The following is a 57,671-nucleotide window of genomic DNA, read 5'->3' as shown; positions in this document are numbered from 1 at the left end:
GATGTACATGAAATTAAAGACCTGATGAAACGTTCACGTGAACTGGGCATGCAGACCTTTGACCAGGCCCTGTTTGACCTCTACAAAGCCAAACAAATTAGCTATAAAGATGCACTTAAGCATGCCGACTCACCAAACGATCTGCGCTTGCAAATCAAGTTGTCGGAAGAAGGTGGCGATCGCTTAATGCGTGCCAGTTCGAATATTACTTTCGATGGCCAGGCTTAAAACTTAATTAAAATGCAAAAAAACAGGCTTTAAATAAAGCCTGTTTTTTTTTAACTGATTCCAAGTCAGTGTTATTTTTTACGTAATGCTTCCTGGCATTCTGCCGCATCACAATAACCGTAAAGGTTCAAAGAGTGACCGGTTAAAGTGAAGCCAAACTTTTCAGCCACTTCATGTTGCTCATGTTCAATTACGTCATTGGTGAATTCGACTACTTTATTGCAATTCTGGCAGACAATATGATCGTGATGATCTTCTTGCATAATTTCGAAAACTGAATGATTATTTTCAAAATGATGACGCTGGATAATGCCTGCAGCTTCAAATTGTGTTAACACGCGATACACAGTTGCTAAACCGACATCTTCACCCTGTTCCAGTAGAGTCTTATAAATATCTTCTGCGCTTAAATGATGTTGTCTTGAATTTTCTAATAATTCCAATATTTTTATTCGTGGAAGCGTAACTTTAAGTCCAGCTTTGCGTAAATCTTGATTTGAAATAGGCATGTAAAAGGGTCTCTCAACAAATTTAAAGTTGGAATATGCAACAAAGTTAAGATGCAGTATGATCTATCCTTGGATCAAATGCATCATAATTAATTTGGGATAGTGTAGCAAAATGCAAAAAATCATGTTGACGTTATTCGTCACTTCACTGCTCGCAGGCTGTTCGACCTTGGGCGTTTATAAAGTTGATATTCCTCAAGGAACACCATTAACTCAAGCACAAGCGTCAAAAATTCAAGTCGGTATGAGTCACCAACAAGTCCGCTTTTTGCTGGGTAGCCCTACAATAACAGATCCAATGAATCCTTTACGTTGGGACTACATTTACAACTATATACCAGGAACTTATGCGAAAAAAGCCAAGATTCCGGCAGCCCATGGTCAACATTTAAAAATTTACTTCGATCAAACCGGTACGGTGCAAAAGATTGAAGGTCTAGAAACCATTCCAGAATCTCAACCTGGCTTGCCAGGCTCAAAAGAAGCGATTTTAACTGCGCCACCACTATAGACACTTTAAAATAAAAATAAACCCCTCGTTGAGGGGTTTTTCTTATCACTTCAATTGTTTAAAGCGATTTCCACGACAATATCGCCCAACCGGGTTGGCTGCTGCACGTTTGCGTCGAATATCCTTCGGATTGATGGTGAGCGGTCGATAAATCTCGACACGGTCACCGGCTTGCAAGATGTGATGCAGATCTTTCAGGCGCACGCCAAAAATTCCCAGAGCGAGCGGTTCTGCCAAGTCAACCTGTGCCCGAATACCACTTTGTTCAATCGCCTCTAAAGCGGTCATGCCTTGCCGAAAAGGCAGCGCAATATGAAACTGTTGCTCCGGTGCCGCATAGGCGACCCAAACCTGTTGTAGCTCACTCATCAGAACAATTGCCCAATAATTGCGATCATCGCCAGGATAATCGAAACAGGTAACACCACACGAACAGCAATACGCCACAGGTTATAAAATAACTCATTGCTGAAATTCATCGCCTTACGCAGATGGCTAATCTTCATGATCCATCCGGCAAAAATGGCATAGATGAGACAGATCACTAAGCCCCAAAGCATCAATAGTGTATTAAAAATCGGGCTCATTGCAGGAATTGCCCAAACAAATACGGCAGCTAGAATAAGCAACCATTGAATCACGATATTCAACTGACGCTGCAACAGCTGTTCACGCGCCATTTGCAATAACAATGCCGCAGCACTCACGACAGCAACCACCAAAGCCAGGCTTGGGATTTGTGCATTAGCAGCAAAGAAAGCAAAAGCAATTACCGCAACTAACTGCGCGATCCAGATCGGCAATACGGTTTTGCTTGCCATATCTTGCTGTTGAACCGCAGGCAAACTAGTTTGCCAGTACAAGCCCATGCCTAAACCACTTGCCACCAGTGCCAGGACGGTTGCACTGCCCCACTCGCTAAATTCAACCGGTGTTACATGCCAAGACGGTAAAGGTGTTCCCATCACATTGGCCAGAATAAAAGCAGCAAAAACCCCAATCACCGTTAAAAGCAGAATAATTTTTCGCGGTGCAAATGAAACTAAAATAGCAACAACAGCCAGGGCTATAAATAAAAGATGCGGTGCAATTGCATTAGCGGCAAAATGTCCCAGCAGCTGGCTCGCATTCGACAACATGCCACCTGCCAGAAAAGGAATAAAGACCACGGCCAGCCAGCCAACGATACGCCATTTTTGCGAGGCATCCGCATCCCGGGTCAAGCTGGACAAAGCATTTAAAGCTGTTGTTTTAGAACGCTTTGCCAATGCAATTTCCAAATAGCAGATCGGCAAAGCCAAAATAAGCATGGTAGCTAACCATAACAGCCAAAAATCAAGCTGACGATCAAGCTGAATCCCTACAATCGGTGCTAAAGTGGCAATGATGATAAAAGATAAACAAAATGCCATCAGCGGTGATAGCCATCGTGACATCGCATTGTCCTGCATGATGCGTTCCTAAAAAAAGTCTTTCGCTATTTTGCCTTTCTCATAAGTGAAAATCAAAAAGAAAAAGCAAACCATTATGCCTAATGATTTGCTGCGCAAAATGATTATCTTTTTAATTGTTGTTATCTCGTTTCTCTTTTATGAGAAAAAACGAGCAAACCAGTTTTTACCTGTTTTCTTTTCTTTTTCTTTAATAATACCCATCATGTTTTCTTTTACCGCGCCGACATAATCGGCATCATCGTGCTGAATATGATTGATCAGCCATTTTGAAAGCACTTCATGTAATTCACCTTCAATCGCCTGTCCCATTTCAAAGCGGCTACGATACGATTCAATCTTTTTAATGAATAAATCATGCACACGTTTATGCGGTACGCGGTATTTATAACCGGCTTCTTCCTGCAAAGACTCTTCAAAAGTAAAATGCGACTGAGTGTAATCAATGATATTATCAAGAATCTGTTTAATACGCGCACGGTCGGTATTTTCAACGATGTCATCAATTTCATTAATATAATCAAGAATTCGTTTATGCTGATCGTCAATCACATCGATGCCAGTATTATATTCTGGAACCCATTTCATTTTCATTACGACCACCTATTAGATATAACCGATTAATCACATAAATTCATAATATATTGATTTTCAACAAATAAAAATGCACCAAAATAGTCGGCTTTTAGGTTTTTTTATAAAACAAATATAAATCATTGATATATATTCAATTATATTTAAAGACCCACTAAAAAGATAAAGTATTTTTTAACCAATATATTCAAAAAAAACAGCCGTTAATTTTAATATAAAGTATTGTCTCTCTATTTCTTATCTTTTCAAACATTTAATGAATATAAATTAATGATAAAAAACGTGCTTTATTGCCACTATTTAAGCTAAATCCTATAAACCACTCACTTAAAACATAAAAAATGCATTTAAAAACTTCTCGCTATATAAAAAACACCAGATAGGAATCCATATATGGTGTTTTTTATACCTGGGGAAAGAATATTACTAATATTGATCGGCCTTGGTGATTCGTTTCAAAGCCGGATTCAAGCGTTCACGTTCCAAGCGTTCAACATAAGTCTGCTTTTTGCGAACCGGTCGGCCATCCTGAAATAAAATCATCTCTCCTGGTACAAATGCGGTCCAGGTTTCATTTTGGGTTAAAGGTTCTGTGGTAATGACGGCGACACGATCTTCTGGTGTCGTCACCTGACTGAAATCAACTTCAACATCGAGATCAATCAATTGTGCCGGTTTAAAAGGATATTCACGTACCAACCAGTGCAATTTGGTAATCGCATAAGTAAATAATGCCTGACCATTCGACAGGCAGAAATTAAAGGTGCCATGTTCGGCTATTTTTGGAGAAATTTCTGCCAATAAATCGAACACCTGATCGAGCTTGGGTTCATGATAACCAAATTTAAGTACAAGTTGATCTAACAAATAACAGAAGGCACGCTCACTGTCGGTATTGCCGACCGGAGTAAAACGACCCGATAAAGTTGGATTAAAGTCGTGTAAATCGCCATTATGGGCAAAAATCCATTGCCGCCCCCAAAGCTCACGGCTAAAGGGATGCGAATTTTCCAGATTGATTTTACCCTGAGTGGCTTTACGGATATGTGCAATCACGTTGCGTGATTTAATGGGATAATTACGAATGAGTTCAGCAATCGGTGATTCAACTGCGGATTGATTATCGACGAAAAGTCGGCAGGCTTTATCTTCAAAGAAAGCAATGCCAAAGCCATCACAATGGTCTGATGTAATGCCAGCACGCTGAGAAAAACCACGAAACGAGAAAGTCACATCCGTGGGCGTAGCACAATTCATTCCGAGTAACTGGCACATAAGTCTTCATCATCTGTTTAATCCACCACCATGCTATTTTGCATTACTCCTTTGCCCATTACAAACAGCAAAATCAAGGTTTCTTATGCATTTTCAAGACTTAGTTCTGATTTTTTCTGCAGAATAAAGTTTTTAGTCAGCTGATTTACTTCCAGATAGACAAAATAATCCAGACAATTAAAAGCTTCATCATAAAAAGCCTGAGTGGACAGCTGTGCCTGCATGTTCAGATAAACATCAAAAAGTTTTGGAATGCGTTCATCCTGCTGGAAACTATACTGCGGGTATGGCGGCTCAAATGCCTGCTGAGACTGAATATTGCAGATAGATTGCTGCGGCAATGCCTTGATATGCTGATGAGTATAATACGCCCGTGACTCATTGCCTTGCATGCGAATGCTGACACAACCTATTAAATATTTGGCCCGCATCTCCTCCACGATTTTAGGTAACAGATTCGTCCATAGTACCGAAAGAGCCTTTCCAGAGCGGTAACGCGAGTGCACACAAGTTCGCCCGATTTCGACGATATTATCCAAGTGGCTGAACGCTTGAACAATTTTAAATTCCTGCTGGCTATAGCTCTGTTTTAATTCATGGCCTTGAAACAGTTTTAAGCGCGTATAAGCAACAATTTCATTACTCCATTTATCCCGCAATAGCGCATGTTCACAGCCAAAATCATACAAGTCCTGATCCAGGCCAGATTCAAACTGAATGCCAAACTGCTGTGAAAACTGCATTGCCCGGAAACGCTGAGCTTCCTGTAAAGTTTTTAAATCTTCAATCCATTCAAACTTATATGGAGAGCTTGTAACCAAACCTTTTTGAAAGGGAAATTCAGAATTTTTATCATATTTATTCAACTGATCAAACATTTTATAAGACCTTGCTTTTGTTATTGTTCTACACTAGGCAATCAAGATGACATTATTATGATCAAATAACAACAAATCCAAAACAAAAAGCCTCATTAAAATGAGGCTTATTTATATTAGCTTACAATTTATTGCAAAGGGTCGTTCCGATTAAACCTTTTTCGAATGAGTGCGGTTGGTAATTAAAGTACCTACCCCGTGATCAGTAAAAATTTCCAGTAAAGTGGCATGTGGAACACGGCCATCCACAATGTGCGCGCTCACTACACCGCCTTTGACAGCATCCAGTGCACAGCCCACTTTCGGAATCATGCCGCCATAAATCACGCCGGTTTCAATTAAACGGTCGACTTCCTGAGTGGTCAAGCCTGTCAGCAGGTTTTTATTTTCGTCGAGTACACCGGTGATATTGGTCAGAAGAATCAGTTTCTCTGCGCCTAAAGCTTCAGCCACTTTACCCGCCACCAAATCGGCATTGATGTTATAGGTATTGCCTTCTTCATCTACACCCAACGGTGCGATGACTGGAATAAAATCACCCTGGGTAAACATTTCCAGAACGTCAGTTTTCACCCCAACCACTTCACCCACCAGGCCAAGGTCAATCTGCTTGACCATGCCATCTTCAGCAGTTTTTTCCATCAATAACTTCTGGGCACGTAACAGGTTGCCATCTTTACCGGTCAGACCAATGGCACGACCGCCATGTTGGTTGATCAGATTGACGATGGATTTATTCACGCTACCGCCCAGGACCATTTCCACCACTTCCATGGTTGCAGGGTCAGTGACGCGCATGCCATCAATACGGTCAGATTCGCGGCCTAACTGTTTCAAGAACGAATCGACTTGTGGACCGCCACCATGCACCACGATTGGATTCAAACCGACCGTTTTCAACAATACAATGTCACGCGCGAACGAGCTTTCCAGCTCCGGATCGGTCATTGCGTTGCCACCATATTTCACTACTAGCGTCTTACCTGCAAAACGTTGAATGTACGGCAAAGCTTCTGTCAAAATTTGTGCTTTGTCGATGCCAGTATGCTGATGTGGCATTCGCCTCTCCTTATTGAGCATCTAAAATGTCTTGTGCGATTTGAGGATATCGGTCACTTAACATGGAAACAAATGTATGTCGAATATCGTTTAATCTTACAGGATTATCCGCATCAAAACGCACTGTAAAATATTCGCCGGTATTCGATGCTCGAATAATGCCAAATCCATCTTCAAAATCAAGTCGTACCCCATCAATTTTACTTAACTGGGCACCAAAATCCTGACTTTTCATTTCCACGTCATGCAATACCGCCTTCGGCTCCATATTATGCGTACTGATATAGGTATCTTCAGTGCAACAACGTTCCGGATATGCCTTTAAGGCCTGGGACAGGGTTAAATCAGCCTGCTGGTCAAGATATTCAAGTACCCTTAATGCAGCATACAAGCCATCATCATAGCCAAAACCGCGCCCGTCATTAAACACATAATGACCTGCATATTCTCCGCCAAACACGGCTTTGCCCTGGGACTGCGATATATAGGTCCGTAAAAAAGAACTTCCGGTACGGATCATTTTGGCCTGACCGCCCAGATGACGCACGGTATTTCCCACCATGGTCGAACATTTGACATCAAAAACCACTTCATGACCGGGATGCGTTTTCAGACACATTTCTGAAAATAGCGACAACAACCGGTCTGCGGAGATTGTAGTGCCATGTTCATCAATCAACACGACTCTATCGCCATCGCCATCCAGCGCAATACCGATATCGGCCTGCTGTTCAAGCACGGCCTGCTTTAACTCTGCCAGATTTTTCTCTTGTGACGGATCGGGTTCGTGATCAGGAAAATGGCCATTGGCCTCACAGCGAATGAGCGTCAGTTCACAGCCCATTTTTTTGAGCACCAAAGCCGCACAGCGTCCGGCTGAACCATTCAGGCCCTCCAGTACTACCTTAAAAGGTCGCTTTAGCTGGATATCTTTTAATAGCGCATGTTGATATTCAAGGCAGTACTTCACCACAATTTCATGTTGAATCGGTTCAATCAGTATTTTTTCTTCTGGATTAAAAACCGAACGAGCTGCGACAGCCACTTGTTGAATCTGCTCTGGACAAGGCGGTTCGCCCTGAATAATCCACTTCACGCCATTATCTGTTTTAGGATTATGGCTGGCTGTGAGCATAATGCCATTACCGTCAAACTGACGGGCAATAAAATATAAAAGTGGTGTCGAACAACAACCAATAATTGTGGCATGCAGCCCTTTTTCTGCACACACTTGTCTGATGATTTCTGCATATTGGGGACTGGTCAAGCGCGCATCATACCCAATAGCCAGTTGGGTCTGTCCTGACTTTTGATATTGCATCACCAATCCATAGGCAATGGCTTTGACAAGCTCAGGAGTCAAAAGTGATATTTTTCCACGAATATCATAGGCACGAAAAATTTGTGCTGGGAATTTTTTATTTTCAAAATTCATGATGACATTTTCTACTTTAGAATAACCCATAAAATAAAAATTTTATGGCATGCTGGATTAGCTCAGTATTCACAACCAGGGCATCATCTTATTAAATGAGAAGATTAACATTCTAAAAGCATTTCATATTTTTAAGCAATGGTAAAAAATTTTTACAAATTTACTTAATGGATCCGCTATTTGGTTGATAAATATATAATTTATGCTGCTAAAAAACAAAAGCATTCAAATAAATTTAATTTAAAAACAATTATCTACAAAAAAAATAAAAACATTATTCCGAGTATACACCCATATTCAAATCAGACTTATAGTTTTGAAATCAAATGATTGCTGATTCTTTGTTTTATAAAGAATATTTTATTCACCCTATCCAGATTTAAGAATAAAACCTGATACAGACAAATCCCACCGTTGTATTCATCAGGCTTTATTCACTTATGCTAAATCAGGGTTTAGCCTTTACCCGTATGGCCAAACCCGCCAGCACCGCGTTCTGTTGCTTCAAATTCATTGACAATATCAAACTGCGCCTGAACAACAGGAACAAGTACATACTGTGCTAAACGTTCACCCGGTTGCAAGGTAAATGCTGTTTGGCTACGGTTCCATACCGATACCATCAACTCACCTTGATAATCTGAATCGATTAAACCGACTAGATTACCTAAAACAATCCCATGTTTATGGCCCAAACCTGAACGCGGCAAAATTAAACCGGCAAAATTTGTATCTTCAATATAAATAGCCAAACCGGTTTTTACCAATACTGTTTGGCCCGGTTCAATCACAGTCGCTTCATCGACACAAGCACGCAAGTCCAAACCTGCTGAACCCGAAGTCGCATAGGTAGGCATTGGCCATTCATTGCCTAAACGTGTATCGAGTACTTTCACTTGAACTTTCATTTGTTTTTCCTAATTGTATGGTTTAAATGTTGCATGGTTTAAATGGTGAATTAACGCTTGATCAGCGCACGTAAATTTTCCAGATAATGCTGTGCCTGCAATTTGGGGTCAATATTGCCGGCCAGTTTTTTCTTGCGACCCAGCCATTCCAGCTCATCTTGCGGCAATTCATCCAGGAAACGGCTTGGTGTCATCTGTTTCATCTGGCCACCCGCTTTACGCTGCTCGGCCAGCGTAATGGTCAAGCCTTGACGGGCACGGGTAATGCCCACGTACATCAAACGGCGTTCTTCTTCCACGGTTTCGGCTGCAATCGAGTTTTTATGCGGCAGAATTTCCTCTTCCAGACCAATCAGATACACATAAGGAAACTCAAGACCTTTGGACGCATGTAAAGTCAACAAATTGACTTTATCGGTATCTTCTTCTTCCTGCTGCTGCTCGAGCATATCCAGCAGCACCATTTTACGAATCACACTTTCAATATTCTTGTCATCAACATCTTCGGCACGGTTAATCAGACTTTGAATACTGCTATACAGCACTTCAATATTATCCAGCTTGGTTTTTTCCTGTGCTGGGGTTGCTGCATTTTCTTTAATGTAATCAATATATCCCGCTTCCTGCATCATCTGGCGAATAATGGGTACAGGCTCGTCGTCATCCAGCAGATTTCGGGTAAAATTGCCAATAAAATCGGCAAATTCAGCCAGTTGTGTAGTGGCTTTTTTCGGAATTGCCATCGTTAAACGCTGATCGCCTGCTGCTGCCAACAGCGATAAGTGATTTTCTTGCGCAAACAGACCCAATTTTTCCAAAGTCACCGGACCAATAGCACGTTTCGGCGTGTTAATAATCCGTAAAAATGCGCTGTCATCTTCAGGGTTAATAATCAGACGCAAATAACTCATGATGTCTTTAATTTCTGCGCGCGCAAAGAAAGACTGGCCGCCAGAAAGCTTGTAGGGAATCTGCATTTGTCGCAGCTGGGTTTCTAAAATACGAGCCTGAAAATTGCCGCGATACAAAATCGCGTAATCTTTCCAGTTTTTCCCATTCATCAGTTTATGGGTGATCAGGTCCTTGACCACACGTTCGGATTCATCATCATCATTACGGCAGGTAATCACGCGAATCACTTCACCGTGACCTTTATCCGACCAGAGCTTTTTATCAAAGATATGCGGGTTATTGCCAATCACCGTATTTGCAGCCTTCAGGATACGGCTGGTCGAACGGTAATTTTGTTCTAATTTAATGACTTTTAGATTCGGAAAATCTTCTTTCAACAAAGCCATATTTTCAGGCTTTGCTCCGCGCCATGCATAAATGGACTGGTCATCATCACCTACCGCCGTGAACTGTCCCATCACTCCGACCAGCAGTTTCACCAGAATATACTGTGCCGTATTGGTATCCTGATATTCGTCGACCAAGAGATAACGCACCCGGTTCTGCCATTTGTCCCGAACTTCGGCATTTTCCTGCAACAAACGGGTCGGCATCACGATCAGATCATCAAAATCCACCGCATTATAGGCACGCAAATTACGCTCATAGAGCTGATATAAATGCGCAAACTGTACATCTTCGGCGGTTTCACAGGTGGTGTGAGCTTGTTCCGGTGGAATCAGGTCATTCTTCCAGTCCGAAATCATCTTCATGGCTTTGGCAATCAGCTCTTTACTTTCTGCACCGGACAAATTATCACGGTGCATTAAATCCATCAGGATGCGCTTACAATCATCGGCATCCAGAATAGAAAAATTATTTTTTAATGGCGTATGTTTGAGTTCCAATCGTAGCAAATTCAGACCAAAGGTATGGAAGGTCGAAACGGACAGACCTTTGGCTTCCTCACGAGACAATAATTTACCGACACGCTCCTTCATTTCGCGTGCTGCCTTATTGGTAAAGGTCATGGCAGTAATACGATGCGCCGGAATACCGCAATTCTTAACCAGATGTGCGACTTTTCGCGTAATCACCGAGGTTTTACCAGAACCAGCCCCTGCAAGTACTAACAAGGGTCCTTGAGTATATTTCATGGCTTCAAGTTGCTTGTCATTGAGTTGACTTGCCGACGACATAGTATTTCCTCGTATTGATTGGAGCTCGATTATAGTCATCTGCGCCAAACTTGCATAACCTAAAATACAAATTTGACATTCATAAAAAAACCACCCGAAGGTGGTCTTTTCAATTCAGCATGCATTCATGAAGAATTATTGAACCGCGTAAATGCTGATTTCTACACGGCGGTTTTGTTCCCGGCCTTCAGCAGTCGCATTTGATGCAATCGGGTTCGCTGAACCTTGACCTTGTGCATTAATACGCGTACGTGCCACGCCCTGACCGGCAAGATAGTTCGCTACAGATTGAGCACGTGCTTGAGACAATGGAATGTTAATCGAGTCATTACCAGTGCTGTCTGTATAACCTGTTACAAGAATACCGCTCTTGTTGTCTTCAGTCAGTGTTTGCGCAACCTTGTTCAAAGTCGCGTAGAAGTTAGGTTTGATATTTGACTTGTTGGTATCAAAAGTAATGTTACCCGGCATAATCAAGCCAACCGAACCATCCGGATTACGTGTAACGTCTACACCAGTACCCGCCATTTGTTGACGTAATTTTTTCTCTTTATTGTCAAGGTAAACACCCGCTGCACCACCTACTACTGCACCAATTGCAGCTGCACGGTTATTTTGCGCGCTTGTATTTGCATTACCTTTAGAAATACCATAACCAGCAGCTGCACCAACCAATGCGCCAATTGCTGTTTTATCGTATTCCATACCGCCTGTACTACCGGCAGTTTGACAGCCAGATAGAACTAATGCCCCTGCTACCGCTGCTGAAATTGCTAGTGCACGCATCGCATGCCTCCTTCTTGTGTTTTATCGTATGGTGGAATAATGAATTAAAAAAAATGGGCATACCATTGATTTTTTGTAAATAATACATGCATTAGTTACATTTTGTAATATTTATTGCGGATCTTAAGAATAACTTCCGCACAATTTCTTCATACTTGTATGAATAGACTTTTTTATTTTAAATTCTGCAATTATATTCAATACTGAATAAAAACCTTCGATGATTTTCTATTAAGGCCGTTTTTTATATGTCATCTCAAAATACCAAGCAACCGATATTAAAAAAAATATCTCGCGGGCTTACTGTCGGTTCGGTCATTACCGGAAGCACTTTTTTTCATGGGCCACCCGTACTCGCATTGGGATTAACCAAACTCATTAAAAAATCACGCAAAGTAGATGAAACCAACATTAAAATTACCAACAGCTGGCTCAGTGTCAACAATTGGCTAATCGAGCATATATTACCCAACTTAAAGTGGGATATCACGATTGAAGAAGGTTTAGAGCTCAGTATGCAAGGCCGTTACCTGATGACCTGTAACCATCAAAGCTGGGTGGATACTACAGTAAATCAGTACTTTGGTTTAACCCGCATGCCACTTACCCGTTTCTTTACCAAATGGGAGCTGATCTTTATTCCTTTTGTCGGGCAAGCCTTTAAAATTTTAGGTTTCCCGATGATGAAGCGTCATAGCAAGGAACAGATTGCCAAAAATCCGGAACTGAAAACCCGTGACATGGAAGAATCGCGTAAGGCCTGTGAACAGTTATTAAGTCAACCGTTTACCTTATTGAACTATCTGGAAGGTACGCGTTTTACGCCAGAGAAACATGCGCAGCAGCAATCTCCTTACAAACATTTGCTTAAACCTAAAGCCGGCGGGTTGGCCCTGGCGCTGAATATTTTAGGCGACAAGATTGATGCGCTGGTTGACATGACCATTGTTTATCCGGATGGGGCACCGGGTTATGGCGATTTCTGGCTAGGCGAAGTCAATCGCATTGCGGTGAATTTGCGTAAAATTGAAATTCCAGGCTGGGTATTGGGCGGTAATTATGAAGATGATGCTGAATATCGTGAACGTTTTCAGCAATGGGTTCATACGCTATGGACTGAAAAAGACCAGCTGATTGAACGCATGCAGCAAGAGTTGGCAGCAAAAGCTTAAACACACGCAAGGAAAAAAATGAAGCAAGACGATCAGATCACATCCCCCACCTTTTCTTTTGTAAAAAAAGGCACCTGGGGATGGAAAGTGGCACTGGGCTATGACATTTTCATGATGGTTCTGATCATCATCAACCTGTTCTGTCTCAGTGCCAATGCCATCCTGATGAGTGATTTCGGTGGCTGGCTGTTTGACTTCATTCATCTTCCTGAACTGCTGCAGTTTTACCGTAACTCATTGCGTCCCTGGGTCATCATTACAGAAAGCTGGTTTACCAGTTTTCTGGTGATTGAGCTGCTGGTTCGCTGGGCCATTGCGATTATTGCGCAGCATCATAAACGCTGGTTTTTCTTTCCTTTTATACACTGGTATGAAATTCTATCGATTATTCCGCAGCTGCGTTTTTTACGTTTATTACGTGCCGGGGCCATCGCCTACAATCTGTACCAGCATGGTTATAAAGTTATTCCGGACGCCTGGTATCGGCGGGCCAAATTTTATTACCACATGTTGCTTGAAGAACTCACCAGCCGTATTGTACTTACGGTTTTAGATGGCATAAAACGTGAACTTTCCACCAGTACCACACATAAAAAACTGATTGAAGATCTGGTTGCCCATCACCGTGACATGTTTGCCACTGCCCTGGCGGATATTTTGCAAGAATCTTTGGGCAAAGAGCTGCAAGCGCAAAAAATCATGATTGCTGAAAATGTCGGCGATATTGTCAATCGCGCCATTGAAGACACTCCTGAACTCACCCAGTTATTGCGCCTGATTCCGATTGTGGGAGGGCGCATAGAACAACAGATCCAGAGCATCGGACAACGCTTGGGAGAAAACATCACGCTGGGGCTGATTGAACCTTTTGCATATGGTCATAAAAATGAAAAAAATCTGGCATATTTAGAAATTTCAAATAAAATCAGCCAAATACAATTTGAAAATAATACCCATGTAGAAAAACTGGTGGAATCGGCTGTTTTTGAGAGTTTAGAAGCCATTCGCAAGCAAGTGAAAGTAAAACAATGGCAACAAATTCTGGAACAGCATGATCAAGTTAAAGAATGATCATGAGATTAAAAATATTGAAAACGTGGCTAGAGAAAAGCTGCAATTTGTTCTAGCATTTGCTCTATTTACAACATCACTTCGACATAAAATTAATGAGTCAGAAGTCTTAAGGAATAATTATGGCTGATATACGGATTACAGGCAGAATGGTTAATTTTACCCGATTAACTTTTGACACCAATGATCACAATGCAATCCGCCAGCAATTGACTCAAATGCTTCAAGAGACTGCTTCTCATGGCACGCTGGTCATTATTGACAGCACGGTAGAACAGGAGCTGATCGCACTGATTCAGTTATTGATCAGTCTGGACTTACAGCCGATGGGCGTGATTGACGGCATTCTTTCCAATGAAGCACGTGCCATTCAGTTTCCTATTCTGCCCGCAGACAACAAACCCTTACAACGGATTAAAGCCACGAAAGAACAAGTGGTTGAGGCCAAGCCTGAAGTTGAGCCTGCCCCAACCCAAGACACCGACGAAGCGCCTGCAAAACCAAGTCGTGTCATCAGCCATGTGACTTCTTATCACGATGAAATTTTGCGTACCGGTCAATGCCTGGTCCAGGATCATGGCGATATTATTCTCAATGCCGGGATCAATAGCGGCTCTGAAGTCATTGCTTCAGGAAATATACATATTTATGGTAGCGCACGTGGTAGAGTCATCGCCGGCGCAGGCGGGAACGGTGCAGCACGTATTTTCTGCCATTCCCTGGAAGCAGAACTGGTATCGATTGCAGGGACATATTGTGTGGCGGATGACATTCCACAGCATGTCCTGAAAAAATCTGTCCATATTTACTTGAATGATCATCAAGAACTTGTATTTGAAGTTCTCGAGTTTTAATGTATAAATAAACACCAAAAGCCCCATATTTAAAAAGGGGTTTGAACCATAACAGGAGTGGATTCGGTGGCGAAAATTGTTGTCGTAACATCAGGCAAAGGTGGTGTAGGTAAAACTACTACAAGTGCATCTTTTGCAACAGGTTTAGCCCTTCGTGGTCACAAAACTGTTGTGATCGACTTTGACGTGGGTTTACGTAACCTGGATTTAATCATGGGTTGTGAACGTCGCGTTGTTTATGATTTTGTGAATGTATTGAATAACGAAGCGCGTCTTCAACAAGCGCTTATTCGTGACAAAGATATTGAAAATTTATACATTTTGCCTGCATCACAAACCCGTGACAAAGATGCCTTGACCGATGAAGGTGTTGCACGTGTTATGGATGAACTTTCTCAAGAATTTGATTACATTATTTGTGATTCACCTGCGGGGATCGAACGCGGTGCCATCATGGCCATGTACCATGCAGATGAAGCGATCATTGTGACCAACCCGGAAATTTCTTCGGTACGTGACTCTGACCGCATTATTGGTATGCTTGACAGCAAAACCAAAAAAGTAGAACAAAACGAAGGTCGTATCCGTAAGCATCTTTGTATTACACGTTTCAACCCTGAACGTGCCGATAAACAAGAAATGTTAACCATTGACGATATTTCTAAAGATATCTTACGTGTCCCTACACTGGGGGTTATTCCTGAATGTAAGAGCGTACTGCAAGCATCTAACGAAGGTAAACCGGTTATTCTGTTTACTGAAGAAGCTGCGGGTCAGGCTTATGATGACCTTGTAGCACGCTTCCTGGGTGAAGAACGTCCTTACCGTCACATTGAAGTCAAACCTAAAGGTTGGTTGGCAAGACTATTTGGAGCGTAAGAAATGGCAGGATTCTGGAGTAAACTGTTTAGTAGTGAGGATAAACCATCAAGCGCACAGACGGCTAAAGACCGCTTAAAAGTTATTGTTGCCTCTGAACAAGGTTTAGGCAAACGCTTAAGCCAGGAAAAGATTGACCTCATGAAAAAAGAAATCATGCAGGTGGTCAACCGTTATGTCCGCGGCGTAGATGAACAGCACATTCAAATGTCGGTTCGTTCTGAAGCCAATATTGAAATGTTAGAAATGAATATCAATTTGCCTGAAGAGCGATAATCCGAATTTTGATTAGTCAAGCAAATTGAATCAAGGCAAAATATGAGGCTTGCTGAACTGGTATTTTATCCCATTCAGCTCACTTGAAGCATAGCTTCAAGTCTTGCGACTAGGCAAAGCCTTAAAGCAGTGCTTTAAGTTTGCTGGTCTAGCCTCATATTTTGCCTTTTTTAATCCGTATACCAAGGAGATTGCGATGGCATTATCTCAGCCAGCAACGTTCAATGAAGAATGGTCAGATGAGCGTGTATTTGCCTACTTAACTCAGCTACCTCCTGCAGGCGTGAATGCTGATTTTCATGTGCTTTATCACGCATTCAAGCATATGCGTCCAAATGATTATGAGCGTTTACTGACTCAATTCGTTGCCGATGGCCGTGATGTCAATGCCACCAATCCTGAAGGTCAACGCATTCATGATGTGATTGCACAGTACCCGCGCCAAAGCGAAGGCTTCCTGGAAGTACTTGCCAAGTTTGCTTAAGTAATCCATAAAATACCTGGCAGTTTGCATAGAACAGCCAGGTATTTTTTTATCACACTCATTTTCTTTTAAGCGTTTTATTTTAAGCCAGCAAGAGCATCAATGCAGGAAAAGTCACGGCAAAACAGAGGGTCTGCAAGCTAATCACGGCCGCCATTAATCGATGATCGCCTTGATACACCCGGGTCAGAATATAAGAGGCAGAAGCGGTCGGCAAACTAAAAAACACCACCAGAATCATGCGCTCTAAATGACTTAGATGAAAAGCCCAACATACTGCAAATGCCAAAATGGGCATGATGAGCAAACGCCCAAACACATTCATCAATAAACGATAGATATTTGTTCTGAACTGATCAAATTGCAGTGCTGCACCGACTGACAGCAAGCCCAAAGGCAAACTCATGGCAGCCAGCAGTTTAAATAGCTGCTCAACACTTTGCATGACGCTCAAATCCAGAAGATTAAAACCTACACCTACAATACAGCCGAGAATTAACGGATTTTTGCTAATCGAAATAACGGTTTTTCCAAGAGTTTGCCAGCTCAAGGTCGATAATGCCAGTACCGATAAAATATTCACTAAAGGAATCGCGACAGCGATCAACATGGCAAACATTTGCATGCCTTTCGGTCCAAATAAAGATGCCATGAGCGACAGGCCGATATAGGTATTAAAGCGCACCTGGCTTTGCATATACACGCCAAAACGCTGTACCGGAATGTTATAGATTTTTTTGACCACAAAAAGAGCCATCGCTGCCAGCAAGATTATCAAAATCAAGATTCCCAGCATGCTCGATACGGTAGCCATATCCAGCTCGACATGAGATAAATTCAAAAAGAGCAAGCTAGGAAACAAGATAAAATAATTGAGCTTTTCAGAGTTTCCCCAAAATTCATCTGTGAGAAAACGCGTCTGTTTAAGTAGATATCCCATTGCAATCAAAATGATCAATGGAAATAGCGCCATGACAATATTCATGCTCTATCTGTATCCTTAATGAAATATTTCAGTCTTTTCCTGAGCTGCATGATACTTTTGTTTTTAATGAATATTCACTTAATTTACCTGATATCTTCCAATTGTGCTCAAGAAAAAGGCCTGCATTTGCAGGCCTTTGGAAGATATTTACACTTAAATTAAAATATCACGTTTACCGTTGGCACCCATACCGCTGACGATGCCATTTTCTTCCATCTGGTCAATGATGCGTGCAGCACGGTTATAACCCAGGCTAAACTTGCGCTGTAGCGAAGAAGTGGATGCCTTGCGGGTTTCCAGCACAAAAGATACACATTGGTCATAAAGCGCATCACGGTCTGAACCACCATCACCCTCTTCAAAACCACGTGAAGTAGGCTCTTCATCATAAGGCGTCAGAATCTCATCCACGTAATTTGGTTCACCACGCTCCCGCCAAGCATCACAAATACGGTTCACTTCGTCATCGGCAATAAAGGCGCCGTGCACACGTTCGGGTTCAATCTTGCCTGGGCCGAGGAACAGCATGTCACCATGACCTAGCAAGTCCTCTGCACCACCAGCATCCAGAATGGTCCGCGAGTCAATTTTCGAGTTCACACGTAGTGCTACGCGGGTTGGAATATTGGCTTTAATCAAACCGGTGATCACATCCACCGAAGGACGTTGGGTCGCAAGCAACAGGTGAATTCCCGCAGCACGAGATTTCTGCGCCAAACGGGTAATCATTTCTTCCGCTTTTTTACCCACCTGCATGATCATATCAGCGAATTCGTCCGCTACAATCACAATGGACGGCAATGGAGTCAGACGCGGTGCACGTTCGCCAACAACCGATTCGCTGGCTTTCCAGGTAGGATCAAACAGTTCTTCACCATTGGCAATTGCTTCTTCGACTTTGCGGTTATAGTCGCTGAGCTTACGGATCTTCAGAAAAGACATCAGCTTATAGCGACGTTCCATTTCATTCACACACCAGTTTAAGGCGCTGACCGCATCTTTCATGTCGGTCACGACCGGCGTCAATAAATGCGGAATATCATTATAGTTCGCCAGTTCCAGCTGTTTCGGGTCAATCAGGATCAGACGCAACTGATCAGGCGTGTACTTCAATAACATCGACAGAATCATCGAGTTTACCGCAACCGATTTACCCGAACCGGTTGTACCGGCGACCAGCATATGCGGCGCCTTACCCAGTTCGGTAATTACAGGATTACCCGAAATATCTTTGCCCATGGCCATAGAAAGAATGCCATTTGGATCTTCAAATTTTGGTGTTTTGACCAGTTCAATCAAACGAACCATTTCACGGCTGCTGTTCGGCACTTCAATTCCGATATAAGGCTTACCCGGAATGACCTCGACTACACGTACCGAAGCCATCGACATCGAACGTGCCAAGTCACGTGAAATATTGGTCACTTTAGAGGCTTTTACCCCCGGTGCCAAATCCAGCTCAAAACGCGTCACTACAGGACCGGGCTGTGCTTCTATCACTTTGGCCTTTACATTAAACTCTTGCAGTTTAATTTCCAGAAGTTCAGATAAACGGGCCAATTGCTCGGCAGTGAAATTCACCTTCTTGTTAGGGTCAACTTCATCCAGCAGCTCCAGACCCGGCAAAGGCGGCAAATCGCGACGTTTTTGTGCCACCTGCATGGCACGTGACATCGGGCGGCCCATTGCATCGGTTAAAGGCGCATCCAGATCAAAATCATCCTCATCCAACTCAAACTCGTCGACAGGTTTTCCAGCCGTTTCCTGCCAAACTTCACGGAAGGCATCTTTATTGGAAGCAATCAAGGCCTTTTCATCTTCGGAAATGGTGGATTGCGGCTGCAATTGAGTATTGATTTCTGCACGTACAAAGGCTGAGGATTGAGCATAACTACTTGTAGTACGTGCCACAGGCGCCGCTGGCTCCAAGTGATCTACCTGTAAATTATCTACCGGTAAATCATCGACCAGCAGATCATCCAGCTCATCAAACTCGTCATCCAATGCAGTATTTTTAGGCGTACTGTTGAGTTGTGGTGATGCCGCAATATTCACAGATGCCGCCGCCATCTTTTCTTCATGAATGACTGCTGCGGGTTCTGGATTTACAGGATTAAATGGCGTATGTACATCTGTAGCCGTTTTTCCACCCGGCACAGCGGCAAGCAATTCGTCAAAGATTTCGTCATCGTCCCAATCCAGGTTTTGCTTCGAGGTCTGGGGAGTTGTGGCGACAGGTTGCTCATGAACAAAGGCTTGTAAATGGTCATGTGGTGTATGAGGCCCAGATTCTTCAGCCGCTTTTAACAGCGCATCAATATCCTGTTTATGTTTCTGGTTGTCATCGGAATGTAAGGCACGCCAGACTTCACCTGTAGCCACGACACGCTGTGTATTCTGTTCCAGACGATGGGCTTTTTCTAAAATCTGTTCAAATTCTGCCTCGTCTTCATCATCCATCAGCTGTTGCTGTGCAGACTGCTCTCTTTCAACCATATCATTAAACAGGCGCTCTGCAGCCGGATCTCGAACGATTGGGGATAGTTCTACTTCCTTATGTTCCGCGACTACTGCTACTTTTTCTGTGGCTGTTTTTTGCTTGTTATTTAGCAATGATTTTTTGACTTCAGGATTTGTCCGGTCAAATGCAGATTCGGCTTCCGGCACATTTTTATAAAATAAGTCTTGTAAATAGGCAGGGGTTGCTCTAAGGGTGTCCCAGGTTTTGTTCCACTTCACCCCAAATGCAAAAGTGAATAACACAAACCAGAACAGTAGCAGGAAAAGGGTTGCGCCATAAATGGTTAAAATCTGGGTAAGGCTTTGCCCCAATTCATACCCAATGATACCGCCCGAAGAATTGTCCAGCGTATCTGCCGGCACCTGCCAATACAGATACAACAAACTTGCTGTCGCCAGCAAAATAAAGAACTGTGCAGCATAGCGAAAAGGCTTATTCAAAAAGCTATACGGCCACCAGACCTGAATTGCCTCAACAAACAGAAAAATTGGAATGAGCAGACTTGCCCAGCCTAAAAAACCGAACAGTAAATCTGCGATCCATGCCCCGGCAACCCCACTGGCATTCGACACCTGCTGGGTATCACTGGAAATGTGCATCCAGCCCGGATCAAAAGGCGTATAGGTCACTGTTGCAAGGAATAAATAAATTCCAAATGAGACTAAAAATAATGTCTTTATTAAGCGCTGTGCATAAACACTCGACACCGCAGTCATATACTGTCCTGTAACCAATTTTTCATTCATGTTTTGTAAGAAACTAAGACAAAATAGTTTCACAATAAACGCGTATTATGCACCTGTTCCACAAAAAAAGATGCAATATTATGTAGTGGCCGCTGCTTAGAAATATACCAGATTGAATATCTAGCACAGCACTGTTGTTCTATATAGCTCAAATCGATTTGCATGATCAATAATATCGACTTTAATCTCACACCACTGTTATACAGTTTCACGTATAATTCCACAAATTTCTAAATAAAAAAGGATGCAGCGGATGAGCGCACGTCACTCAAGACTGATTATTTTAGGTTCGGGTCCTGCTGGCTATAGCGCAGCGGTCTATGCAGCGCGTGCAAACTTGAAGCCTACCCTGATTGCAGGCTTACAACTGGGTGGACAACTCACGACAACCACTGAAGTTGACAACTGGCCGGGTGATCCGGAAGGCCTGACCGGCCCTGCCCTGATGGAACGCATGCAAGCCCATGCCGAACGTTTTGGCACCGACATTGTCTATGACCATATCAACGAAGTGGATTTAAGCGTTCGCCCGTTCGTTTTAAAAGGCGACATGGAAGAGTTCACCTGTGATGCCCTCATCATTGCAACCGGTGCAACGGCTCAGTATCTGGGTCTTGAATCCGAAGCTAAATTCATGGGTCAAGGTGTAAGCGCATGTGCAACCTGTGACGGTTTCTTCTATAAAAACCAGAAAGTGATGGTGGTCGGTGGTGGCAACACTGCTGTAGAAGAAGCGCTTTACCTATCGAATATTGCTTCACATGTAACACTGGTTCATCGCCGTGATTCATTGCGTTCTGAAAAAATCCTTCAAGATCATCTTTTTGCTAAAGAAAAAGAAGGCAAAATCAGCATTATCTGGAACCATCAGGTGGAAGAAGTCTTAGGTGATAATAGCGGCGTAACTTCTGTACGCCTACAGTCTACCCAAGATGGCTCTAAACAGGATGTAGACGTTACGGGCTTGTTTGTTGCCATTGGTCACAAACCGAATAGCAGCATGTTTGAAGGTCAACTTAACCTGCGTGACGGTTATATCCAGGTACAAAGCGGTACTGCAGGTAATGCCACTGCTGCCTCTGTAGCGGGTGTATTTGCTGCAGGCGATATTGCCGACAGTATTTACCGCCAGGCGATTACTTCAGCAGGTTCAGGCTGTATGGCTGCACTGGATGCTGAAAAATACCTTGATGCCTTGGGTGAATGATTGAAATAAATCAATTCAACTCAAAAAACCGTCCTCTTGGGGCGGTTTTTTTTTGTATGATAAAAATCTTAAGTGTTTATTGCCAGTTACCCTTTTCGTTCAGGCTGAATCGCATGCATCCATTAGCCCCCTCAGAATTCATTTTTCCCGATCCCATCGAGGCTGATCCCGATGGCGAGGGACTAATCTGCATAGGTGCCGACCTCTCCCCTTCTACGCTTTTTGAAGCCTACACCCATGGCCTGTTTCCGTGGTTTTCTGAAGGTGAACCGATCTGCTGGTGGAGTCCCGAACCACGCTGCATTATCCGCCCGCAGGATTATCATCCCAGTAAATCCTTAATTCGAAATATGAAAAAGTTTGACTATCAAATCACGGTCAATCAGGCCTTTGAACGGGTCATCCGTTCTTGTGCCCTGCCGCGCAGCTATGCAGATGACACCTGGATTTCAGAAGACATTATTGAGGGGTATTGCGGGCTGTTTGAAGCCGGTTATGGCTATAGTATTGAAGTGTGGGATGAAAATAGAGTGGTTGGCGGTTTATATGGCGTGACCATTGGACACGGCTGTTTTGGCGAGTCCATGTTTAGCACGCAAACCGATGTCTCAAAAATGGCGTTTTATACTTTAATGCTGATCGGGCGGGAAAACAATTTGCCTTGGATTGACTGTCAATTGGTCAATGATCATCTTTTAAGCCTGGGTGCCTGTACACTTTCTCGCCAGGCGTATCTTAATTCGTTACAAGATGTTGTAAAACAACCTGCTATTGATTGGAAAAAATATCAGGAGGGTGTATTTTCAAGTAAAACAATAGCGCAAAACGCAAAATTAATTGAATGAAAAATACAAGAGGGATCTTGCCATGAACTCGTATCACCCAAAGTCCCTGCTCAATGATTTACAGTATTACATTACGCCACCGCATAGCTGTAGTTATCTGGAAAATAAATCGGCGCGAATGGTCTTTTTAGATCCTGCCCATCGCATTGATGTGGTCAGCCTGTCTGAACTTTCACGTCTGGGGTTTCGTCGCAGTGGCGATTTTGTGTATCGTCCTGAATGCCACCTGTGCCGTCAATGTTTATCTTGCCGCGTACCTGTTTCCGACTTTCAAATGAACAATGCACAAAAGAAGGCATGGAAACGCAATCAGGATCTGACGGTTAAAATTACCCGCGCCGCCGATGCGACCAACATTCACTATCAACTCTATGAACGCTACATCAATGAACGTCATGCCGATGGCGATATGTTCCCGCCAAGTCTGGATCAATTCGAAAAATTTTTAGTGCATAGCTGTACAGACAGTTTTTTTCTCGAATTCTGGAAAGATGACAAACTGCTGAGTGTTTCCAGCTGCGATCCGCTAGATGACGGAATTTCTGCGGTCTATACCTTCTTTGATCCTGAGGAAAGCCGGCGCTCACTGGGTGTTTTTGCCGTACTTAAACAGATTGAACATGCCAAAGCTTTGGCTTTGCCTTATGTCTATCTCGGCTATTGGGTTCCGCACTCCGATAAAATGAACTACAAATCTCAATATGTGCCATTGGAACTGTTGATTGATGGGCAATGGCGACGTTTAAACCGCTTGCTCAACCAGGAAGAAATTCAGCAATTGGGCAACTCCCTCATGACAACATTACCTTCGGGCTGGAACAACCCCATCATCAAGTAATACCGCCATTCCTATTTAAACAAACTTGCAAAATCATCAGTGCATGCTTTTACCATAATGATGGCATGCTCTTTTGATCCATCCGGATTGGGATAATAATTTTTGCGTAAATCGATTTGATGAAAATCTGCTTTTTCATACAACTTGATTGCAGGAGTATTAGATTCCCGTACTTCCAGAAAAATTTGTACGGGATTATTTTTTAGCATAGCAAGTGATGCATCCAGCAGCTTAAAACCCAGACCTTTGCCCTGCTGAGATGGATCAATCGCCATTAACAGCAAATTTGCTTCATCCAGCACGGGCTGTAAAATACAGAATCCAACCACCTGACCGTCTTGTTCAATCACTGTGCTCTGATAACCCGTTACAGCTTCTTCAAACTGTTTAACAGTCCAGGGATGGCTTTGGACCAATCTTTCAATCTTTGCCACTGCGGATACATCTGCAGCTTGCATCAAACGAATCATCTTCGTTCTTCTTATATAAAATTAACCCTCGCATTATAAAAACTTTGCGATAAAAATCGAGTAAAAAAAAGAGCGATCATTATCGCTCTGTGTGGTTTCCGCTTAAAAGCCTAAATTCGCTTTCCATTTTTCGAGCAAAGCATGAGTGTCCAGATCATTCGGATGGAAACCCGGTTTGAAATACAACAGCATTTCCTTACCCATACCGCTAATCACGCCTTTTGATGGACTATAGGCATAACTATAAATTTCCCGTAGTGAATTAAAGTTAAGCTGTTGATCCTGCTTTAAAAGACGCGCCAGGAAATAACTTTGTACCACAAATAAAGTTGCCATGGCGATCACCAATGAAGAGGTACGCAGTGCATATGACTTCAAGCCTTTACCGAATACTCCCTCAAATACATCATATGCCACGGCCTTATGTTCATTTTCTTCAATCGCATGCCACATCCACATGGTTTTCATGGTTTCATCTGTCATGAGTTCCTGGATATGCGAATTGGTTAAAAGCTGCGATGCAATGGTCGCGGTAAAATGTTCAAGTGCCGTGGTTGCAGTCAGGTCAATCATTTCCTGAGTAATTCCCACAGGTTTAGCTATTTTCGCCATCAATTTACGTGTAGTCTGAATTACTTTATCGGTATAGCCATCTAAGGTATCCACATCATGCCCATATCTTTGTGCTGATGCATTAAAGCCTACATGTTCCTGAGTATGCATGGCTTCTTGACCAATAAAGGCGGAGATTTCTTTTTGTAATTCTATATTGTCTTTTAAGGCAGGATGATGACGTACAGCGCGAACACTGTCGATAAAGAATTTTTCACCAGCGGGAAACAAAGCTGATAATGCTGTCATAAAGTGCGTCAGCCCGGCTGAACCATTCATCCAGTATTCGGGAACTTGTTCAAAATCAAAGTTCATGCGGCGTACGGGGAAACTCGCACCGGCACGATTGTTTATATTGACCTTTGCATTCATGATGCTTTACTCCTATCTAGCAAATACATTGCTAAATTCACTTTTGTTTTTCTTGATTGTTATATTACGTGTTTAAAAACTTGCTATAAGGGCAGATAAGGTCAGGAAAATATCAGTTTAGGACATGAGGAGAAAAAATAATGATAAGTGAAATTATTTTTTCGACGCAAGGGAATAAGCACTGCTTTATTCCGACCCAAGAGAAAAACACAATAAGCGAAATTATTTTTTCGACGCAGGAAAAAAGGCACTGCCTCAAATCACTTCTTTGCTGCAAGAGATAAGGCAAGGCTATACAAGATGAATTTTAAAAAATGAATGAATAAAATAAAAAAAAGCGTCCCAGAAGGACGCTTTTTTTCACACAATTAATACTTATGCAGTTACTTTAGCAACAACACCAGCACCAACTGTACGACCACCTTCACGGATCGCAAAACGTAGACCTGGGTCCATTGCGATTGGGTGGATCAATTCTACTGACATTTCTACGTTGTCACCAGGCATAACCATTTCAACGCCTTCTTTTAACTGGATTGCACCAGTTACGTCAGTTGTACGGAAATAGAACTGTGGACGGTAACCGTTAAGGAATGGAGTGTGACGACCACCTTCTTCTTTAGAAAGTACGTATACTTCTGCATCGAATTTAGTGTGCGGCTTGATTGTACCTGGCTTAGCCAATACTTGACCACGTTGAACGTCTTCACGTTTAGTACCACGTAGAAGAACACCACAGTTCTCGCCTGCACGACCTTCGTCAAGCAATTTACGGAACATTTCAACGCCAGTTACAGTTGTTTTAACTGTGTCTTTGATACCTACGATTTCAACTTCTTCGCCTACTTTCACGATACCTGATTCAACACGGCCAGTTACTACTGTACCACGACCAGAGATTGAGAATACATCTTCGATTGGCATCAAGAATGCTTTGTCGATTGCACGTTCTGGTTCTGGGATGTAAGAGTCAAGTGCTTCAACAAGAGCAAGAACTGAAGATTCGCCGTATTGACCAGCGTCACCGTTAAGTGCAGCCAAAGCTGAACCACGGATAACAGGAGTGTCATCACCAGGGAAGTCATAAGTAGAAAGAAGTTCACGAACTTCCATTTCAACCAGCTCAAGAAGCTCTTCGTCGTCTACAAGGTCACATTTGTTCAGGAACACAAGGATGTAAGGTACACCTACTTGGCGAGACAAAAGGATGTGTTCACGAGTTTGTGGCATAGGACCGTCAGTCGCAGCACATACAAGGATCGCACCGTCCATTTGAGCAGCACCAGTAATCATGTTTTTAACATAATCGGCGTGTCCTGGGCAGTCTACGTGAGCGTAGTGACGAGTTGGAGAATCGTATTCTACGTGTGAAGTATTAATTGTAATACCACGTGCTTTTTCTTCTGGTGCAGAGTCAATTGCTGCGTAATCTTTCGCTTCACCGCCGTAAGTTTTTGCACAGATAGTTGCAATTGCAGCAGTTAAAGTAGTTTTACCATGGTCGACGTGACCAATTGTGCCCACGTTTACGTGTGGTTTGTTACGTTCGAACTTAGCCTTAGCCATGAGATCTTCCTTATTAAAATACTTATGGAGGGTTAGCTCCATAAGTGATTTTGGTTTTTAACTATGAATTAGTTTGGGCTTATAGTAATCGAAAGATTACTCGTCGTCACCTTTTTTACCACCAGTTTGGAATTTAGAAATGATGCCTTCAGCCACGTTACGTGGAGTCTCAGCATATTTAGAGAATTCCATAGAGTAAGTCGCACGACCTTGAGACATAGAACGCATTTGAGTCGCGTAACCAAACATCTCAGCCAATGGAACTTCAGCACGGATTGCTTTAGTACCACCAGGTAAATCGTCCATACCCTGAACCATACCACGACGACGGTTTAAGTCACCCATGATATCGCCCATGTAGTCTTCTGGAGTTTCTACTTCTACTTTCATGATTGGTTCAAGAAGAACAGGATCTGCTTTCATGAAACCGTCACGGAAGGCATAAGAACCTGCCATTTTGAACGATAATTCGTCAGAGTCGACATCGTGGTAAGAACCGTCGAACAATGTAGCTTTAATGCCCACAACTGGGTAACCAGCCAAGACACCATTCTTCATACGTTCTTGAATACCTTTATCAACCGCACCGAAGAATTCTTTAGGTACTACACCACCTACAACTTCTTCAGCGAATTCGTATTCTTTACCAGCGTCAGTATCCATCGGCTCTAAACGTACATATACGTGACCGAATTTACCTTTACCACCAGTTTGACGTACGAACTTACCTTCTTGCTCAACAGTCTTCTTGATTGTTTCTCGGTAAGCTACCATTGGTTTACCAATGTTTGCTTCAACGTTGAATTCACGTTTCATACGGTCAACGATGATGTCAAGGTGAAGCTCACCCATACCAGCAATAATGGTTTGACCAGATTCTTCATCTGTGCGTACACGGAACGATGGATCTTCTTTTGCCAAACGGCCAAGAGCGATAGACATTTTCTCTTGGTCAGCTTTAGTCTTAGGCTCTACAGCTAAAGAAATTACTGGCTCAGGGAATTCCATACGTTCAAGAGTGATGATTGCTTTTTCATCACATAGTGTATCACCAGTAGTAACGTCTTTAAGACCTACACATGCAGCGATATCACCCGCGCGGATTTCATCAACGTCTTGACGTTCGTTAGCGTGCATTTGCACGATACGGCCGATACGTTCACGTTTAGATTTCACTGGGTTATATACCGGGTCGCCTTGTTTAAGCACACCAGAATACACACGTACGAATGTCAAGTTACCTACGAATTTGTCGTTCATGATTTTGAACGCAAGCGCAGAGAACGGAGCATCGTCAGACGCTTCACGAGTTGCTTTAGTCTCGTCTTTGTCGTCAAGGATACCTTCGATCGCTTTAACTTCAGTCGGAGATGGCAAGAATTCAATTACTGCGTCCAACATACGTTGAACACCTTTGTTTTTGAACGCTGTACCGCAAAGCATTGGTTGAATTTCACAAGCCAAAGTTTGAGTACGTAAACCAGCAACGATATCTTCTTTAGAAAGATCACCGTTCTCCAGGTATTTGTCCATCAACTCTTCAGATGCTTCAGCCGCAGCTTCAACCATGTTGGTACGCCATTCTTCGGCAGTATCAAGAAGGTCAGCAGGGATTTCACCGTACTCGAACTTCATACCTTGAGAAGCTTCATCCCAGATGATCGCTTTCATTTCGATCAAGTCAATTACGCCTTGGAAGTTTTCTTCAGCGCCAACAGGGATTACAACTGGTACAGGGTGTGCACCCAGACGAGTTTTCATTTGTTCAACAACACGGAAGAAGTTGGCACCAGTACGGTCCATCTTGTTCACGAATGCTAAACGAGGAACTTGGTATTTGTTCGCTTGACGCCATACAGTTTCAGACTGAGGTTGTACACCACCTACAGCACAGTAAACCATACATGCACCATCAAGAACACGCATAGAACGTTCAACTTCGATTGTGAAGTCAACGTGTCCCGGGGTATCAATTACGTTGATACGGTGTTCAGGGAACTGCTTAGACATACCTGACCAGAATGTAGTAGTCGCAGCTGAAGTGATGGTAATACCACGTTCCTGCTCTTGTTCCATCCAGTCCATTGTTGCTGCACCATCATGTACTTCACCAATTTTGTGAGATACACCTGTGTAGAACAAGATACGTTCTGTAGTTGTGGTTTTACCCGCATCAATGTGCGCAGAAATACCAATATTACGATAACGAGAAATTGGGGTTTGACGAGCCATGATTTCTTGCATTCCTAAATTTGTTGTTTAAAACAGGACGCTTTAAGCCGCTTGGCAGCTTAAAGCGATTCGATGACAAAGCAGTGAAAACTGGCTCATCACCCTCCTGAATAGGGGCTGTTTTAACCGCTTAGAAGCGATAGTGAGAGAAGGCTTTGTTGGCTTCAGCCATACGGTGCACATCTTCACGTTTTTTGACTGCAGCGCCTTTACCTTCAGATGCATCAAGCAACTCGCCAGCAAGACGTAAAGCCATAGTTTTTTCAGAACGCTTAGCAGCAGCATCTACCAACCAACGCATAGCTAGGGCAGTACGACGGGATGGGCGTACTTCCATAGGCACTTGATAAGTAGCACCACCAACACGGCGTGCTTTTACTTCGACCATAGGGCGAACTTTTTCAAGAGTAGTCTCGAAAAATTCTACTGGGTCTACTTTAGATTTTTCTTGAACGCGGTCTAAAGCACCGTAAACGATACTTTCAGCAATAGATTTTTTACCATCTTGCATTACGTGGTTCATGAATTTAGCGATTGTTTGGCTGCCGAACTTAGGATCCGGAAGGATTTCACGGGCAGCGACTACGCGACGTCTTGGCATTTTAATACACCTATAAATATGACACTTCAGGTTTATCCAGCATGAGTACAAAGTGTCATGTACATTCGCTGGCCTTACTACACGTCGCTTGAATTTCACAAATTTAAATGCAGAAATCAGACAAGCGAGACGATAAAGGATTGCGGTTCTACGTTCTTAAAAAGCTAATCTAAAAAGATTATTTCTTAGGACGTTTAGTACCGTATTTAGAACGAGACTGGTTACGATCTTTAACACCAGCGCAGTCTAAAGAACCACGAACGGTATGGTAACGTACACCTGGTAAGTCTTTAACACGACCACCACGGATAAGCACAACGCTGTGCTCTTGCAGGTTATGGCCTTCACCACCGATGTAGCTTGATACTTCAAAACCAGAAGTTAAGCGAACACGGCAAACTTTACGCATTGCTGAGTTAGGTTTTTTAGGTGTAGTTGTGTAAACACGTGTACAAACACCACGACGTTGTGGACAAGCCTTCAACGCAGGAACTTTTGATTTTTCAATCAAAGTCGTACGACCCTTACGGATCAACTGATTTGTTGTTGCCATTTGGCAATTCTCCCGTTAATAAAAAGCCTCAAAAAAATACCACTTTTTGAGGGCACACAATTGTAAGCGAAGATAGAAAAATGGTCAATATTCGAGGCCATGTCAAATATTGACCACTTCCTTATATATAGGTCAGTAGATGCGTTTTTTAAAGACTCTAGGCCAGGCTTTTACACCTTCTATTTTGTAACTTTTTTCTTGGTTGGTTTAGGTGCTTCATTTTGTTCAGGTTGGGAAGCGGCAAGCTGTTCACTGCCCGCGTCAATTTCTTGAACATCTGCCTGAGCATAGTCACCTATTTCCGGTTCATCTAGCGTGATGGCCGGTTTTTGCGGCTCAACCTGGGCATGCGGTTCGACCATGTGTTCAGCCAAATATTCTAATCCCTGTTCTACCCGCTCACTTTTACGCTCGTCATCCGCGATGGCATCCTCGGCTTTCTTTTTAATGGTCACTTTGGCAATAGGACCATGCCCTTCCACTGCAATGTCCTGATCCAGTTTAAGCTCGCCGGAATTCAGCTCGTCTTTAGTAAAGGGGTTTAGCAATCTTGGCGCTGCCTGTGCCAACAGCTCCAGGGATTTTTCATAAGCCGCAATAGGAGACAATTCCGCTCCTTGATGCTGCTGCAAATAGCTTCTGGCATGGGAAAAGATTTGCTGGGCTTTCTGATTGACATCTTCCACCAGTTTCCAACTATAGGCTGCACCTATACCTGCTCCGGCAACCGGCGTTAATTTACTGATCAAAGAAACTTTTGGAAGATGATTCAACCAGTTCCATTTCATTTCGCCATTTTCATTGACCAGCCATTTTTTTAGCGGCTCACTGTCATTGCTGGAACCCAGCATGTTTTGCAATTGTGCGGTGTCATTGGTTTGCAGCATATTGGACACGATTTTGAGTGCCATCAATACACTCTGCTTTTCAGCAATCTGCCCCAGGTCGATTTGTTTAAATACAAACTGGACAATATCCTGTTCGGTGTCTTTATTCAGTTCAAAGCCATAAGCACGCCCGACCTGATAAATCATGCGCAAGGACATCAGCAGCGACAAAGGCACGTCAATCGCCGAACCGACTACGCCTGTGGCACCCGTAACTGCACCCTGTATAGAAGCAAGCCATTTGTTTTGTTCTGCCAATGCCTGACTCAGCCGTTTGGAACGGTCGACATCTTGAGTCAGTTCCTGTAAATCTTTTGCTCCCGCCTGATCCAGCACAGTATCTACAGAACTCAGATTTGAAGTGAACTGATTTAAATGGTCAAAAAAATAGTCCGAAACCTTGTCTGAAAAATCTGGCGAAACAAAATTCGCCACACGATTGACCTTGCTGTACTGACGACCCAGCAATTGCCTTGAGACATTGGGTAAATACTCACGTATCACTTGTTGAGGATTATCATATTTTCTGGATTCAAATACGCTTTGAGAACGGGCACTTCCCTCAATGACATGGCCATTGCTCAAGCCTCCTGAGGCCTTGCCTGCATGCTCGGCAGCTGCATGACTCAGTACATTCATTCCTGTTGCACTGATCTTTTTAGCCACTCCCAAAGCATTCGAGAAGAATCCACCTGAATGTTTATTATTGGTATTTGCCATTCTTTTACCCTCATCTTCTATTCTTACAATTATTGATAAATACTAGGTGTAGTCTAAGTTTATCTCAATACGAATGTGTATCTTTTAGTTAATTATTCCGCGTAAACATTACAGATACATACTGCCGAAATAGGCATAATATTTGCCATAAGAATTCAAAAACCTTTCTGCTATCATGAATGCAACCGAAAGACATGAGTAATGCGCTGGATTAAGGTTTTTACTTTTCTTCCTGAATCAGCTGCCTTTACTCAAAATATCACCATATAAGGGATCTGTAGATGAAGCGTGTTGTAATCACTGGTATGGGTATCAACTCATGCATTGGTAATTCTTTAGAAGATGTCACTCATTCTTTACAAAACGGGATTTCTGGAACACGTTTTAACCCGACTTATGCAGAATTAAACTTTAAGAGCCATGTCAGTGCAGCTGCTGATCAAGATTTTGACCATATTGACCGCAAATTGAAACGCTTCATGGGCGTATGTGCCATGTATGCCTACAACTCGGCGCTTGCTGCAGTAGAACATGCAGGTTTAAGCGTTGAAGATTTGGCCGGCAACCCGCGTTACGGGATTTCTGGCGGCTCAGGTGGCGGTTCAACTGCTTCCGTGATTGAAATGAACGAATTATTGCACACCAAAGGTGCGCGTAAAGTCGGTCCTTTCTTTGTTCCACGTAACATGACCAACACCATTACCGCAAACGTAGGTGTGGCATTCAAATTACAGGGTGTGGCGCATACAATTACCAGCGCATGTGCAACTTCTGCCGATGCCATTGGTTATGCTTATAACCTGATTCAGTTGGGCAAACAGGATTTAATGCTTGCCGGTGGTGGTGAAGAAGATCACTGGTCTCAAAGCTTGCTGTTTGATGCCATGGGTGCACTTTGCTCTAAATACAATGACACACCAGAAACAGCGTCTCGCCCATATTCAGCTGACCGTGACGGTTTTGTGATTGCCGGTGGTGGCGGTTTTGTGGTGCTTGAGTCACTGGAACATGCACAAGCTCGCGGTGCGAAAATTTTAGCTGAAGTGGTGGGTTATGCTGCCAACTCTGATGGTGCAGACATGGTGGCTCCAAGCGGTGAAGGCGCAACACGCTGTATCCTGATGGCCCTTGAAGAAGCGAAACAGCATGGCGTGGACAAGATTGACTATGTGAACACGCATGGTACGTCAACGCCAGCAGGCGACGTGACTGAACTGAAAGCGATGGAACGCGCATTCGGTGAAGGTCAGGTTCCGCCTATCAGCTCAACCAAGTCTATGACCGGTCACAGCCTGGGTGCTGCGGGTGTGCATGAAGCCATTTACTCTGTCTTGATGATGCAAAACGACTTTATTGCACCAAACATCAACGTGACTGAACTGGATGAAGGTGCAAAACCGTTTGATATCGTACTTGAAAAACGTGACGCAAAATTGAATACTGTAATGAGTAACAGTTTTGGTTTTGGCGGTGTAAATGCCTGTCTTGTTTTCAAAAAATGGGAAGGCTAAGCTAAGAAGTGTTGATCATTCAGCCATGGATGATCAACTTCTGCCACACTGCCCTTAAAAGGGTGAATGGATGGATGCTCCTTCTGATGCTTTCTTGTGGGTAAAAGCATTACATATTATTGCAGTTGTTTGCTGGTTTGCGGCATTGTTCTACCTGCCACGTTTGTACGTTTATCATGCCATGAGTGAAGATGTGTTGAGTCACCAGCGTTTTGAAGTCATGGAACGTAAGCTGTACCGCGGCATCATGTGGCCCTCAATGGTTGCAACACTCATCACCGCGCACTTTCTGGTCGATTGGGGTGATGCAACGCGTCATTACCATGATGCACTGTGGTTTTACCTGAAAGTCGGACTGGTCGGATTATTGGTGATTTACCACTTTGTTTGTGGTTATTACCGTAAAAAACTGATCGGCAATGCGCATTACAAATCACACAAGTTCTGGCGCTTCTTTAATGAAATGCCAACGCTGATTTTATTTGCCGTAGTCATTCTAGTAGTGGTGAAACCCATCTTCTAAGCATCAAAAAAGCCCTCAATCGAGGGCTTTTTTACATCTGACAAAAACTTAGTTCAACATCTCCTGATTGCGTTTCATCAGCATCTCCTCATGACGTTTACGCATCCGCGGTTTATACAGGAGCTGATAGGTCACGGCCAAAATAATCAGCCAAAGCGGACTGATCATCAGGGCACGCAAGGTATCGGCTTCCAGACTTAAAATAATCAAAGTAAAGAATAAAAACACCAGTACCACATACGACATCCATATTCCGCCCGGCATTTTAAAAGTGGACTTGGCATGCAGCTCTGGACGCAGTCTACGGTAACGGATATAGCACACCATGATGATGCTCCAGATACTGATAAACAAAATCACGCACAGCGAGCTTGCTAAGGTAAAGGCTTCAACCGTATTCGGTACAAAGTATTGTAATGCTGCACCCGCCATAATAAAGGCACAAGAGAACAATAAACCTTTGGCAGGCACGGCACGCTTGGACAATTGCGCCAGGTTTTGCGGAGCCTGCCCTTCCCGCGCCAAGCCAAACAGCATGCGCGATGTTGAAAACACACCGCTGTTCATGGAGGACATGACCGATGACAGCACCACCAGGTTCATGATAATCGCTGCTGCACCAATGCCTGCATGCATGAACAGCGACACAAAGGGACTTTGATCCGCAGGAATCTGGTTCCACGGGGTCACCGACATCACAATGAACAGCGACAGCACATAAAACAGAATAATCCGGGTCGGAATGGCATTCACTGCCTTTGGCAAGTTCTTTTCAGGGTCTTGGGTTTCTGCCGCCATGGTTCCGATCAGTTCCACACCTACAAAAGCAAACAAGGCTATCTGGAACCCGGCCAGGAAACCGCTGCCACCTTGCGGGAACATGCCACCATGCGACCAGACATTGCTAAAGCTGGCCAGCGAGCCACCCGGTGCATGAAAATGGTTAAACACCATAAATCCGCCAATACCAATCAGCCCCAAAATGGCCAAAATCTTGATAAGTGCAAACCAGAATTCGATCTCGCCAAACAGACGTACGGCGAGCATATTAATGCCGAGCACCAGCAACACGCAGGCCACGCTGATCATGGCCTGTCCTGATGGGGTAAAGGCCATACCTTCAGGCAGCCAAAAGCCAAGATAGTTGATGATGGCAGCCAGGTCTGCAATACCGACCAGCACCCAGCCCAGCCAGTATGACCAGCCAATATAGTAGCCTGTACCCGGACCAATCAGGTCATGCGCCATGTCGATAAAGGATTTGTAGTGCAGGTTAGAGAGTAAAATTTCACCCAATGCGCGCATCAGGAAAAAGAACATGGTACCAATGATCATATAGATCAATAAAATTGAAGGGCCAGCCAGGGAGATGGTTTTGCCGGAGCCCATAAATAGGCCTGTCCCAATCGCGCCACCAATGGCAATCAGTTGCAGGTGACGGTTGGACAGTTTTCGTTGTAGTTCATGCGATGATGCCTGGGCATCGTCTGCTCGTGGTGTAGTGGTCATAACTGAACATCCTTTTAACATACGATTGCGTGTAAACCATGTGCTTTACATTGCCAGTCATCCCAACCAGCGACATTTACACGCCAGGCAGCACATCGGTCGCAACCGCTTTGCTGCCCTGCGGGAGATTTTTAGGTCAAGGCTGTGCCGCCGTTACAGCAATTTCAATCAGCCAGTCCGGATTGACCAGTTCTGCCTGAATGGTGGCACGCGAAGGTGGAGTACAACCTTTCATCCAGTCAATCCAAATGGCATTGACGGTTGAAAAGTCAGCGAGATTTTTTATATAAAGCTGTGCGGACAGCAGTCGGGATTTATCGGTTCCGGCCAAAGCCAGCAGTTCATCAATGGTGGCCAAAATTTCACGGGTCTGACCTGCGACATCATTCCCGGTGTTTTTCGGTACCTGTCCGGAAAGATAAACCACCTGATTAAACACCGTCACGGCGCTCATGACGGCGTTGCTATTAAACTTTTCAATATCGCTATGGGACATCTACATTTCCTTGTATCAATGACTTGAATGAATAATCTGATTTTTTAAAACTTAATCTTGAATAAAATTGACGCGTGCAGTGACTGCACACATCAGCTCATAGCCAATGGTGCCTGAACCTGCCGCCACTTCATCAATACTGAGCACAGTGCCGTGTTTCGATGTACCCCACAGCACCACTTCACTGCCGACTTGGGCACTTGGGAGATGAGATAAATCGACCGCCAGCATGTCCATGCTGATACGACCGACCAAACTGCTGCGTTGACCATCGACTAAAATAGGCGTACCTGTTGCGGTAATACGCTGATAACCATCGGCATAACCGCAAGCCACAATACCAATATGCATCTCGCGTTCAGCAACAAATCTGGAGCCATAACCGACACTATCCCCCGCTTTGAGCCTTTGAACCGCAATAATTTCACTACGCAGGCTCATCGCAGGTTGCAGGTTCCAGTCTTGAATAGAATGGCTTGGATAATCTGGAGAACTGCCGTAAAGCATGATGCCGCTACGGATTACATCCGACTGCAACTGCGGATGGCGTAAGATGGCTGCACTGTTGCTGACTGAACGCGCACCCGGTAAATCATGGGTGATTGCCTCAAACAACTGGCATTGATGCTCAATGCCGTCACGGCCTAAGCGTTCACCATCGGCATCCGAAAAGTGCATCATATGGGTCAAACGTTGAACTTGAGGCAAGTTTGAAAGCTGCTGCCACACTTGACGATACTGTTCAGGGCGGAAACCTAAACGGTTCATGCCGCTATTCATTTTCAGGTAAACATCAAACTGGGCGGGTCTGGGGAATCGGGCTAACCACTCAATCTGATATTGGCTATGAATGGTGAAACTCAAATTCAGCTCATCACAGTCAAACAGGTCTTGCTCGGAAAAGATGCCTTCCAGCAACAAGACGGGACCTTTCCAGCCCAGGGCACGAATGCGTTTCGCCTCTGCCAAATCGAGCAGTGCAAAACCATCGGCAGATTTGAAAGCTTGATAGACGCGCTCAATGCCATGACCATAGGCATTGGCTTTGACCACCGCAAAGACCTGGCTATTCGGCATTTTTTGACGTGCAATAGAGAGATTGTGCTGCAGTGACTGATGATGAATCACTGCAGTAATCGGACGAGGCATGTTGTTCTTCCTTGAATCAATCTGACCTAAAACAGATTAGGCTGCTGAAGGGTAACGTTGGATCGATAGACCTTCGGTACTGATGTCCGGTTGATGGTTCATGACCAGGTCACTGATGAGCTTGCCTGAGCCGCAGGCCATGGTCCATCCTAGCGTGCCGTGACCGGTGTTAAGGAACAGGTTTTTAAAACGGGTTGCACCAATAATCGGAGTGGAGTCCGGTGTCATTGGACGCAAGCCGGTCCAGAAGGTCGCTTCTGCCAGGTTTCCACCCGGGAACAAATCCTTGGTGACCATTTCCAGCGTGGCACGGCGGTCCTGGTTCAGGCCATGGTTAAATCCACTCAGTTCAGCCATGCCACCCACCCGGATACGCTTATCAAAACGGGTAATGGCAATCTTGTAAGTCTCATCCAGCACCGTAGACTGCGGTGCAAATGCAGGATCAACAATTGGAATGGTGAGTGAATAGCCTTTCACTGGATAAACCGGCAGGTTCAGATGCAATGGTTTTAAAAAGTCACGTGAATAACTGCCAAACGCCAGCACATAACGGTCTGCAGTAAGGACTTGTCCATTTACCACCACGCCCTTGATGTCATCACCTTCAAGCACCAGTTTTTCAACGTTTTGATTGAACTTAAACTCTACACCTAGCTCTTTGGCCAAGTTTGCAAGCGCATTGGTAAACAGGTAGCAGTCGCCAGTTTCATCATTCGGTAAATGCAGGCCACCGACCAGCTTATCTTTGGCAAATTCCAAAGCAGGTTCCACTTTGGCCAGATCATCTTTGAGCAAAAGTTCATGATCCACGCCACATTCTTTTAGCACCTGAATGTCACGTTGCACCATGTCCAGTTGCGCTTCATTACGAAAAACTTGCAAGGTGCCTTTAGAACGGTTTTCATAGTGAATGCCGGTTTCTTTACGCAGCTCTCTGAGACAGTCACGGCTATACTCTGCCACCCGGGTCATGCGCTCTTTATTAATAGCATAGCTGTGCGGATTGCAGTTCTTGAGCATCTGCGCCATCCACTGTAATTGCCACATGCTGCCATCCATATTGATGGCAAGCGGTGCATGATGCTGAAACATCCACTTGACTGCTTTAAATGGAATACCTGGAGCTGCCCACGGCGTTGAATAACCCGGCGAAACCTGACCTGCATTGGCAAAACTGGTTTCTTCAGCAGGACCAGACTGACGGTCCAAGACAGTAACGGTTGCTCCCTGTTGTGCGAGGTAATACGCACTGGCAACCCCGATGACACCACTACCCAAGACAATTACACGCATTGCTTATCCCTAACGCATACTAGTTTATTTCACTAGTATATTTTTTGATTGATAGTTTTTTTCACTGTTTTAAGCACTATAATCTAGGTAATTTGATAGTTTTGTCGCGAAAAAATTCTAAAAAAAGGAAAATCATAATGCGCAAATTAGACCGTATAGATCAGCAGATTCTGGATATTTTGCAGCGCGATGGACGGATTGCGATTAGTGAATTGGCATCTCGGGTCAACCTGTCTACCACCCCCTGTTCGGAGCGGGTCAAACGTCTGGAACGCGATGGCATCATCATGGGCTATTATGCGCGGCTGAATCCGCAACTGGTCGATCGCAACCTGTTGGTGTTTTTAGAAATCAAACTGTCGGCAAAATCGGGCGATGTGTTCGATCAGGTGGCACGTGATTTGGTGGAAATTCCTGAAGTTCTGGAATGTCACCTGATTTCAGGCGAATTTGATTATCTGGTGAAAGCGCGCTTAAAGGAAATGAGTGCCTATCGACGTCTGCTCGGCGACTTACTTAAAAAACTTCCCTCCTCCGCTTCCTCACACAGTTACATTGTCATGGAAGAAGTGAAGGAAAGTTTTTATCTGGATCTGCGTTAATAGTCCCCAAAGCTTGATTCAGGGTAAATACCGAGGAAGTTGCGTACTCATGTTGAGTTAAACAAATTGAAGTAATTCAGCAAAGGTTTTAATCCGCGCTTTAGGTGCAGCTGCTGTCAACTCTTGATCAGAGCCATAACCATACTCGACTGCGATGGTGTCTATCCCATTGCTGCGGGCACCAAAAATATCGTGCTCACGGTCACCCACCATCACACATTCAGCTGGGTTTAAATTTTCCTTTTCAAGGATATAGGCAATCAACTCGCCCTTGTTGGTACGCTCACCATTCAGCTCACTGCCATAGGCATAATTAAAATATTGCAGCAGATCAAAATGTTCTAAAATCTGCTTGGCATAGATTTGAGGTTTTGCCGTAGCCAAATACAAACGGAAGCCCTTTTGCTGCAAGGTTTGCAAAGTTGCAGCCACATCTTCAAAAACATGATTTTCATATAAGCCGGTCACAGCAAAGCGTTCCCGATAGCCCATCAAGGCCTGTTCAGCCAGAACATCATCCACCGGCACATTTAAAATTTTCGCCAAAGAGGCCTGCAAAGGTGGACCAATAATCCAGTCGATGTTGACCTCATCGGCAATTGGATGGCCCACTTTAGCCAGACCATAGCGTGCCGAAGTGGTAATCCCCACTTTGGGATCAGTTAATGTTCCGTCTAAATCAATCAAAATATTCTTAATCACCAACCGACCCTTCAACTTAAATTTTTACTTCACAAATACTATCGAGACTTGGCTCAAAGTTGCCTATACTAACGCAAATTTTGTGATTTAAGGACATCATTGTGCGCCCTACTGTACTTTGCTTTTCTGGTTTAGACCCATCGGGTGGTGCTGGCTTGCAGGCAGATATTGAAGCGATTGGCCAAAGTGGTGCACATGCAGCAATTGCCTGTACTGCGCTGACCATTCAAAACTCGCAGCAGGTGTTTGGTTTTGAAGCGACCTCCAAAGAATTATTGCTGGCCCAAGCGCATGCCGTGGTCAGTGATTTACCGATTAAATGTGTGAAATCCGGTATGTTAGGCACCACAGACAATATTGCCGCTTTGGCTGAATTTTTACGTGAACATCCTGAATATTTATATGTGCTCGATCCAGTTCTGGTGGCCAATAGCGGCGGTTCACTGGGCGATCAAGCCACACTGGTGAAAGCATTTGTGGAGCTGATTCCGTTGGCTACTGTGCTGACCCCGAACACCGTTGAACTCCGAGCCTTAACTGGCGTGGAAGATATCGACCAGGCTGTAGCAAAACTTTTTGCCATGGGTGCCAAAGCCGTTTTAGTGAAAGGTGGACACGAGGATACCCCTGACTATATCCGCAATGTGCTATACGTAGAGGGTGAACTGGTGTCTGAAACCCGGTGTCCTCGCCTTGAAGGTCAATATCACGGTTCAGGCTGTTCGCTGGCCAGCTTTATTGCCGGCCGTTTAGCACAAGGTGATGACTTAAAACAGGCGGTCAACCATGCCGAAACCTGGCTGTTTGGCGTGCTGAAAAAAGCGGAATCCCCGGTGCCGAATGGTCAGAAAATTCCGAAACGGTTTTAAAAATCCATCTGCTGCATAATCATCTGCATACGAACCTGCATAAAACCCTGATGATCAGTCCGCTATTCGGGTTTGATCTTGGTTTTTTTACTTTTTATATTCAAAAAATAAAGCATGTATACATACATGCTTTAATTAAACATTGACCTGATTTAAACAATCAGAATTAAGCAATCAGGTCTTTAATGGTGGTACTCGAACCATTATTTTTCACCGATTCAATCCCTTTCTCACGTGACTGCTCGCTTGAGTAAAATTGGCTGGTGCCAATAACTTGATAATTTGCTGCTTTTAAATTGAAATAGGGTTTGCCATTTTTTGCTTCCAGACGCTCATAACGACCATCTTTAGGGCTATTTTTCTGCACTGATTCAATGCCATTTTGTGCAGAAGCTTTGGTCTTGTACAATTCGCTGGTCAGAATCACTTCCCCATTGCCCGCTTTCAAAACAAAGCGATATTGCCCATCGCTCGCCTGACTGACTTCATACCATCCTGCCATATAAAATACCCCTTGTTATTGTAAGAGTTATAAAAGAATAGAATTTATATTGTTTAAATAATATGCTACTTGTATTAAATATAAATGACTTTTTATTTCAAAGAAAGCACATTTTATGATTACTATTTCAGTCTATATTTGAATGGTTTATCGTCTTAAATCAACACTGCGCTATTGTGATCCAGACAGTGTTTATAGCCATCGTTCCATGAACTGCAGGCAAGAGAGTAGACTTCTTTCATAATTATTCACACCCTTTTTATTTTTTTCCCATCGGGAGAAATAAAGGAAATTTATGAAAGAGGTCTGCTAATTTACCGGTCTATTCTCTCCCCAGCTTTTGATTAACACCCTGCCCAGCCTTAAAAATTTTTTTTAGTGTAGGTGGCTTTCTGCATTTCCAGTATTTCCACACAAATCTGTACACTGACCTGGCTTTGTGCAGGAATGTGCTGTTCAAGTGTGCGCAGGATCACTTGGGCAATTTGCTGTTGTAACTCCAGGCTACGTCCGGTCAATAAAGAAACTTTGGCATGCACATAGGCTTGTGAAACATCTCCCAAACCAATGACATAATCATGCTGGCAAATGGCACGGCTTTTAAGATCATTCGCAGCACCGACATAAGCGCCCTCAACCAGGGCCTGGTTTAAGGCAAGCAAGAGCGGTTTGGGTTGAAAGTTTTCTACATTGTCGGAATATTCAAGATGGATATGCGGCATAACAAGAACTCTTTAACATGAATGACTAGGGTTATAGCATGCTGGTGCTTTAATCATAAAATGGCTCTGTCAATGTTTAAGCCACAATGCTTCTGATAAAAACCAATAATACGATAATTCATGCAGTCACGACTTCATAAAAAAAGCTCCGGCATATCGCCAGAGCTTTTTGGGTTTTAATGTCGTGAATTAAGCTTTTTTCACAAATTCAGATTTTAATTTCATGGCACCAAAACCATCCACTTTACAGTCCAGATCATGACCATCGCTTGAGTCCGGTAATAAACGAATGTTCTTCGCCTTGGTTCCCACTTTAATTACCGATGAAGAACCTTTGATTTTCAAATCTTTAATCAGGGTAACCGTATCGCCATCAGCAAGCACATTGCCATTTGCATCTTTAATAATTGTAGCCTGCTCAGTACTGCTTTCACCTTCTTTCCATTCATGAGCGCATTCTGGGCAAATCAGCAAATCGCCATCTTCATAAGCATATTCTGAGTTACATTTGGGGCAATTTGGCAAAGACATAAAAAACCTCAAAAATCTTATTATAACATTTTATAAAGCAATCTTTTGCTAAAACCTTATTTATATTATGGAATAAACATGCTCAGCAGATGCTTTCAGCTTTCTTCCAAAACCTGTTTAAGTACAATCACATGATTATGGTTTTCACTTTTAGCCGCGGTGATGAGGCTGACTTTTTCTTGTCTGGCCATCTCTCTGATTTGCTGCAACACCTCTGTTTGTGAGCGCAGTTCAGCCCTGTAACGTTGCTGGAATTCGTCCCAATGCTGGGAGTCATGCGCATACCATTTTCGCAGCTCAGTTGATGGCGTGATTTCTTTAGCCCACCAATCAATTTTGGCATCTGCCTTTGTAATGCCCCTGGGCCACAGCCGGTCAACCAGAATCCGTTTGCCGTCTGAAGCCAGAACTTCTGCATAAGCACGTTTAATTTGAATGTCCATCGCACAGCAGCTATTGATCTGGAATTTCAGGAGTAACCAGTAAAGTGAGCAGTTGCAACGATTCCTGCCATCCCAAATAACAGACTTCCACTGGAATAACTTCAGGAATGCCTGATTGGGTAATATGCACTTCGGTTCCCACGGACACTGCTTTGAATTGAATGATCACTTCAATGTTTCCGGGCAAATTGGGATCATCGAACTGGTCGCTATAGCGCAACAATTGGTTGGGAATGATTTCATGATAGGTGCCACCAAAGGAATGGCTAGAACCGGTAGAGAAATTGCTAAACGACATTTTATAGGTCCCACCGACTTTGGCATCCAGATGATAAACCTTAGCGGTAAAACCATGGGGTGCCATCCACTTGACCAGAGCATCCGGATCAATAAATGCCTTAAACACCCGTTCTGGTGGTGCGGTAAATACGCGATGCAGTTTCACTGTATTGCTTTCAGTCATTTGCGAACCTCGTCTTATTATTATTTTTAAAATGCAAGTTGATTGCGGTTATTCTCTGATGCTGCAGGGCTTTGGTCCGATATGAAGCAGGGTTTTCAATTCCTTGTTCATAAAAGATTTATCAATATCCCAAAACATTATAGGTCCAGAATAGCGGCATTCAAGCCGATTTTTTTTATTTAAATATCAAATCCAGTTTTAAATATCTAGTCTGGCATGTCATCAATATGATTGGGTTCTGTGCGCGGCTGAGTATTCATATAGTGCCGAAAACAGCATGAACGCTCATACACCTGCATGCGTACCCGCATGATGGAACCTAAAGGCTGGTGTTCTTTTACCCCATGCCACGGATTGAAAGACAGCACGTCATCTGAATAGACCCGACGTGCCGGACTAAAGGTCTGCTGTTTTGGAAAATGTAAAGTCCCGATGACCTGATGCGGTGATTCATCTTCATCCCACAACACGGCGGCATCTTCAACAGGCATACGGTCCAGGTTGGTACATAGCTGAGCGCGAATGACATAATCAGCCGTATTACGCTTAAAAAAATCCTGGACCAGATCACGTATGCCGGAATCTTCCTGAATTTGCATGGGTATGCCAGTCAGCTGTTTTACCGACTCAGATTCAGGTGCCACACTGATTTTGGCAATATAGTTGCCATAACGTAATGCTGCCATGCTGTGATAGGTTTCCCCGAGTATATGATGCTGGCTACGTGCCAGTCCCTTGATCGTCGCAGATCCCGGAAAGCCCGCACGACTGACCAGATGATCGACCCCACGCATGACACCGCGTAAACCACGCATGACCAGTTCAGGTACCCTTTCCACTTCAGTCATAAAAGGCAGCATTTGCATATATTTGCGTACCGTTCCAAAAACTAGTACCGGCATATTGACCATCAGAAAATCCTGATTTTTTCCCTCACTGGAATCTTCCGGCAATAAGCGCTCGCCCGGCACATTTAAAATTTTAAGGGCAAAACCATGCGGCACCGGTGTCTTATCGCTACGCAAATCCCCGGGAGCAGCAGACAGACGGACCATGACATCATAATAGCCCGGATGGGCAAAAATTCCCTGCGCCAAGTGATCGGGCAGGTTTTCAGGAATGGTTAAAATACCTTTTAAGAAACCGTGGGATTTAGCATGCGCATCGCGAACTGCATGACGATGCTTGTCAAAAACCTCAGTATTCCTTTGGGTCATATAATCTACAATATACTGAATATCTTCTTCTTCATTTTCCTGTTTTTGTTCGACTTCTGGACCATAGGCCACATAATTATTCACTGCCATGCCGTGCTCCTTTCATGCCTTGAATAGAAATAAACTGTTTTGAAATTTATGTATTAATCTAGCAAGGAGTTTGCTTTACAAAGGAAGTGCTTGGTATACACATTGAAGGTATTTGGTAAATAAAACAGAAAGAGGAAATTAAACTAGCGTGACTAAAAAGCATCAATCCATTACATATTTTTTATTTTAAAATCAAATATTCAAATAAATAAATCCACAAGGTTTAAAATCAATAGAAAGGAATAGAGTGCGAAAGTGGCTTGAACAGGTTCTTCTGAGTTTCAGCAGATGGGGTATGATTCTAATAAAATCTTGATATGAAAATGGCCCTAAGCATCTAAATGTTTAAGGCCTTTTTAACAGGTTCGATCCGATTAACAGTACTGGCTCAAACCTGGATCATCCCCCAGCCATTAAAATTTTTTAGGAATAGGGATTAACTTTTGACTTCATTTTCCCAGTCTTCATCTTCATAGACATAAGCCATACAGCCCCAGCCATCATATTCGCCGCCATATTGCGTCGCGATTTTAGTGAACCATTCTTCCAGATCGACGATGTCTGAATATTCAGGTTCCATATACACATAAATGGTGATAATCCACTCGACCGTGTCGGCTTCTTCATCTTCAAACAGGCTAATTTTTTGTTCTTCTTTGAGCAGATAAAGTGCACATTTTTGTGCCTGTTCTTCAGTCTGAAAAGCTATGGAAAATTCAATTTCATGCGCTTCAGTCAGATCGTCGCCATCTTCGGCCATTTGCCAAAGTACATTACCATTTTCATCATCGGGGAATTGGTCAAAATCGCGTGTCATGGAGTGTTTCCTTATTGTAATTAGATATCAGCTATATCATGCCATACAGATTAGCTCAAGTTTGTTTCAGTTTAGCCATTTCACTGTTTAGCTTAACTACAACACTTGTGCTGATAAGTCCCCTTTGTCCTGCCATTTTATTTTCCACAGATCGCTGGTCTTAGCCTTCCACCATCTGCTGCTGCAATTCACCTGGCTCATTCGGTTGCTGTGCCTTGAAGGCTGAAACCAGGGCTGCAAGCTTAAACTCTTCCAGACGTAACTTTAAAAATGATTCATGAATTCGGGCATGGCTGAATGCTGCTCCATAATGATTGATCAGGATAAAATCATCTTGCAACGCCTGAATAAACAGCCCCACCGTGTCATGCTCTAATTGAGATAAATACAGGTCAGCCTTGCTGTTAAACACATGCGTAACCAGAGCGATGGCAGAAAGTCTGCGATTTTCCTCGACATACTCACATTGACCCACCTTGTTTGCTGCAATGGCATTTTTTATTTTTCGGCGGACTTCTGTTAACTGCTGCGCGGCATGAATATCCTCATAGCCTTCAATCAATTGATCCAAAAGGATTTGTGCAGGATACACATATTGAAGGCCATAACCCTGAATCTTGTTTTCCAGTGCTTTTGAAATTGTGGCCAATTTTTCTTGTTCTACTGCCTGATGATAAAAAGCCCCTAATCGTTCTCTGGCCTGGGCTTCCAGGTTAAGCCGGCTATTTTTTTCCAGTTTTTCCAGATAATGTCGAGTGTTTTCAATCTCTGCCTTCATTTTTTCCAGCAGAAACTCTGCTTCAGTTTTAGTGGCTTCGACAAAGCTCTCGACCTGGTTTTTTCGCTCTGCAACGTAATGCTCAGTATCCAAAACGTCTTGATACTGACTCAACTTTTCAACCCGGTTTTTTAGATTGCCGATCTCGATACGACAGGTATTTAATTGATGGTGCAGCGCATCGTTTTGCTGTTCATGCTCTGCCAGATTATTTCGCGTGCGATCCAGATTTACCTGCAAAGATTCCAGAGTGCGCTGTTTTTTTCTTATTTTTATGATTGCCCGATAAAGCAATCCCACCAAAATGAAGGTGGTCAGGATATATAGATAAAGCATTATTATTATCTCAAAATTATTATTTCGAAGAAAGGTGACACATTATTTATTAGTAATATGTTTTTCAATCATTAGAAAAAGGGATATTGTGTGCGATTGGTCGCATTTTTTTATTATTCTTAGATTTTCATCATCATAAATCAGTTGGCCGACAAGAAGAAGTCAACCCTCATAGCATATATGTAACTTATTATTAAAATTATGGGCCTTTGAATAAGTAAAATTACAAGATATTGATTAAAAAGGAATTTTCACCTTAATTTCAACATCTGCTCCGCTTAAAGGCTGTTTAAAAGCCAGATAGCTGGCATGTAAGGCCATACGTTTTAATGGACTCTGGTAGGGCTCTGGATGATAGAGCTTGTCGCCGGTAATCGGATGGCCGATATACTGCATATGCACCCGCAACTGATGAGAGCGTCCGGTAATCGGGGTCAGCAGTACCCGGCTAATGTCTTCCGCTTCAGAATATTCCAAGGCCTGATACAGCGTTCTGGCGGGTTTTCCCAAGTCAAAATGCACGATTTGACGCGGCCGGTTTTCCCAGTCGGTAATTAATGGCACCTCGACACTCCCCTCGGCTTCGAGCTTGCCTTGAACCAGCGCAATATAGTTTTTTTTGACCGTACGTGCCTGAAACATTTTACTGACCGCCACTTCTGCTTCACGGTGTTTGGCAAACATCAAAATACCGGAAGTTGCCATATCTAAACGGTGGGTAATTTTAGCGTTGGGATAGCGTTCCAATACCCGAAAATAAGCACTGTCATGATGTTCAGGCAAACGTCCCGGAACGGACAACAGCCCTGCCGGTTTTTCAATCACCACCAGGTCTTCATCTTCATAGACGATGGCAAGCGGTTCCTGAGGCGGCATATACACGAAGTTATCGTTGATGGGCATAGCATTACGGCACGTGGGAGAATGCGCGCAAAATAACAATCTCTGCCAGAGCTGTCAATGCTGGACCATCCCGCCAAAATTATGCCTGCTTCGATTTTTCCAGCGTGGTTTTATAGCTGTCTTTCAGGGTGTCGAACTGACCATCTAGAAAATGGTTGAGGTAGGCTCTGGCCTGCCCCAGACTGAGCTGTTTAAAAGCCACATAATCCTTGTTTTTTAAAGTGATTAAACCAAACAGGTTCTTTTGTGGAGTAACAATTTCAATATCGCTGTCCAGCTTGAATGCCAGCTGATCGGAGGCCGAATAGGCATTTAAACTGAGGCGCAGGCATTGCTGGGTAGCGGTATCGGTTACGGTAAAACTGGTAATGGCCCCATTCATTTCCAGTTGTGAAACCAGTTGGCGGCGCCAGTTGATTGCATCGAATTGGCTCAATATTTCTGTACTTTCAAATAATCCTAAAGCTTCTGCATCCTGCTCACTCAAGTGCTGTGGATGACGAATTTCCAATTCGTATTTTTTCATTGTTATTGGCTCATGTTGAAATGATCGAATACCATTCTAGCAAGCGTTTTTTCAGCCGACTATTTTGTTTTTTTATGGAAAATTACTTTATATCAAGTGATCAGTATATTTTTGATGATGCAATGCACATTCAGGAGGATAAAATTTGATGCAGGTTAAATAAATGAAAAGAAAAAGAATTGTTATTTTTTATTGTTTATAAAAATTTTGAGGGTGTCAGGGAAAACATCTGTGGTTTACTTCAACCATTATAACTTTGTAAGTTATAACCCTATGCCTATAAATTGGTAATCTATAGCGTCCTAAGCCGAATCGAGACCTTGTGGGTAAGTACTGCACTCACGTTGTACGCAACTGGCAGCAATCTGCTCTTTTCGATCCCTTCACACCCTTGAGATATAGAATAGCCAAAGACAGGCGGGATTAATTTCCTAAGATTTTTAATTTCCCATTAATTTTGATAATTTTTTTCTTTAAATAAAGAGTTAAAAGAATTTTTTATCATCCACATTAAAATAAAGGTTTTTTATTGCGGAAAAAGCAGGATTATTGGAATTTATCCATAAATCAAAGCACATTTTTCTTGTGCCTTGTTATCCCATTCAATCAGCCAGATAATAATCAACAGTGGACACCACACGGACTTTCTTTAAATATGGGGTATTGCTGTCGCGATCCTCAATGCTGAACAATCCCTGATTGGCTGCCTTGATTTTGCCTAGACGGCTTTTGGAATCTGCGGCAAATTTTTCTGCCACACTGCGGGCGTTTTGGGTCGCCTGCTCAATCATGGCCGGCTTGATGTCATTTAACTTGGTAAATAAATATTCGGTTCGTTGACCTGAATCATCGCCACCAAAGGCAATGCCCTTTTTACCCAAAGCCACCAGACGGCTTTGTGCCGCCCGCACTGCATCTATTTTATGGGTATAAACGGTTATGGTCTGATGCGCGGTATAACGGAGCGCGACATTGGCATCGCCGCCGTATTGCTGGGCATATTTATCGGTCGTGACAGGAGCTGCCGTAGTAATTTCCTGAGCGCTAAAACCTTCGGTTTTTAAAAACGCCTGAATTTGTTGGGTTTGTATTTCCATAGTGTCATACAGCTGGGTCAGGTCCTGACTGGCCGAGCTAAAACGGATCGGCCATACTGCGACATCGGCTTTCACCTCTCGTTCAGATAGACCTTTGACCGAGACTATACGTTCATACTGCTTGATTTTGACTGCACTACTGCCCAGAATCCATCCCGCAAGAATCATCCCCAGACAAATGAAAGCACCTAAAACCAGTGCGGACTTGAATTGATTCATGCTCCCGAATTCCTCTTTTGCTTATTTTTTATAGCAGCGGTTCTGTTTTTATCAGCTCCGAAACCACTGTTTACAGACGATCTATCTATATCGACCTTTCTATATCAACCTTTCTATATCAACCTTTCTATATCAACCTTTCTATATCAACCTTTCTATATCAACCGTTTCAATCCTCCAATCCGGCCTAGGAATTTCGGATCAGATATAAGGCCAGAAATGGCACCAGATTAAGCAATAGAATGCCAATTTTATATACGGCCATACCCCCATAATGAATGGCATCGAAGGTGTGATCGGAAAGCTGGAACCATTTGCCATGCACCTGTTTCATCCAGTTACGGGCAAAAATAAACACCAAAAACCAGATCATTAAGATGATGTAATTTATAAGTAATGAACACAGTAAAAAACGGCTCCAAAAATCATCATTTATCATTTTTATGACCTGACCGGATGCTTGCTTATATATTCTAAATTAGCAGATTTTATGAAGGAAAATGAACAACTGATTTGTATCCGCTTTTTTGCAGTTAAATTTAAAACCATGTATTTGTTTTTAATAATTTTTATAATGTTTTTTTAATACTTGTCTTGGCTGGAGAATTTTTTAGGGGGTCAGGGAAAACATACTGTTTTACTTCAACCATTATAACTTTGTAAGTTATAACCTTATGCCTATAAATTGATAATCTATAGCGTCCTAAGCCGAATCGAGACCTTGTGGGTAAGTACTGCACTCACGTTGTACGCAACTGGCAGCAATCTACTCTTTTCGATCCCTTCACACCCTTGAGATACAGAATAACCAAAGAAATGCGGGATTAATTTCCTAAGATTTTGCATTTTTAATTATTTTTGGAATATTTTCCCGCTTTATTCAAATCTATAAAAAAATTTCCCAAATTGATGCAAAATACCGATTTTTATTGCGCCAAACTGACATGAACCGGAATATTTTCTCCATCTTCATGAACTGGAGTACTAAAACTTACCTTTCAGCTCCCTAGCCGCTATTTCTTCTTGGTCATTTCCGCCAGCAAATCCAGTTGAATTTCCTGAATTTTAGCCAAGCGATCCCACTGATGCATTAAAAGATGATCGAGTTTTTCATGTAAATGCCGAATCTCCAGTTCAGCTTTCAAGTTGACCTGATAATCATTTTGCGAACGCAAACGGTCTTTGGCTTCCTGCCGGTTTTGGCTCATCATGATTACGGGTGCCTGAATGGCGGCCAAACAGGACAGCATTAAATTTAATAAAATAAAGGGGTATGGATCTGCTGGATGTTTCACCATGATCACGGTATTGACCAAAATCCACAGCGCCAAGAAAATGGCAAAGCAGATCAAAAAGGTCCAGCTACCGCCGAAACTTGCAATTTTATCGGCCAGTTTTTCTCCAAAAGTCCAATTCTGATCGAGCTTGTTCTCTATATTTTTGCTGATCAGCTCATGCTGTTGCATACTGTTCAACACTTCATATTCCAGATCGGTGACTTCACCTTGTTCAGATTTTAATATGGACTGTACATACTGCATGCGGTATTTGGTTAAATCGACCTGGCAGATAAAGTCGCCAGGTGACCACTGTGGAAAATCCTTTGAAATTTCCTCGGTAATGACTTTTCGAATTGTTCCAATCGGGATAAGGTTTTTTTTAGGAAAGCTTTTCTTGCAGACCATGCATGTTTGACATTCTGTTTTTCCGTTCATACCCCATACCTTCTGTTTTATCTCTATGCAATATGCCATGATGTGATGATGATTTCCGAGTCTAATCAACGCTTATTGGTTTACATTTTGCCAGGGAAAGCTTGGTTTTAGATTAATTCAGTTCCATATTTTTAAATTAATTTTAAAGCAAACATCCAGCAATTTTTAAGATGCATGTGCCACGCCCTATATACCTATAGCCGTTAAACCGTTATTCCGTTTATGGATGAATAAACAAAAATTTAAAGCAAAGACCAGCTTAAAATTCCCCTGCCATTTACCGTACATAGAGCTGTTTCACATGGTGATTGATATAGGCATTTAGGCCATCGCCATACTGCGCCAGCTGTTTCATGTTTTCAATATGCTGATAGCCGGCACTGGCATAGCTATAGGTATAAATTTTTGAATTTTTCTTAAATTGAACACGAATAAACTCATTGCCAATTTCATAGTTGGCCACACCAGAGTCGTGGTTCAGATCAAGATAATGTTGCAATTAAGCCGCCCTAAACACAGTAAATATAAAGTTTAAGATGAGGGTGTGTTGAGCATTTTTCAAACAATTCCCAATAATCAGTCCGTAGTTGAATGAGGAGCGATTTTTATTCGTTATTTATTCCTATCTATTTATATTTATTCAAAAAACTGACTTATGATTGAAACATTTTAGGGTTTCGCAGCGAAATTAATCATCAGCCCAATAAAAAAACTCCGCCAATCGGGCAGAGTTTTTCGGTTTCAGCTTTGAATTATTTTGTACAGCACTTACTACAACCTTCCACTTTTTCTGTTGGCCAGTTCATTCTTGCGCGTTTATAGGCAAGTTCATAATTTGCAAAGTAGCCAATTAAAATCTGGTCATCCGATTTTGGCAGGTCTTCGCAGCCCAGTGTCGCATTATGTATATAGTGTACGCCTTTAGCTGCAGGCTGTTCATCTACAATAAATTTGATCATTGATAGTTCCCCGAATAATTTTTATAAAGTTGAACCACAAACAAACCCATATAAAATTTATGGATTTAATTCCATATTAAAATTATGCCTTTATTGAGTAAAAATCAATCACTAGTTTTGGTGATCTACATCTTTTTTTCATATTTTTTTATTTTTATATAAAACAGCGGCTTATTTCTAAATTCGATTTAATTGGGCAAAATCACGACAGAGCTTTCCGCAAGCTTATGACTCGGGTACGGCTAAGTAAAATAAACGTTATGAATAAAAAGCAGCCCACTCAAATGACCTGAACCTGATGCAAACCCATCCCCTATAGCACCGGACTATTGATATTGTCCTGTTTCTTACGGCATATCCAGCGTACAACCCACACCATCAACAGCAATACAACAATCACCACCAGCACAGGTACAAGTAAAGACAGAATTGAGAGTAAAAATGCCCCTATCCATTCTCCTGTAGATACCACAGGATTGGCAATTCCACCCGTTGTTGCAGTCGATACACCACGGACAGCCACCGTACTTAATTGAACTGCACTTGCTGTACCGCCACCGACAATAATCGCGGCCGCCCAGCTGGCAAACTGCGACATTTCCCCACTGCTCACTGCCATGGTTGCCAAAGTTCCGGCGATCATTGCTGCGGGTGTAGCCACCGTGTCCAGGGCATTGTCTACCCAGGGAATATAATAAGCAGCAATTTCACTCAGCGTTGCAATGCCTAAAGCCATGCAGACGGATGGCAGCGCCAGCCATTCAAAGCCTTGCATTGGTTCGAACCAGCCCATGAGGGATGCAATACTCATGACCAATAGCGGTACAAAAACACGAAAACCGCAGGCAGCACTTAGGCCCACGCCTATACATAAACCGAGTATTGTTTCCATGTGCATTTCCTTTTATGGCTTGAATTTATTGCGGTGCTTTAAAATGAAAGTAACAAAAAAGCCCTATGGATGAATAGGGCTTTTGTTCAAAACAGAGGATAACTGTTTTATGGGTGCTGCTTAGGCAATCGCAATTTTATTGTTAAATTGATTGCCAAGGCATTTGGTACACGGTGGTAGACGATCAGTACCAATTTCTAAGTAGGTGCGGTGTCCGCATTTGACACAAAAATAGAAGCCTGTTCCGGGTTTAGAGCCAGCAGTAACCATTTTTGTTCTCCATAGGTTTTAGAAATGGTGAACAAAGTATAGCCCAATTGTGAGCTTTGTCTATTGGTTATTTTAAAAAATGATGGTGTCATTTTTGCAAGAAATGATTTCAAGAAATTTCACTTTCTATTTACTTTTCTCGATTTTTTTTGAATTTTGGACTTTGGCTTTCTATTTACTTTCTTTCTATGCTCTTTAACTTCATGCCCAAATAAATCCTCTCTTTTTAAACGTTGTAAATCTAAAGAAATTTTCTTTAACTCATATTTTTCATTTGCTAATTTTTTAAAATAAATTTCATCAAAAATATCAGCATCCTCCATTGTTAGAGGTATATAGTCTGCTTTAGCTGAAATAAAACCTTTTAAGCCTCCTTGATATTTTAAATAAGCTCCCACATATTCCAACTCATCCATGCTTATTACTTTATTATGCAACTGATTTCTTTGTGATAAAAACTCATAGAAATCAGAATAATTTAACTCTAAATGATCCCATGCCTGAACAATACTATCGAGATTTGCAATATCAATAACCCAAGGATACGATTCACCCTCTTGTTTATCCAATAAATAATTCAAATTGCAACTAAGAGCTCCAAAATCATCCCTTGTCACACAAATAGTATGAATAACTTTAATTTCTACCAAAGGGATTTCAATTAAAAGTTTTCCCTTTTTAGTAAATAAAGTTAGTTTTTGATCGTCTAACACTCGATTTTTTAAACTATTAGCCTGATCAAATGCTTTCTGTAAACCTGCACTACTTTTAAAATGATCTCTAATTTTGATAAAAGCTTTTTCTGCATCACGCATTGGTTCTTTTGGCGGAGATGCTTTAGCCTCAACGATTAATAGCACACCATTATCATAAATGACTAAGTCATGCTCATTTGTAGAATTTGCATTCTGAAAGGCGCTTTCATAAAACTCAGCATTACTGCTACATAATCTTTTAAATAATTCGGTAGTCTTTGACTCTAGCTTTTTATCTCGATTTTGAATATTTTTTTGAGCGCTTTTTACTTCTTTGTATAAAAAATTTTCTAAAAAATTAATAATTGCAATGAAAAATGAATTATTAGCGACATAATAAATTCTATCTTTATCAATAAATAGAGATTTAAACTGTATGGGATTTTTATCAGTAAGATATATTATTTCTTCTGCGTCACCTCTTTTTAATGAAAACACATTTAAGATATTATTTAATTTTTCACCTTCGAATTTATCTGAAATTTTAGAAATAGGAACAGAAAAAACTTTTAAACTATTGTCAAAAAAATTCTTCATTTTTTCCTGTAGTTCGCTATCGTCTTTTATTCTTTGCATTTCCAATGGGAAATTAGCGATATCCTCATCACATTTCTCTAAAAAACGTTGGCGATATAAATCTAATAATTGAATTTCTTTTTTTCTCTCATCAAAATTATTCTGTATTTCATCTTCTAAAAGAGTCGAAAAACTAAGTAAATCTTCAACCGAAAACTTATAATTTTCTTGCACAATTGTTGAATAATCTTTGAACCAAAAGAATATCCATTCTTTAACCTGATGAGAATTTAATGTTTTACTTGTAAAAAAATAATGGATAAAAGCAGACATTACCACTAACTTAGTTTGTTTATCATTTTCATTATTTTTGTCTACATCAAAATAATTAAGGGTATAAAAACTAAAAATTCGATTTAATAGTTTACTAATTTTTTTATCTAAATGATCATTAAATTCAGTAGGATTTGTCGGTTCTTCCTGTGATGCAGCTAAACCTAATAAGTAAGTACCTTGTTGAAAGGGTGAACTAAGTGTCGTGGATTTTCCATGATTAAACTCAAACTGTCTCATACTTATAAAGTTTATTAAAGATTCTAAACTAATTGTTGAAGTTAATTGTTTTAGTTCCTCAATAGCTTTTAATAACTCATCATGCAGTTCTGGTTTCATCATGTCCTCAAATTTAAAAACCCCACATAAATGTAGGGTCCTTTCACAACAAAATCAAATACTTTCAGAATAAATCATCAAGCCACATTCCCTTCCAGGAAGTCCTGTGCAAAGCGTTGCAATACACCGCCCGCTTCATAAACAGAAACTTCTTCTTCGGTATCCAGACGGCAGGTTACAGGCACTTCCACAGTCTGGTTTTTACCATCCTCAGTTGCACGCTCAATCACCAAGGTCAAGGTCGAACGTGGCGCAATATTACCCACTACGCTATACAGTTCCGTACCATCCAGCTTTAAAGTCTTGCGGTTAGTACCCGGTTTGAACTCAAGTGGCAACACGCCCATACCCACCAGGTTAGTACGGTGAATACGCTCAAAACCTTCTGCTACAATCGCTTCCACACCGGCAAGACGCACACCTTTGGCTGCCCAGTCACGGCTAGAACCCTGACCGTAGTCCGCACCCGCAATAATAATCAACGGTTGCTTACGGTTCATGTAAGTTTCAATCGCTTCCCACATACGCATTACTTCACCTTCCGGCTCAACACGCGCTTTCGAACCCTGCTTGATGCTGCCGTCAGCACGCACCACCATTTCATTGAACAGTTTCGGATTCGCTAAAGTCGCACGCTGTGCAGTCAAGTGGTCGCCACGGTGCGTTGCATAGGAGTTAAAGTCCTCCTCAGGTACGCCCATTTTGTGCAGGTATTCACCCGCAGCCGAATCCATAATAATCGCATTCGATGGCGATAAATGGTCGGTGGTGATGTTATCCGGCAAAATCGCCAATGGACGCATGTTGGTCAAGGTACGCGGTGCAGCCAAAGCCCCTTCCCAATAAGGCGGACGGCGGATATAGGTACTTTGCGGACGCCAGTCATACAGTGGGCTTGCCGCTTTTTCACGCTCACCCAAATCAAACATTGGAATGTAGACTTTCTTAAATTGCTCCGGTTTTACCGCAACTTTTACCAGCGCATCAATTTCTTCATCCGATGGCCAGATGTCTTTTAAATAAACTGGATTGCCGTCTTTATCGTTGCCAAGTGCATCTTTTTCGATGTCAAAACGGATGGTACCGGCAATCGCATACGCTACGACAAGCGGAGGCGATGCCAGGAAAGCCTGTTTGGCATAAGGATGGATACGGCCATCGAAGTTACGGTTACCTGAAAGTACCGCAGTGGCATACAGGTCACGGTCGATAATTTCTTGCTGAATTTTTGGATCTAGCGCACCCGACATACCGTTACAGGTCGTACATGCATAAGCCACAATACCAAAACCAAGTTTTTCCAAGTCGTGCAATACGCCTGCTTCTTCAAGGTAAAGTGCAGCTGCTTTAGAACCCGGAGCAAAAGAAGATTTAACCCAAGGTTTACGGGTTAGGCCCAATTCGTTTGCCTTACGTGCCAATAAACCTGCTGCTACCGTGTTACGCGGGTTAGAGGTATTGGTACAAGAAGTAATTGCCGCGATAATCACCGCGCCATCCGGCATTAAGCCTTCTGCTTCTTGCGCACGAGCGGCTTCTAAATTGCCTGCAATGCCTTTTTCTTTCAGGTCAGATGTGGATACACGTGCATGCGGGTTTGACGGGCCTGCAATGTTACGGGTTACGGTCGATAGGTCGAAACGGAGTACGCGTGGATATTCCGCCTGTTTCATGTCTGAAGCCCAAAGACCAATTTCTTTGGCATATTGTTCAACCAGTTTCACCTGATCTGCTTCACGACCGGTTAAAGTCAGATAATCAATGGTGTTCTGGTCAATATAGAACATCGCCGCAGTCGCGCCATATTCCGGCGTCATGTTGGAAATGGTGGCACGGTCGCCTACAGACATGCTGTCGGCACCTTCACCGAAGAATTCCAGGTACGCACCCACGACACGTTCTTTACGCAGGAACTCCGTTAATGCCAACACGATATCGGTTGCAGTAATGCCCGGCTTGCGCTGACCTACTAGCTCCACGCCAATAATGTCCGGTAGACGCATCCATGATGCACGGCCGAGCATCACGTTTTCTGCTTCCAGGCCACCCACACCCACGGAAATCACGCCCAGCGCATCGGTATGTGGCGTATGCGAGTCTGTACCGACACAGGTATCCGGGAATGCTACGCCGTCACGCTTTTGAATCACCGGAGACATTTTTTCCAGGTTAATCTGGTGCATGATGCCGTTGCCCGCAGGAATCACATCGACATTTTCAAACGCTGTTTTGGTCCATTCAATAAAGTGGAAACGGTCTTCATTACGACGGTCTTCCACTTCGCGGTTTTTACGGAACGCATCCGGGTCAAAACCGCCATATTCCACCGCTAAAGAGTGGTCAACGATCAGCTGGGTTGGAACAACCGGATTGACTTTAGACGGGTCACCGCCCTGGTCGGCAATCGCATCACGCAGGCCGGCAAGGTCCACCAGTGCGGTTTGCCCCAAAATGTCGTGACACACCACACGGGCTGGATACCAAGGAAAATCGTGGTCTTGCTTACGTTCAATCAGCTGACGTAAAGACTGTTCCAGAATGGCAGGCTCACAACGGCGTACCAGCTGCTCGGCAAGTACTTTTGAGGTATAGGGAAGTTTTGCATATGCGCCTGGCTGAATATCTTCTACGGCTTGGCGTACGTCATAATATTCGAGCTGGGTACCTTGCAGCGGTTTACGGTAGTTGTTGTTCATAGCTTACCTGCCTCTTGAATCACTTTTTCTTGACTACGTAATTGTTGTTGACGAGTTACAATCGGTTCAACGGCATAGTACACTGCCGAAAAGCCATTTCCCAAATCTTTTATATTTCATAAACTTAGATATAAAAATAGGTGTTTTAGAAACATATTGTTACACATTTTTTAAGATATTTGCTCTAATCGTGCTTTTTTTCGAAAAATAGCAGGAAATAGGCCTCATTCTTTAGTATTAGATGTGCCTAAGCGAATAAAAAACAAGCGTCCATTGTGCG

At 42.9% G+C, this 57,671-nt stretch carries 59 protein-coding genes (1 of these 59 only partly in view); 15 read left to right on the top strand and 44 right to left on the bottom strand.

All coding sequences use genetic code 11. The features are described from left to right. A protein-coding gene (locus ACPUEY_RS00580; protein WP_425120752.1) for a PilT/PilU family type 4a pilus ATPase crosses the window boundary here: on the top strand, positions 1 to 228 show its final stretch. The gene continues 894 nt to the left of window position 1, outside the view; 228 of the gene's 1,122 nt are visible here — the last part of the coding sequence; its start codon lies beyond the left edge, outside the window; its stop codon occupies positions 226 to 228. A 71-nt stretch (positions 229 to 299) separates the two neighbouring features. Here ACPUEY_RS00580 and fur read toward each other — a convergent pair whose 3' ends face one another. Then, positions 300 to 737, bottom strand: coding sequence for a ferric iron uptake transcriptional regulator (fur, locus tag ACPUEY_RS00575; protein WP_092819833.1), 438 nt, complete (start codon positions 735 to 737; stop codon positions 300 to 302). A 112-nt stretch (positions 738 to 849) separates the two neighbouring features. On the opposite strand from fur, the gene ACPUEY_RS00570 reads away from it, so the two are divergent. Next, complete coding sequence (locus ACPUEY_RS00570; RefSeq protein WP_092819834.1) at positions 850 to 1,248, top strand: outer membrane protein assembly factor BamE; 399 nt, start codon at positions 850 to 852, stop codon at positions 1,246 to 1,248. Positions 1,249 to 1,293: 45 nt separating this feature from the next. Here the strand turns inward: ACPUEY_RS00570 and ACPUEY_RS00565 are convergent, their stop codons facing one another. The 10 genes from ACPUEY_RS00565 to ACPUEY_RS00520 all read right to left on the bottom strand — a co-directional run bounded on the left by ACPUEY_RS00565 (position 1,294) and on the right by ACPUEY_RS00520 (position 11,724). Next, positions 1,294 to 1,617: an RnfH family protein gene (locus tag ACPUEY_RS00565; RefSeq protein ID WP_425120751.1), complete on the bottom strand. Its 324-nt coding sequence runs from the start codon at positions 1,615 to 1,617 to the stop codon at positions 1,294 to 1,296. Continuing rightward, positions 1,617 to 2,699 carry a hypothetical protein gene (locus ACPUEY_RS00560; protein WP_131274152.1) on the bottom strand — a complete coding sequence of 361 codons (1,083 nt, stop codon included), beginning with the start codon at positions 2,697 to 2,699 and terminating at the stop codon, positions 1,617 to 1,619. Before ACPUEY_RS00560 ends, ACPUEY_RS00565 begins: the two co-directional genes overlap by 1 nt. A gap of 138 nt (positions 2,700 to 2,837) precedes the next feature. Beyond that, the gene (locus ACPUEY_RS00555; RefSeq protein ID WP_092819837.1) at positions 2,838 to 3,293 is read right to left on the bottom strand and encodes a bacteriohemerythrin; all 456 of its coding nucleotides are present in this window, start codon (positions 3,291 to 3,293) and stop codon (positions 2,838 to 2,840) included. Between the two features lie 426 nt (positions 3,294 to 3,719). Beyond that, positions 3,720 to 4,568 (bottom strand): class II glutamine amidotransferase, encoded by an 849-nt coding sequence (locus ACPUEY_RS00550; RefSeq protein WP_425120750.1) that lies wholly within the window; start codon positions 4,566 to 4,568, stop codon positions 3,720 to 3,722. Positions 4,569 to 4,651: 83 nt separating this feature from the next. After that, complete coding sequence (locus ACPUEY_RS00545) at positions 4,652 to 5,446, bottom strand: GNAT family N-acetyltransferase (protein WP_425120749.1); 795 nt, start codon at positions 5,444 to 5,446, stop codon at positions 4,652 to 4,654. A 150-nt stretch (positions 5,447 to 5,596) separates the two neighbouring features. After that, entirely contained in the window at positions 5,597 to 6,505 is a 909-nt protein-coding gene (gene argB, locus ACPUEY_RS00540; protein ID WP_425120748.1) for an acetylglutamate kinase, read from the bottom strand. 10 nt (positions 6,506 to 6,515) lie between these two features. Beyond that, on the bottom strand, positions 6,516 to 7,940 hold the full coding sequence (locus ACPUEY_RS00535; protein ID WP_425120747.1) for a phosphomannomutase/phosphoglucomutase: 1,425 nt from the start codon (positions 7,938 to 7,940) through the stop codon (positions 6,516 to 6,518). Positions 7,941 to 8,395: 455 nt separating this feature from the next. Continuing rightward, positions 8,396 to 8,848 (bottom strand): dUTP diphosphatase, encoded by a 453-nt coding sequence (dut, locus tag ACPUEY_RS00530; protein ID WP_166171142.1) that lies wholly within the window; start codon positions 8,846 to 8,848, stop codon positions 8,396 to 8,398. Positions 8,849 to 8,898: 50 nt separating this feature from the next. Beyond that, on the bottom strand, positions 8,899 to 10,938 hold the full coding sequence (locus ACPUEY_RS00525; RefSeq protein WP_092819842.1) for a UvrD-helicase domain-containing protein: 2,040 nt from the start codon (positions 10,936 to 10,938) through the stop codon (positions 8,899 to 8,901). Between the two features lie 135 nt (positions 10,939 to 11,073). Further along, complete coding sequence (locus ACPUEY_RS00520) at positions 11,074 to 11,724, bottom strand: OmpA family protein (protein WP_092819843.1); 651 nt, start codon at positions 11,722 to 11,724, stop codon at positions 11,074 to 11,076. Between the two features lie 248 nt (positions 11,725 to 11,972). Here ACPUEY_RS00520 and ACPUEY_RS00515 point away from each other — a divergent pair, with 248 nt between their 5' ends. From ACPUEY_RS00515 to ACPUEY_RS00490, 6 genes are all read left to right on the top strand, one after another. Next, positions 11,973 to 12,896 (top strand): acyltransferase, encoded by a 924-nt coding sequence (locus ACPUEY_RS00515; RefSeq protein WP_131274156.1) that lies wholly within the window; start codon positions 11,973 to 11,975, stop codon positions 12,894 to 12,896. An 18-nt stretch (positions 12,897 to 12,914) separates the two neighbouring features. Then, positions 12,915 to 13,967: a preprotein translocase subunit SecA gene (locus tag ACPUEY_RS00510; RefSeq protein ID WP_425120746.1), complete on the top strand. Its 1,053-nt coding sequence runs from the start codon at positions 12,915 to 12,917 to the stop codon at positions 13,965 to 13,967. Positions 13,968 to 14,089: 122 nt separating this feature from the next. Continuing rightward, on the top strand, positions 14,090 to 14,821 hold the full coding sequence (gene minC, locus ACPUEY_RS00505; protein WP_425120745.1) for a septum site-determining protein MinC: 732 nt from the start codon (positions 14,090 to 14,092) through the stop codon (positions 14,819 to 14,821). A gap of 66 nt (positions 14,822 to 14,887) precedes the next feature. After that, a complete protein-coding gene (gene minD / locus ACPUEY_RS00500; protein ID WP_086196430.1) occupies positions 14,888 to 15,700 on the top strand; it encodes a septum site-determining protein MinD in 813 nt (270 codons plus the stop codon). Between the two features lie 3 nt (positions 15,701 to 15,703). Further along, complete coding sequence (gene minE / locus ACPUEY_RS00495) at positions 15,704 to 15,976, top strand: cell division topological specificity factor MinE (protein ID WP_086196431.1); 273 nt, start codon at positions 15,704 to 15,706, stop codon at positions 15,974 to 15,976. Between the two features lie 196 nt (positions 15,977 to 16,172). Continuing rightward, positions 16,173 to 16,460 carry a PA4642 family protein gene (locus ACPUEY_RS00490; RefSeq protein WP_086196432.1) on the top strand — a complete coding sequence of 96 codons (288 nt, stop codon included), beginning with the start codon at positions 16,173 to 16,175 and terminating at the stop codon, positions 16,458 to 16,460. An 82-nt stretch (positions 16,461 to 16,542) separates the two neighbouring features. On the opposite strand, the gene ACPUEY_RS00485 is transcribed toward ACPUEY_RS00490, so the two are convergent. Next, a complete protein-coding gene (locus ACPUEY_RS00485) occupies positions 16,543 to 17,445 on the bottom strand; it encodes an AEC family transporter (protein ID WP_395518920.1) in 903 nt (300 codons plus the stop codon). Between the two features lie 153 nt (positions 17,446 to 17,598). Next, positions 17,599 to 20,682 (bottom strand): DNA translocase FtsK, encoded by a 3,084-nt coding sequence (locus tag ACPUEY_RS00480; protein ID WP_425120792.1) that lies wholly within the window; start codon positions 20,680 to 20,682, stop codon positions 17,599 to 17,601. 283 nt (positions 20,683 to 20,965) lie between these two features. On the opposite strand from ACPUEY_RS00480, the gene trxB reads away from it, so the two are divergent. The 3 genes from trxB to ACPUEY_RS00465 all read left to right on the top strand — a co-directional run bounded on the left by trxB (position 20,966) and on the right by ACPUEY_RS00465 (position 23,602). Beyond that, positions 20,966 to 21,919 (top strand): thioredoxin-disulfide reductase, encoded by a 954-nt coding sequence (gene trxB, locus ACPUEY_RS00475; protein WP_092819849.1) that lies wholly within the window; start codon positions 20,966 to 20,968, stop codon positions 21,917 to 21,919. 113 nt (positions 21,920 to 22,032) lie between these two features. Further along, complete coding sequence (gene aat, locus ACPUEY_RS00470; protein ID WP_261183173.1) at positions 22,033 to 22,764, top strand: leucyl/phenylalanyl-tRNA--protein transferase; 732 nt, start codon at positions 22,033 to 22,035, stop codon at positions 22,762 to 22,764. A gap of 22 nt (positions 22,765 to 22,786) precedes the next feature. Beyond that, positions 22,787 to 23,602 carry an arginyltransferase gene (locus ACPUEY_RS00465; protein WP_092819851.1) on the top strand — a complete coding sequence of 272 codons (816 nt, stop codon included), beginning with the start codon at positions 22,787 to 22,789 and terminating at the stop codon, positions 23,600 to 23,602. Between the two features lie 11 nt (positions 23,603 to 23,613). On the opposite strand, the gene rimI is transcribed toward ACPUEY_RS00465, so the two are convergent. The 7 genes from rimI to ACPUEY_RS00430 all read right to left on the bottom strand — a co-directional run bounded on the left by rimI (position 23,614) and on the right by ACPUEY_RS00430 (position 31,615). Beyond that, complete coding sequence (rimI, locus tag ACPUEY_RS00460) at positions 23,614 to 24,072, bottom strand: ribosomal protein S18-alanine N-acetyltransferase (RefSeq protein ID WP_131274162.1); 459 nt, start codon at positions 24,070 to 24,072, stop codon at positions 23,614 to 23,616. A 102-nt stretch (positions 24,073 to 24,174) separates the two neighbouring features. Next, entirely contained in the window at positions 24,175 to 25,056 is an 882-nt protein-coding gene (locus tag ACPUEY_RS00455; RefSeq protein WP_131274163.1) for a metal-dependent hydrolase, read from the bottom strand. A gap of 375 nt (positions 25,057 to 25,431) precedes the next feature. Further along, positions 25,432 to 26,622, bottom strand: a complete 1,191-nt coding sequence (gene tuf / locus ACPUEY_RS00450) for an elongation factor Tu (RefSeq protein WP_131273151.1) — start codon at positions 26,620 to 26,622, stop codon at positions 25,432 to 25,434. Between the two features lie 96 nt (positions 26,623 to 26,718). Beyond that, complete coding sequence (gene fusA / locus ACPUEY_RS00445) at positions 26,719 to 28,854, bottom strand: elongation factor G (RefSeq protein WP_092820357.1); 2,136 nt, start codon at positions 28,852 to 28,854, stop codon at positions 26,719 to 26,721. Between the two features lie 130 nt (positions 28,855 to 28,984). Then, a complete protein-coding gene (gene rpsG / locus ACPUEY_RS00440) occupies positions 28,985 to 29,455 on the bottom strand; it encodes a 30S ribosomal protein S7 (RefSeq protein ID WP_092820358.1) in 471 nt (156 codons plus the stop codon). A 178-nt stretch (positions 29,456 to 29,633) separates the two neighbouring features. Then, the gene (gene rpsL / locus ACPUEY_RS00435) at positions 29,634 to 30,008 is read right to left on the bottom strand and encodes a 30S ribosomal protein S12 (protein WP_004648013.1); all 375 of its coding nucleotides are present in this window, start codon (positions 30,006 to 30,008) and stop codon (positions 29,634 to 29,636) included. Between the two features lie 179 nt (positions 30,009 to 30,187). Then, positions 30,188 to 31,615: an EcsC family protein gene (locus tag ACPUEY_RS00430; RefSeq protein WP_425120743.1), complete on the bottom strand. Its 1,428-nt coding sequence runs from the start codon at positions 31,613 to 31,615 to the stop codon at positions 30,188 to 30,190. 281 nt (positions 31,616 to 31,896) lie between these two features. On the opposite strand from ACPUEY_RS00430, the gene ACPUEY_RS00425 reads away from it, so the two are divergent. After that, positions 31,897 to 33,126: a beta-ketoacyl-ACP synthase II gene (locus tag ACPUEY_RS00425; RefSeq protein WP_092820360.1), complete on the top strand. Its 1,230-nt coding sequence runs from the start codon at positions 31,897 to 31,899 to the stop codon at positions 33,124 to 33,126. A gap of 70 nt (positions 33,127 to 33,196) precedes the next feature. Beyond that, complete coding sequence (locus ACPUEY_RS00420; protein ID WP_092820361.1) at positions 33,197 to 33,649, top strand: CopD family protein; 453 nt, start codon at positions 33,197 to 33,199, stop codon at positions 33,647 to 33,649. A 48-nt stretch (positions 33,650 to 33,697) separates the two neighbouring features. On the opposite strand, the gene ACPUEY_RS00415 is transcribed toward ACPUEY_RS00420, so the two are convergent. The 4 genes from ACPUEY_RS00415 to ACPUEY_RS00400 all read right to left on the bottom strand — a co-directional run bounded on the left by ACPUEY_RS00415 (position 33,698) and on the right by ACPUEY_RS00400 (position 38,099). Next, a complete protein-coding gene (locus tag ACPUEY_RS00415; RefSeq protein WP_425120741.1) occupies positions 33,698 to 35,158 on the bottom strand; it encodes an amino acid permease in 1,461 nt (486 codons plus the stop codon). A gap of 136 nt (positions 35,159 to 35,294) precedes the next feature. Continuing rightward, the gene (locus ACPUEY_RS00410) at positions 35,295 to 35,654 is read right to left on the bottom strand and encodes a RidA family protein (RefSeq protein WP_425120740.1); all 360 of its coding nucleotides are present in this window, start codon (positions 35,652 to 35,654) and stop codon (positions 35,295 to 35,297) included. 51 nt (positions 35,655 to 35,705) lie between these two features. Next, positions 35,706 to 36,803: an alanine racemase gene (gene alr, locus ACPUEY_RS00405; protein WP_425120739.1), complete on the bottom strand. Its 1,098-nt coding sequence runs from the start codon at positions 36,801 to 36,803 to the stop codon at positions 35,706 to 35,708. Positions 36,804 to 36,839: 36 nt separating this feature from the next. Continuing rightward, on the bottom strand, positions 36,840 to 38,099 hold the full coding sequence (locus ACPUEY_RS00400; protein ID WP_425120738.1) for a D-amino acid dehydrogenase: 1,260 nt from the start codon (positions 38,097 to 38,099) through the stop codon (positions 36,840 to 36,842). Between the two features lie 137 nt (positions 38,100 to 38,236). Here ACPUEY_RS00400 and ACPUEY_RS00395 point away from each other — a divergent pair, with 137 nt between their 5' ends. Further along, positions 38,237 to 38,701 carry an Lrp/AsnC ligand binding domain-containing protein gene (locus tag ACPUEY_RS00395; RefSeq protein WP_086197651.1) on the top strand — a complete coding sequence of 155 codons (465 nt, stop codon included), beginning with the start codon at positions 38,237 to 38,239 and terminating at the stop codon, positions 38,699 to 38,701. A 57-nt stretch (positions 38,702 to 38,758) separates the two neighbouring features. Here ACPUEY_RS00395 and ACPUEY_RS00390 read toward each other — a convergent pair whose 3' ends face one another. Then, positions 38,759 to 39,403 (bottom strand): HAD-IA family hydrolase, encoded by a 645-nt coding sequence (locus tag ACPUEY_RS00390; protein ID WP_092820365.1) that lies wholly within the window; start codon positions 39,401 to 39,403, stop codon positions 38,759 to 38,761. 101 nt (positions 39,404 to 39,504) lie between these two features. Between ACPUEY_RS00390 and ACPUEY_RS00385 the strand changes: the two genes are divergently transcribed. Continuing rightward, positions 39,505 to 40,272: a hydroxymethylpyrimidine/phosphomethylpyrimidine kinase gene (locus ACPUEY_RS00385; protein WP_425120736.1), complete on the top strand. Its 768-nt coding sequence runs from the start codon at positions 39,505 to 39,507 to the stop codon at positions 40,270 to 40,272. Between the two features lie 166 nt (positions 40,273 to 40,438). Here ACPUEY_RS00385 and ACPUEY_RS00380 read toward each other — a convergent pair whose 3' ends face one another. The 19 genes from ACPUEY_RS00380 to acnD form a co-directional block, all read right to left on the bottom strand. Continuing rightward, positions 40,439 to 40,774, bottom strand: a complete 336-nt coding sequence (locus ACPUEY_RS00380) for a YegP family protein (protein ID WP_425120735.1) — start codon at positions 40,772 to 40,774, stop codon at positions 40,439 to 40,441. 362 nt (positions 40,775 to 41,136) lie between these two features. Continuing rightward, the gene (locus tag ACPUEY_RS00375) at positions 41,137 to 41,496 is read right to left on the bottom strand and encodes a 5-carboxymethyl-2-hydroxymuconate Delta-isomerase (RefSeq protein ID WP_425120734.1); all 360 of its coding nucleotides are present in this window, start codon (positions 41,494 to 41,496) and stop codon (positions 41,137 to 41,139) included. A 189-nt stretch (positions 41,497 to 41,685) separates the two neighbouring features. Beyond that, a complete protein-coding gene (locus tag ACPUEY_RS00370; RefSeq protein WP_261183644.1) occupies positions 41,686 to 42,027 on the bottom strand; it encodes a zinc ribbon domain-containing protein YjdM in 342 nt (113 codons plus the stop codon). 95 nt (positions 42,028 to 42,122) lie between these two features. Next, positions 42,123 to 42,470 (bottom strand): DUF488 domain-containing protein, encoded by a 348-nt coding sequence (locus ACPUEY_RS00365; RefSeq protein WP_425120733.1) that lies wholly within the window; start codon positions 42,468 to 42,470, stop codon positions 42,123 to 42,125. Positions 42,471 to 42,480: 10 nt separating this feature from the next. Further along, positions 42,481 to 42,933 (bottom strand): SRPBCC family protein, encoded by a 453-nt coding sequence (locus ACPUEY_RS00360; protein WP_425120732.1) that lies wholly within the window; start codon positions 42,931 to 42,933, stop codon positions 42,481 to 42,483. A gap of 206 nt (positions 42,934 to 43,139) precedes the next feature. Next, positions 43,140 to 44,240 (bottom strand): catalase family protein, encoded by a 1,101-nt coding sequence (locus ACPUEY_RS00355; protein WP_425120731.1) that lies wholly within the window; start codon positions 44,238 to 44,240, stop codon positions 43,140 to 43,142. A 436-nt stretch (positions 44,241 to 44,676) separates the two neighbouring features. After that, a complete protein-coding gene (locus ACPUEY_RS00350) occupies positions 44,677 to 45,057 on the bottom strand; it encodes a ribonuclease E inhibitor RraB (protein WP_092820373.1) in 381 nt (126 codons plus the stop codon). Positions 45,058 to 45,217: 160 nt separating this feature from the next. Next, positions 45,218 to 46,171 (bottom strand): DUF5660 family protein, encoded by a 954-nt coding sequence (locus tag ACPUEY_RS00345; protein WP_092820374.1) that lies wholly within the window; start codon positions 46,169 to 46,171, stop codon positions 45,218 to 45,220. Positions 46,172 to 46,408: 237 nt separating this feature from the next. Further along, positions 46,409 to 47,074, bottom strand: a complete 666-nt coding sequence (locus ACPUEY_RS00340; RefSeq protein ID WP_092820375.1) for an RluA family pseudouridine synthase — start codon at positions 47,072 to 47,074, stop codon at positions 46,409 to 46,411. Between the two features lie 79 nt (positions 47,075 to 47,153). Next, the gene (locus tag ACPUEY_RS00335; protein WP_425120729.1) at positions 47,154 to 47,600 is read right to left on the bottom strand and encodes a hypothetical protein; all 447 of its coding nucleotides are present in this window, start codon (positions 47,598 to 47,600) and stop codon (positions 47,154 to 47,156) included. Positions 47,601 to 48,202: 602 nt separating this feature from the next. Then, positions 48,203 to 48,916 (bottom strand): SIMPL domain-containing protein, encoded by a 714-nt coding sequence (locus ACPUEY_RS00330; RefSeq protein ID WP_092820377.1) that lies wholly within the window; start codon positions 48,914 to 48,916, stop codon positions 48,203 to 48,205. A gap of 187 nt (positions 48,917 to 49,103) precedes the next feature. Further along, a complete protein-coding gene (locus tag ACPUEY_RS00325; protein ID WP_092820435.1) occupies positions 49,104 to 49,352 on the bottom strand; it encodes a DUF6868 family protein in 249 nt (82 codons plus the stop codon). A 577-nt stretch (positions 49,353 to 49,929) separates the two neighbouring features. Beyond that, entirely contained in the window at positions 49,930 to 50,631 is a 702-nt protein-coding gene (locus tag ACPUEY_RS00320) for a DUF1003 domain-containing protein (protein WP_131272659.1), read from the bottom strand. Between the two features lie 277 nt (positions 50,632 to 50,908). Then, complete coding sequence (locus ACPUEY_RS00315) at positions 50,909 to 51,130, bottom strand: hypothetical protein (protein WP_086198842.1); 222 nt, start codon at positions 51,128 to 51,130, stop codon at positions 50,909 to 50,911. Between the two features lie 253 nt (positions 51,131 to 51,383). Beyond that, positions 51,384 to 51,590: a hypothetical protein gene (locus ACPUEY_RS00310; RefSeq protein ID WP_131272660.1), complete on the bottom strand. Its 207-nt coding sequence runs from the start codon at positions 51,588 to 51,590 to the stop codon at positions 51,384 to 51,386. Between the two features lie 313 nt (positions 51,591 to 51,903). Next, on the bottom strand, positions 51,904 to 52,482 hold the full coding sequence (locus tag ACPUEY_RS00305; RefSeq protein WP_425120728.1) for a DUF4126 domain-containing protein: 579 nt from the start codon (positions 52,480 to 52,482) through the stop codon (positions 51,904 to 51,906). A gap of 120 nt (positions 52,483 to 52,602) precedes the next feature. Then, positions 52,603 to 52,752 carry a zinc ribbon-containing protein gene (locus ACPUEY_RS00300; RefSeq protein ID WP_086198845.1) on the bottom strand — a complete coding sequence of 50 codons (150 nt, stop codon included), beginning with the start codon at positions 52,750 to 52,752 and terminating at the stop codon, positions 52,603 to 52,605. A 119-nt stretch (positions 52,753 to 52,871) separates the two neighbouring features. Continuing rightward, positions 52,872 to 54,695, bottom strand: coding sequence for a hypothetical protein (locus ACPUEY_RS00295; protein WP_425120727.1), 1,824 nt, complete (start codon positions 54,693 to 54,695; stop codon positions 52,872 to 52,874). A 77-nt stretch (positions 54,696 to 54,772) separates the two neighbouring features. Beyond that, positions 54,773 to 57,391, bottom strand: a complete 2,619-nt coding sequence (gene acnD / locus ACPUEY_RS00290; protein ID WP_425120726.1) for a Fe/S-dependent 2-methylisocitrate dehydratase AcnD — start codon at positions 57,389 to 57,391, stop codon at positions 54,773 to 54,775. Between the last annotated feature and the right edge of the window lie 280 nt (positions 57,392 to 57,671).

This window comes from Acinetobacter sp. G11, from assembly GCF_049808495.1.
In the GTDB taxonomy this organism is placed as follows: Bacteria; Pseudomonadota; Gammaproteobacteria; order Pseudomonadales; family Moraxellaceae; genus Acinetobacter; species Acinetobacter kookii.
This window is presented reverse-complemented; position numbering and strand designations above follow the sequence as displayed.

Bases quoted from the DNA above. Each gene is read 5' to 3' on its own strand.
- fur (WP_092819833.1), bottom strand. From the start codon at position 737: ATGCCTATTTCAAATCAAGATTTACGCAAAGCTGGACTTAAAGTTACG.
- ACPUEY_RS00570 (WP_092819834.1), top strand. From the start codon at position 850: ATGCAAAAAATCATGTTGACGTTATTCGTCACTTCACTGCTCGCAGGC.
- ACPUEY_RS00565 (WP_425120751.1), bottom strand. From the start codon at position 1,617: ATGAGTGAGCTACAACAGGTTTGGGTCGCCTATGCGGCACCGGAGCAA.
- ACPUEY_RS00560 (WP_131274152.1), bottom strand. From the start codon at position 2,699: ATGCAGGACAATGCGATGTCACGATGGCTATCACCGCTGATGGCATTT.
- ACPUEY_RS00555 (WP_092819837.1), bottom strand. From the start codon at position 3,293: ATGAAAATGAAATGGGTTCCAGAATATAATACTGGCATCGATGTGATT.
- ACPUEY_RS00550 (WP_425120750.1), bottom strand. From the start codon at position 4,568: ATGTGCCAGTTACTCGGAATGAATTGTGCTACGCCCACGGATGTGACT.
- ACPUEY_RS00545 (WP_425120749.1), bottom strand. From the start codon at position 5,446: ATGTTTGATCAGTTGAATAAATATGATAAAAATTCTGAATTTCCCTTT.
- argB (WP_425120748.1), bottom strand. From the start codon at position 6,505: ATGCCACATCAGCATACTGGCATCGACAAAGCACAAATTTTGACAGAA.
- ACPUEY_RS00535 (WP_425120747.1), bottom strand. From the start codon at position 7,940: ATGAATTTTGAAAATAAAAAATTCCCAGCACAAATTTTTCGTGCCTAT.
- dut (WP_166171142.1), bottom strand. From the start codon at position 8,848: ATGAAAGTTCAAGTGAAAGTACTCGATACACGTTTAGGCAATGAATGG.
- ACPUEY_RS00525 (WP_092819842.1), bottom strand. From the start codon at position 10,938: ATGTCGTCGGCAAGTCAACTCAATGACAAGCAACTTGAAGCCATGAAA.
- ACPUEY_RS00520 (WP_092819843.1), bottom strand. From the start codon at position 11,724: ATGCGTGCACTAGCAATTTCAGCAGCGGTAGCAGGGGCATTAGTTCTA.
- ACPUEY_RS00515 (WP_131274156.1), top strand. From the start codon at position 11,973: ATGTCATCTCAAAATACCAAGCAACCGATATTAAAAAAAATATCTCGC.
- ACPUEY_RS00510 (WP_425120746.1), top strand. From the start codon at position 12,915: ATGAAGCAAGACGATCAGATCACATCCCCCACCTTTTCTTTTGTAAAA.
- minC (WP_425120745.1), top strand. From the start codon at position 14,090: ATGGCTGATATACGGATTACAGGCAGAATGGTTAATTTTACCCGATTA.
- minE (WP_086196431.1), top strand. From the start codon at position 15,704: ATGGCAGGATTCTGGAGTAAACTGTTTAGTAGTGAGGATAAACCATCA.
- ACPUEY_RS00490 (WP_086196432.1), top strand. From the start codon at position 16,173: ATGGCATTATCTCAGCCAGCAACGTTCAATGAAGAATGGTCAGATGAG.
- ACPUEY_RS00485 (WP_395518920.1), bottom strand. From the start codon at position 17,445: ATGAATATTGTCATGGCGCTATTTCCATTGATCATTTTGATTGCAATG.
- ACPUEY_RS00480 (WP_425120792.1), bottom strand. From the start codon at position 20,682: ATGACTGCGGTGTCGAGTGTTTATGCACAGCGCTTAATAAAGACATTA.
- trxB (WP_092819849.1), top strand. From the start codon at position 20,966: ATGAGCGCACGTCACTCAAGACTGATTATTTTAGGTTCGGGTCCTGCT.
- aat (WP_261183173.1), top strand. From the start codon at position 22,033: ATGCATCCATTAGCCCCCTCAGAATTCATTTTTCCCGATCCCATCGAG.
- ACPUEY_RS00465 (WP_092819851.1), top strand. From the start codon at position 22,787: ATGAACTCGTATCACCCAAAGTCCCTGCTCAATGATTTACAGTATTAC.
- rimI (WP_131274162.1), bottom strand. From the start codon at position 24,072: ATGATTCGTTTGATGCAAGCTGCAGATGTATCCGCAGTGGCAAAGATT.
- ACPUEY_RS00455 (WP_131274163.1), bottom strand. From the start codon at position 25,056: ATGAATGCAAAGGTCAATATAAACAATCGTGCCGGTGCGAGTTTCCCC.
- tuf (WP_131273151.1), bottom strand. From the start codon at position 26,622: ATGGCTAAGGCTAAGTTCGAACGTAACAAACCACACGTAAACGTGGGC.
- fusA (WP_092820357.1), bottom strand. From the start codon at position 28,854: ATGGCTCGTCAAACCCCAATTTCTCGTTATCGTAATATTGGTATTTCT.
- rpsG (WP_092820358.1), bottom strand. From the start codon at position 29,455: ATGCCAAGACGTCGCGTAGTCGCTGCCCGTGAAATCCTTCCGGATCCT.
- rpsL (WP_004648013.1), bottom strand. From the start codon at position 30,008: ATGGCAACAACAAATCAGTTGATCCGTAAGGGTCGTACGACTTTGATT.
- ACPUEY_RS00430 (WP_425120743.1), bottom strand. From the start codon at position 31,615: ATGGCAAATACCAATAATAAACATTCAGGTGGATTCTTCTCGAATGCT.
- ACPUEY_RS00425 (WP_092820360.1), top strand. From the start codon at position 31,897: ATGAAGCGTGTTGTAATCACTGGTATGGGTATCAACTCATGCATTGGT.
- ACPUEY_RS00420 (WP_092820361.1), top strand. From the start codon at position 33,197: ATGGATGCTCCTTCTGATGCTTTCTTGTGGGTAAAAGCATTACATATT.
- ACPUEY_RS00415 (WP_425120741.1), bottom strand. From the start codon at position 35,158: ATGACCACTACACCACGAGCAGACGATGCCCAGGCATCATCGCATGAA.
- ACPUEY_RS00410 (WP_425120740.1), bottom strand. From the start codon at position 35,654: ATGTCCCATAGCGATATTGAAAAGTTTAATAGCAACGCCGTCATGAGC.
- alr (WP_425120739.1), bottom strand. From the start codon at position 36,803: ATGCCTCGTCCGATTACTGCAGTGATTCATCATCAGTCACTGCAGCAC.
- ACPUEY_RS00400 (WP_425120738.1), bottom strand. From the start codon at position 38,099: ATGCGTGTAATTGTCTTGGGTAGTGGTGTCATCGGGGTTGCCAGTGCG.
- ACPUEY_RS00395 (WP_086197651.1), top strand. From the start codon at position 38,237: ATGCGCAAATTAGACCGTATAGATCAGCAGATTCTGGATATTTTGCAG.
- ACPUEY_RS00380 (WP_425120735.1), bottom strand. From the start codon at position 40,774: ATGGCAGGATGGTATGAAGTCAGTCAGGCGAGCGATGGGCAATATCGC.
- ACPUEY_RS00375 (WP_425120734.1), bottom strand. From the start codon at position 41,496: ATGCCGCATATCCATCTTGAATATTCCGACAATGTAGAAAACTTTCAA.
- ACPUEY_RS00370 (WP_261183644.1), bottom strand. From the start codon at position 42,027: ATGTCTTTGCCAAATTGCCCCAAATGTAACTCAGAATATGCTTATGAA.
- ACPUEY_RS00365 (WP_425120733.1), bottom strand. From the start codon at position 42,470: ATGGACATTCAAATTAAACGTGCTTATGCAGAAGTTCTGGCTTCAGAC.
- ACPUEY_RS00360 (WP_425120732.1), bottom strand. From the start codon at position 42,933: ATGACTGAAAGCAATACAGTGAAACTGCATCGCGTATTTACCGCACCA.
- ACPUEY_RS00355 (WP_425120731.1), bottom strand. From the start codon at position 44,240: ATGGCAGTGAATAATTATGTGGCCTATGGTCCAGAAGTCGAACAAAAA.
- ACPUEY_RS00350 (WP_092820373.1), bottom strand. From the start codon at position 45,057: ATGACACGCGATTTTGACCAATTCCCCGATGATGAAAATGGTAATGTA.
- ACPUEY_RS00345 (WP_092820374.1), bottom strand. From the start codon at position 46,171: ATGCTTTATCTATATATCCTGACCACCTTCATTTTGGTGGGATTGCTT.
- ACPUEY_RS00340 (WP_092820375.1), bottom strand. From the start codon at position 47,074: ATGCCCATCAACGATAACTTCGTGTATATGCCGCCTCAGGAACCGCTT.
- ACPUEY_RS00335 (WP_425120729.1), bottom strand. From the start codon at position 47,600: ATGAAAAAATACGAATTGGAAATTCGTCATCCACAGCACTTGAGTGAG.
- ACPUEY_RS00330 (WP_092820377.1), bottom strand. From the start codon at position 48,916: ATGAATCAATTCAAGTCCGCACTGGTTTTAGGTGCTTTCATTTGTCTG.
- ACPUEY_RS00320 (WP_131272659.1), bottom strand. From the start codon at position 50,631: ATGAACGGAAAAACAGAATGTCAAACATGCATGGTCTGCAAGAAAAGC.
- ACPUEY_RS00310 (WP_131272660.1), bottom strand. From the start codon at position 51,590: ATGATCAAATTTATTGTAGATGAACAGCCTGCAGCTAAAGGCGTACAC.
- ACPUEY_RS00305 (WP_425120728.1), bottom strand. From the start codon at position 52,482: ATGGAAACAATACTCGGTTTATGTATAGGCGTGGGCCTAAGTGCTGCC.
- ACPUEY_RS00300 (WP_086198845.1), bottom strand. From the start codon at position 52,752: ATGGTTACTGCTGGCTCTAAACCCGGAACAGGCTTCTATTTTTGTGTC.
- ACPUEY_RS00295 (WP_425120727.1), bottom strand. From the start codon at position 54,695: ATGAAACCAGAACTGCATGATGAGTTATTAAAAGCTATTGAGGAACTA.
- acnD (WP_425120726.1), bottom strand. From the start codon at position 57,391: ATGAACAACAACTACCGTAAACCGCTGCAAGGTACCCAGCTCGAATAT.